This is a genomic window from Agrobacterium sp. H141 (genome assembly GCF_057158725.1).
In genome coordinates this window covers 3,919,539-3,975,769 of sequence record NZ_CM169893.1, presented here as the reverse complement: position 1 = coordinate 3,975,769, position 56,231 = coordinate 3,919,539, and the positions used below count along the sequence as shown (strand labels likewise).

The 56,231-nt window shown below is 56.8% G+C and carries 59 protein-coding genes (1 of these 59 only partly in view); 40 read left to right on the top strand and 19 right to left on the bottom strand.

Annotation, left to right across the window (positions count from 1 at the left end; genetic code table 11):
• Positions 1-148: 148 nt before the first annotated feature.
• The 3 genes from lptB to lptC are packed head-to-tail and all read right to left on the bottom strand — an operon-like array spanning position 149 to position 2,213.
• Positions 149-937: an LPS export ABC transporter ATP-binding protein gene (lptB, locus tag ACWPM9_RS18705; protein ID WP_484757683.1), complete on the bottom strand. Its 789-nt coding sequence runs from the start codon at positions 935-937 to the stop codon at positions 149-151.
• 38 nt (positions 938-975) lie between these two features.
• Positions 976-1,533 carry an LptA/OstA family protein gene (locus tag ACWPM9_RS18700; RefSeq protein WP_484756111.1) on the bottom strand — a complete coding sequence of 186 codons (558 nt, stop codon included), beginning with the start codon at positions 1,531-1,533 and terminating at the stop codon, positions 976-978.
• 14 nt (positions 1,534-1,547) lie between these two features.
• On the bottom strand, positions 1,548-2,213 hold the full coding sequence (lptC, locus tag ACWPM9_RS18695; RefSeq protein ID WP_484756110.1) for an LPS export ABC transporter periplasmic protein LptC: 666 nt from the start codon (positions 2,211-2,213) through the stop codon (positions 1,548-1,550).
• A gap of 333 nt (positions 2,214-2,546) precedes the next feature.
• On the opposite strand from lptC, the gene ACWPM9_RS18690 reads away from it, so the two are divergent.
• From ACWPM9_RS18690 to olsB, 6 genes are all read left to right on the top strand, one after another.
• On the top strand, positions 2,547-2,846 hold the full coding sequence (locus ACWPM9_RS18690) for an integration host factor subunit beta (RefSeq protein ID WP_484757682.1): 300 nt from the start codon (positions 2,547-2,549) through the stop codon (positions 2,844-2,846).
• A gap of 109 nt (positions 2,847-2,955) precedes the next feature.
• On the top strand, positions 2,956-3,300 hold the full coding sequence (locus ACWPM9_RS18685) for a DUF1049 domain-containing protein (protein WP_428186141.1): 345 nt from the start codon (positions 2,956-2,958) through the stop codon (positions 3,298-3,300).
• A gap of 110 nt (positions 3,301-3,410) precedes the next feature.
• Entirely contained in the window at positions 3,411-4,508 is a 1,098-nt protein-coding gene (locus ACWPM9_RS18680; protein WP_484756109.1) for an RsmD family RNA methyltransferase, read from the top strand.
• On the top strand, positions 4,505-5,365 hold the full coding sequence (locus ACWPM9_RS18675; RefSeq protein ID WP_484756108.1) for a TrmH family RNA methyltransferase: 861 nt from the start codon (positions 4,505-4,507) through the stop codon (positions 5,363-5,365). The genes ACWPM9_RS18680 and ACWPM9_RS18675 overlap by 4 nt, the downstream gene beginning before the upstream one ends.
• Positions 5,365-5,859 (top strand): signal peptidase II, encoded by a 495-nt coding sequence (lspA, locus tag ACWPM9_RS18670; protein WP_428186138.1) that lies wholly within the window; start codon positions 5,365-5,367, stop codon positions 5,857-5,859. The genes ACWPM9_RS18675 and lspA overlap by 1 nt, the downstream gene beginning before the upstream one ends.
• 125 nt (positions 5,860-5,984) lie before the next feature.
• Positions 5,985-6,851 carry a l-ornithine N(alpha)-acyltransferase gene (olsB, locus tag ACWPM9_RS18665; protein WP_484757681.1) on the top strand — a complete coding sequence of 289 codons (867 nt, stop codon included), beginning with the start codon at positions 5,985-5,987 and terminating at the stop codon, positions 6,849-6,851.
• Here olsB and ACWPM9_RS18660 read toward each other — a convergent pair whose 3' ends face one another.
• Complete coding sequence (locus ACWPM9_RS18660; protein WP_484756107.1) at positions 6,852-7,031, bottom strand: hypothetical protein; 180 nt, start codon at positions 7,029-7,031, stop codon at positions 6,852-6,854.
• A 97-nt stretch (positions 7,032-7,128) separates the two neighbouring features.
• On the opposite strand from ACWPM9_RS18660, the gene ACWPM9_RS18655 reads away from it, so the two are divergent.
• Complete coding sequence (locus tag ACWPM9_RS18655; protein ID WP_484756106.1) at positions 7,129-8,067, top strand: LysR substrate-binding domain-containing protein; 939 nt, start codon at positions 7,129-7,131, stop codon at positions 8,065-8,067.
• A gap of 21 nt (positions 8,068-8,088) precedes the next feature.
• Here the strand turns inward: ACWPM9_RS18655 and ACWPM9_RS18650 are convergent, their stop codons facing one another.
• Positions 8,089-10,374 carry an NADP-dependent malic enzyme gene (locus tag ACWPM9_RS18650; protein WP_484757680.1) on the bottom strand — a complete coding sequence of 762 codons (2,286 nt, stop codon included), beginning with the start codon at positions 10,372-10,374 and terminating at the stop codon, positions 8,089-8,091.
• A gap of 197 nt (positions 10,375-10,571) precedes the next feature.
• Here ACWPM9_RS18650 and mutS point away from each other — a divergent pair, with 197 nt between their 5' ends.
• The 3 genes from mutS to murJ all read left to right on the top strand — a co-directional run bounded on the left by mutS (position 10,572) and on the right by murJ (position 17,739).
• The gene (gene mutS, locus ACWPM9_RS18645; protein ID WP_484757679.1) at positions 10,572-13,223 is read left to right on the top strand and encodes a DNA mismatch repair protein MutS; all 2,652 of its coding nucleotides are present in this window, start codon (positions 10,572-10,574) and stop codon (positions 13,221-13,223) included.
• A 65-nt stretch (positions 13,224-13,288) separates the two neighbouring features.
• A complete protein-coding gene (locus ACWPM9_RS18640) occupies positions 13,289-16,147 on the top strand; it encodes a [protein-PII] uridylyltransferase (RefSeq protein WP_484756105.1) in 2,859 nt (952 codons plus the stop codon).
• On the top strand, positions 16,144-17,739 hold the full coding sequence (gene murJ, locus ACWPM9_RS18635; protein WP_484756104.1) for a murein biosynthesis integral membrane protein MurJ: 1,596 nt from the start codon (positions 16,144-16,146) through the stop codon (positions 17,737-17,739). The genes ACWPM9_RS18640 and murJ overlap by 4 nt, the downstream gene beginning before the upstream one ends.
• Here the strand turns inward: murJ and ACWPM9_RS18630 are convergent.
• Positions 17,736-18,149, bottom strand: coding sequence for a YcbK family protein (locus ACWPM9_RS18630; RefSeq protein ID WP_428186492.1), 414 nt, complete (start codon positions 18,147-18,149; stop codon positions 17,736-17,738). The genes murJ and ACWPM9_RS18630 overlap by 4 nt on opposite strands.
• A gap of 213 nt (positions 18,150-18,362) precedes the next feature.
• Between ACWPM9_RS18630 and ACWPM9_RS18625 the strand changes: the two genes are divergently transcribed.
• The 16 genes from ACWPM9_RS18625 to trmB all read left to right on the top strand — a co-directional run bounded on the left by ACWPM9_RS18625 (position 18,363) and on the right by trmB (position 32,366).
• A complete protein-coding gene (locus tag ACWPM9_RS18625) occupies positions 18,363-18,758 on the top strand; it encodes a VOC family protein (RefSeq protein WP_484756103.1) in 396 nt (131 codons plus the stop codon).
• Between the two features lie 81 nt (positions 18,759-18,839).
• Positions 18,840-19,907 carry a tryptophan--tRNA ligase gene (gene trpS / locus ACWPM9_RS18620; RefSeq protein ID WP_428186132.1) on the top strand — a complete coding sequence of 356 codons (1,068 nt, stop codon included), beginning with the start codon at positions 18,840-18,842 and terminating at the stop codon, positions 19,905-19,907.
• An 87-nt stretch (positions 19,908-19,994) separates the two neighbouring features.
• Complete coding sequence (locus tag ACWPM9_RS18615) at positions 19,995-20,486, top strand: universal stress protein (protein WP_428186131.1); 492 nt, start codon at positions 19,995-19,997, stop codon at positions 20,484-20,486.
• Between the two features lie 106 nt (positions 20,487-20,592).
• On the top strand, positions 20,593-21,162 hold the full coding sequence (locus ACWPM9_RS18610) for a NifU family protein (protein WP_484756102.1): 570 nt from the start codon (positions 20,593-20,595) through the stop codon (positions 21,160-21,162).
• Positions 21,163-21,175: 13 nt separating this feature from the next.
• Complete coding sequence (gene tsaB / locus ACWPM9_RS18605) at positions 21,176-21,832, top strand: tRNA (adenosine(37)-N6)-threonylcarbamoyltransferase complex dimerization subunit type 1 TsaB (protein WP_428186129.1); 657 nt, start codon at positions 21,176-21,178, stop codon at positions 21,830-21,832.
• Positions 21,833-21,839: 7 nt separating this feature from the next.
• Positions 21,840-22,337: a GNAT family N-acetyltransferase gene (locus ACWPM9_RS18600; protein WP_484756101.1), complete on the top strand. Its 498-nt coding sequence runs from the start codon at positions 21,840-21,842 to the stop codon at positions 22,335-22,337.
• A gap of 96 nt (positions 22,338-22,433) precedes the next feature.
• Positions 22,434-22,862 (top strand): Fur family transcriptional regulator, encoded by a 429-nt coding sequence (locus ACWPM9_RS18595; protein WP_428186127.1) that lies wholly within the window; start codon positions 22,434-22,436, stop codon positions 22,860-22,862.
• Positions 22,863-22,891: 29 nt separating this feature from the next.
• Positions 22,892-23,689 carry a lyso-ornithine lipid O-acyltransferase gene (gene olsA, locus ACWPM9_RS18590; protein ID WP_484757678.1) on the top strand — a complete coding sequence of 266 codons (798 nt, stop codon included), beginning with the start codon at positions 22,892-22,894 and terminating at the stop codon, positions 23,687-23,689.
• A gap of 57 nt (positions 23,690-23,746) precedes the next feature.
• Complete coding sequence (miaB, locus tag ACWPM9_RS18585; protein ID WP_484756100.1) at positions 23,747-25,150, top strand: tRNA (N6-isopentenyl adenosine(37)-C2)-methylthiotransferase MiaB; 1,404 nt, start codon at positions 23,747-23,749, stop codon at positions 25,148-25,150.
• A 39-nt stretch (positions 25,151-25,189) separates the two neighbouring features.
• Positions 25,190-26,245 (top strand): PhoH family protein, encoded by a 1,056-nt coding sequence (locus tag ACWPM9_RS18580; protein ID WP_428186124.1) that lies wholly within the window; start codon positions 25,190-25,192, stop codon positions 26,243-26,245.
• A gap of 15 nt (positions 26,246-26,260) precedes the next feature.
• Positions 26,261-26,767, top strand: a complete 507-nt coding sequence (ybeY, locus tag ACWPM9_RS18575) for an rRNA maturation RNase YbeY (RefSeq protein ID WP_428186123.1) — start codon at positions 26,261-26,263, stop codon at positions 26,765-26,767.
• A gap of 12 nt (positions 26,768-26,779) precedes the next feature.
• Positions 26,780-27,967 (top strand): transporter associated domain-containing protein, encoded by a 1,188-nt coding sequence (locus ACWPM9_RS18570; protein WP_484756099.1) that lies wholly within the window; start codon positions 26,780-26,782, stop codon positions 27,965-27,967.
• A gap of 118 nt (positions 27,968-28,085) precedes the next feature.
• Positions 28,086-29,681, top strand: a complete 1,596-nt coding sequence (lnt, locus tag ACWPM9_RS18565; RefSeq protein ID WP_484756098.1) for an apolipoprotein N-acyltransferase — start codon at positions 28,086-28,088, stop codon at positions 29,679-29,681.
• A 147-nt stretch (positions 29,682-29,828) separates the two neighbouring features.
• Positions 29,829-30,248, top strand: a complete 420-nt coding sequence (locus ACWPM9_RS18560) for a helix-turn-helix domain-containing protein (protein ID WP_428186120.1) — start codon at positions 29,829-29,831, stop codon at positions 30,246-30,248.
• Positions 30,249-30,414: 166 nt separating this feature from the next.
• Positions 30,415-31,653, top strand: a complete 1,239-nt coding sequence (metK, locus tag ACWPM9_RS18555) for a methionine adenosyltransferase (RefSeq protein WP_484756097.1) — start codon at positions 30,415-30,417, stop codon at positions 31,651-31,653.
• Positions 31,650-32,366: a tRNA (guanine(46)-N(7))-methyltransferase TrmB gene (gene trmB, locus ACWPM9_RS18550; protein ID WP_484756096.1), complete on the top strand. Its 717-nt coding sequence runs from the start codon at positions 31,650-31,652 to the stop codon at positions 32,364-32,366. The genes metK and trmB overlap by 4 nt, the downstream gene beginning before the upstream one ends.
• A 117-nt stretch (positions 32,367-32,483) precedes the next feature.
• On the opposite strand, the gene ACWPM9_RS18545 is transcribed toward trmB, so the two are convergent.
• On the bottom strand, positions 32,484-32,741 hold the full coding sequence (locus tag ACWPM9_RS18545; RefSeq protein ID WP_428186117.1) for a BQ00720 family protein: 258 nt from the start codon (positions 32,739-32,741) through the stop codon (positions 32,484-32,486).
• 48 nt (positions 32,742-32,789) lie between these two features.
• On the bottom strand, positions 32,790-33,218 hold the full coding sequence (locus tag ACWPM9_RS18540; protein ID WP_484756095.1) for an Hsp20 family protein: 429 nt from the start codon (positions 33,216-33,218) through the stop codon (positions 32,790-32,792).
• A 156-nt stretch (positions 33,219-33,374) separates the two neighbouring features.
• On the opposite strand from ACWPM9_RS18540, the gene ACWPM9_RS18535 reads away from it, so the two are divergent.
• The gene (locus ACWPM9_RS18535; protein WP_428186115.1) at positions 33,375-34,319 is read left to right on the top strand and encodes a nucleoside hydrolase; all 945 of its coding nucleotides are present in this window, start codon (positions 33,375-33,377) and stop codon (positions 34,317-34,319) included.
• 64 nt (positions 34,320-34,383) lie between these two features.
• Here the strand turns inward: ACWPM9_RS18535 and ACWPM9_RS18530 are convergent, their stop codons facing one another.
• A complete protein-coding gene (locus ACWPM9_RS18530; RefSeq protein ID WP_484756094.1) occupies positions 34,384-35,283 on the bottom strand; it encodes a ribokinase in 900 nt (299 codons plus the stop codon).
• 45 nt (positions 35,284-35,328) lie between these two features.
• On the bottom strand, positions 35,329-36,573 hold the full coding sequence (locus ACWPM9_RS18525) for a DNA recombination protein RmuC (RefSeq protein WP_484756093.1): 1,245 nt from the start codon (positions 36,571-36,573) through the stop codon (positions 35,329-35,331).
• 231 nt (positions 36,574-36,804) lie between these two features.
• Here ACWPM9_RS18525 and ACWPM9_RS18520 point away from each other — a divergent pair, with 231 nt between their 5' ends.
• From ACWPM9_RS18520 to arsC, 5 genes are all read left to right on the top strand, one after another.
• Positions 36,805-38,310 carry a methyl-accepting chemotaxis protein gene (locus ACWPM9_RS18520; protein ID WP_428186112.1) on the top strand — a complete coding sequence of 502 codons (1,506 nt, stop codon included), beginning with the start codon at positions 36,805-36,807 and terminating at the stop codon, positions 38,308-38,310.
• 85 nt (positions 38,311-38,395) lie between these two features.
• Complete coding sequence (gene def, locus ACWPM9_RS18515) at positions 38,396-38,911, top strand: peptide deformylase (RefSeq protein WP_428186111.1); 516 nt, start codon at positions 38,396-38,398, stop codon at positions 38,909-38,911.
• Positions 38,912-38,979: 68 nt separating this feature from the next.
• Positions 38,980-39,915, top strand: coding sequence for a methionyl-tRNA formyltransferase (gene fmt / locus ACWPM9_RS18510; RefSeq protein WP_484756092.1), 936 nt, complete (start codon positions 38,980-38,982; stop codon positions 39,913-39,915).
• Positions 39,915-40,670, top strand: a complete 756-nt coding sequence (gene truA, locus ACWPM9_RS18505) for a tRNA pseudouridine(38-40) synthase TruA (protein WP_484756091.1) — start codon at positions 39,915-39,917, stop codon at positions 40,668-40,670. The genes fmt and truA overlap by 1 nt, the downstream gene beginning before the upstream one ends.
• A gap of 92 nt (positions 40,671-40,762) precedes the next feature.
• A complete protein-coding gene (gene arsC, locus ACWPM9_RS18500) occupies positions 40,763-41,167 on the top strand; it encodes an arsenate reductase (glutaredoxin) (RefSeq protein ID WP_484756090.1) in 405 nt (134 codons plus the stop codon).
• Between the two features lie 2 nt (positions 41,168-41,169).
• Here the strand turns inward: arsC and ACWPM9_RS18495 are convergent, their stop codons facing one another.
• The 4 genes from ACWPM9_RS18495 to dapD all read right to left on the bottom strand — a co-directional run bounded on the left by ACWPM9_RS18495 (position 41,170) and on the right by dapD (position 44,282).
• Complete coding sequence (locus ACWPM9_RS18495) at positions 41,170-41,766, bottom strand: hypothetical protein (protein ID WP_484756089.1); 597 nt, start codon at positions 41,764-41,766, stop codon at positions 41,170-41,172.
• Complete coding sequence (gene dapE, locus ACWPM9_RS18490) at positions 41,753-42,946, bottom strand: succinyl-diaminopimelate desuccinylase (RefSeq protein WP_484756088.1); 1,194 nt, start codon at positions 42,944-42,946, stop codon at positions 41,753-41,755. Before dapE ends, ACWPM9_RS18495 begins: the two co-directional genes overlap by 14 nt.
• A gap of 94 nt (positions 42,947-43,040) precedes the next feature.
• Positions 43,041-43,424, bottom strand: coding sequence for a DUF805 domain-containing protein (locus ACWPM9_RS18485; protein WP_428186105.1), 384 nt, complete (start codon positions 43,422-43,424; stop codon positions 43,041-43,043).
• A 3-nt stretch (positions 43,425-43,427) separates the two neighbouring features.
• On the bottom strand, positions 43,428-44,282 hold the full coding sequence (gene dapD, locus ACWPM9_RS18480) for a 2,3,4,5-tetrahydropyridine-2,6-dicarboxylate N-succinyltransferase (protein WP_484756087.1): 855 nt from the start codon (positions 44,280-44,282) through the stop codon (positions 43,428-43,430).
• 195 nt (positions 44,283-44,477) lie between these two features.
• On the opposite strand from dapD, the gene ACWPM9_RS18475 reads away from it, so the two are divergent.
• Entirely contained in the window at positions 44,478-45,341 is an 864-nt protein-coding gene (locus tag ACWPM9_RS18475) for an LOG family protein (RefSeq protein WP_428186103.1), read from the top strand.
• Between the two features lie 61 nt (positions 45,342-45,402).
• Here ACWPM9_RS18475 and ACWPM9_RS18470 read toward each other — a convergent pair whose 3' ends face one another.
• Together ACWPM9_RS18470 and ACWPM9_RS18465 are read right to left on the bottom strand one after the other, a co-directional pair.
• Positions 45,403-46,137, bottom strand: coding sequence for an EF-hand domain-containing protein (locus ACWPM9_RS18470; RefSeq protein WP_484756086.1), 735 nt, complete (start codon positions 46,135-46,137; stop codon positions 45,403-45,405).
• Positions 46,138-46,244: 107 nt separating this feature from the next.
• On the bottom strand, positions 46,245-46,967 hold the full coding sequence (locus ACWPM9_RS18465; protein WP_484756085.1) for a pyrimidine 5'-nucleotidase: 723 nt from the start codon (positions 46,965-46,967) through the stop codon (positions 46,245-46,247).
• 9 nt (positions 46,968-46,976) lie between these two features.
• Between ACWPM9_RS18465 and ACWPM9_RS18460 the strand changes: the two genes are divergently transcribed.
• From ACWPM9_RS18460 to ACWPM9_RS18445, 4 genes are all read left to right on the top strand, one after another.
• Positions 46,977-47,210 (top strand): hypothetical protein, encoded by a 234-nt coding sequence (locus tag ACWPM9_RS18460; protein ID WP_484756084.1) that lies wholly within the window; start codon positions 46,977-46,979, stop codon positions 47,208-47,210.
• Between the two features lie 122 nt (positions 47,211-47,332).
• A complete protein-coding gene (locus ACWPM9_RS18455; protein WP_484756083.1) occupies positions 47,333-48,247 on the top strand; it encodes a DMT family transporter in 915 nt (304 codons plus the stop codon).
• A 79-nt stretch (positions 48,248-48,326) separates the two neighbouring features.
• Positions 48,327-48,845, top strand: coding sequence for a methylated-DNA--[protein]-cysteine S-methyltransferase (locus ACWPM9_RS18450; protein WP_484756082.1), 519 nt, complete (start codon positions 48,327-48,329; stop codon positions 48,843-48,845).
• 174 nt (positions 48,846-49,019) lie between these two features.
• Positions 49,020-50,507: an MFS transporter gene (locus ACWPM9_RS18445; RefSeq protein WP_484756081.1), complete on the top strand. Its 1,488-nt coding sequence runs from the start codon at positions 49,020-49,022 to the stop codon at positions 50,505-50,507.
• A 68-nt stretch (positions 50,508-50,575) separates the two neighbouring features.
• Here ACWPM9_RS18445 and argB read toward each other — a convergent pair whose 3' ends face one another.
• Positions 50,576-51,463 (bottom strand): acetylglutamate kinase, encoded by an 888-nt coding sequence (argB, locus tag ACWPM9_RS18440; protein WP_428186096.1) that lies wholly within the window; start codon positions 51,461-51,463, stop codon positions 50,576-50,578.
• Positions 51,464-51,641: 178 nt separating this feature from the next.
• On the opposite strand from argB, the gene ACWPM9_RS18435 reads away from it, so the two are divergent.
• The 3 genes from ACWPM9_RS18435 to ACWPM9_RS18425 all read left to right on the top strand — a co-directional run bounded on the left by ACWPM9_RS18435 (position 51,642) and on the right by ACWPM9_RS18425 (position 53,690).
• Complete coding sequence (locus ACWPM9_RS18435) at positions 51,642-52,181, top strand: sigma-70 family RNA polymerase sigma factor (RefSeq protein ID WP_484756080.1); 540 nt, start codon at positions 51,642-51,644, stop codon at positions 52,179-52,181.
• Entirely contained in the window at positions 52,178-52,900 is a 723-nt protein-coding gene (locus ACWPM9_RS18430; protein WP_484756079.1) for an anti-sigma factor, read from the top strand. Before ACWPM9_RS18435 ends, ACWPM9_RS18430 begins: the two co-directional genes overlap by 4 nt.
• Before the next feature lie 232 nt (positions 52,901-53,132).
• On the top strand, positions 53,133-53,690 hold the full coding sequence (locus ACWPM9_RS18425) for a fasciclin domain-containing protein (RefSeq protein ID WP_484756078.1): 558 nt from the start codon (positions 53,133-53,135) through the stop codon (positions 53,688-53,690).
• A gap of 48 nt (positions 53,691-53,738) precedes the next feature.
• On the opposite strand, the gene yihA is transcribed toward ACWPM9_RS18425, so the two are convergent.
• Together yihA and yidC are read right to left on the bottom strand one after the other, a co-directional pair.
• Complete coding sequence (gene yihA / locus ACWPM9_RS18420) at positions 53,739-54,398, bottom strand: ribosome biogenesis GTP-binding protein YihA/YsxC (RefSeq protein WP_428186092.1); 660 nt, start codon at positions 54,396-54,398, stop codon at positions 53,739-53,741.
• A gap of 139 nt (positions 54,399-54,537) precedes the next feature.
• Positions 54,538-56,231, bottom strand: the 3' portion of a protein-coding gene (gene yidC, locus ACWPM9_RS18415; protein ID WP_484756077.1) for a membrane protein insertase YidC. The gene runs 178 nt beyond the window's last position; 1,694 of the gene's 1,872 nt are visible here — the last part of the coding sequence; its start codon lies off the right edge, out of view; its stop codon occupies positions 54,538-54,540.

Sequence of the window (56,231 nt, the reverse complement as noted above, 5' to 3'; positions counted from 1 at the left end):
GACGCTATACTCCCCTGCAATCCCCTTTTTTGGCGTTTCCAGCACCTCCGCCGTGCCAGAAAAGTCCAACTGGCCCAAAAATTGCTTTTTTATGGGGTTTGGTCAAGCTTGCTTGTGGCGAAAGCGAGACTTTCTTGGGTCTCAGGCTTTACAGGCTGAACTTGTCGCCGAGGTAAAGTCTGCGCACATCCGCGTTATTGACAATGTCATCAGCGCGACCGTGAGTCAAAACTTCGCCAGCGTGGATAATATAGGCGCGATCAATAAGGCCCAGTGTTTCCCGCACGTTATGGTCGGTTATGAGGACGCCAATGCCGCGTGCGGTCAGGTGCCGCACCAGATTCTGAATGTCGGATACCGATATCGGATCGACACCTGCGAAGGGCTCGTCAAGCAACATGAATGTCGGATTGGTGGCCAACGCACGGGCAATTTCCAAGCGTCGTCTTTCGCCACCTGAAAGGGCAACTGCCGGAGATTTGCGCAATTTTTCGATGTGAAATTCATCAAGAAGCTCGTCGAGCTTGTTTTCACGGCTCGCCTTGTTCTTGTCGTGAACCTCCAGAACGGCGCGAATATTGTCCTCCACACTCAATCCGCGAAAAATAGAGGCTTCCTGTGGCAGATAACCGACACCCAGGCGCGCCCGCCGATACATCGGCATGGCCGTCACGTCATTGCCGTCGATAGCGATCATGCCTTCGTCAACCGGAACGAGACCGGTGATCATATAAAAACAGGTCGTCTTGCCAGCGCCATTGGGGCCGAGCAGGCCGACGGCCTCCCCGCGTCTCACGACGAGCGAGACCCCGTTGACCACGCGACGAGCGTTATAGCTCTTCGTCAGACCATGCGCGATCAGGGTGCCCTCATACCGCTCTTTGTCGAGTTTCGGCTGGGCAGGGTCTTGTCGCTTGGCGCGACCAGCGCCGAACAGTTTGGAGACTTTTGGGATTTTCACAGGCGATACCGGCTTTACTTCTTTTTTTGCTGGGATTTGGGATCCAGCTGGATCTGAACGCGGCCACCGCAGCTTTCCAGTTTAGCCTCACCATTGGTCATTTTAACAGTGAGCTTGCAGCCCACGAAGACGTTTTGACCTTCAGATAGAACAACGCGATCTCCCTGGAGCACGAAGACCTGGGACTCAAGATTGAAGTTTCCGGTCTCTGCCGTCGCCTGCTGTGCGCCGGACGATAGGAAGACCGTGTCGGACACATCGATCTTTTCAATATCGGCATTACCCGCGGTCACGGACGCGCCTTCACCCTTGTAATGAACGATCATTCGACCGGCGCGCAGCATAGTCGATCCCTGAACCACCTTCACATTGCCGGTGAAGATGGCTTGCTTGTCTTGCTCGCGAAACTGAAGTTCATCGCTCTCGATCTGGATTGGCTGGTCATTGGAAAGCTTCATGCCCTCCATGTTGGTCGTTTGTGCCATGACCGGCATTGTCATAGTGGACGCCGCCAGAGCCGCCGCGATCATAGCGCTGCTGAAACGAACAAATGCTTGGTGATGGAGGCTCATCTTTGACCTGGCTTTCAATTGCCCTGCTGGCGAATGGTTGACGGCTCTATGTTGACCTTCACATGGCCCGCGAAGGTAATGGTGCGCCCTTTATCGGTTATCTTTAGTGAGTCCGCAACAATGGAGGCCTCATTCGCCTTGATGGACACGGGGTCGCTGGTGTCCATATTGCCACCCGGAATATCAAGATGGGCCGATTGGAAGTCCGCTACCAACCCGTTGCTCAGTGTCAATGTGAACGGCTCTTCCATATCGAGACGATCCGCCGTCCTGTCGAATATGCCGCTTGTGGCCACTACCCGTGCTGTGACCTTGTCATTCACCGGTACAGCAGCAGCAATGTCCTCAAGGGTAATGATGTTTGGGTTCTTGATGTCCTGCAGGGCACGCTCTGCGCGCATGGAATAGCTGATGCCGTCCTTGTTGCGACCGGAAATAGCGGGTTTTTCCATGACGATCTTGCCGTTTTCGATCCGCGCGGAATCGATATTCAAATTCTCCGGCAAATAGGTGCGCACCACCGAGACGGCGATAAAGGCAAGGGAAATCAGGGTTGCGGCGATGGGAAGCAGGACTTTCAGCCGCCGGACGCGCACGGAATGGCGCAATGCGGACGCATAGGCGCTGCGCCCGACGGATCGGGCGGCAATTCCATCGTTGTCGGCAACCCTGTTTAGCATTCAATCGGGCCTGTATCTTAAGAACTGCAACATGCTGGGGCTCGTAAAAGGTCGCCGCGGCGCGCGGCAGGACGTTTCGCATGATTGCTATAGCTTGCCAATATGGAAATTGTGTTGATTTTTGCAAGAGTTGGCGCACTTCCAGGCCCGCTGCAGCGAGGATTTGCGCCAATTTCAGATAAAGTGATCACTGGCAGTAGCGCATCTGCTCCAAGGCGGGCTATGTAATGCTTGGAACAGAGGCGAAGCCTTTGGAATGGAAGTTGTTTCTTGACGGTGCTGATCGGGTTTGGCACCTTGTCTTCGTTTTTTAAAGTTGTTCAGGGGGCAACCGTGATCAAATCAGAACTGGTGCAGATCGTCGCCGCGCACAATCCGCACCTCTATCATCGCGATGTCGAAAACATCGTTAATGCGGTTCTTGACGAGATCACAGACGCTTTGGCAGCTGGCAACAGGGTCGAGTTGCGCGGCTTTGGGGCCTTTTCAGTGAAGAACCGACCTTCGCGATCCGGTCGGAACCCGCGCACGGGTGAATCCGTTTTTGTGGAAGAAAAATGGGTTCCCTTTTTCAAGACCGGCAAGGAATTGCGCGAACGCCTGAACCCAGGGATGAAGGACGAAGACGAATAGGGCCAACCCCTCAGGAGCAATTCCGTAGTTTCGGCTGCGGTTGTTCATCGTTTCGCCAAAGTTTGTCGATCATCCCATAAGGGTGTCTGGCTACCGCCGAGGAGATGGCATGATTAGAAAAATCGTAAATCTGGTGATTTTTGTGCCGCTCGGCATCGTGCTCATCGTGCTTTCAGTGGCCAATCGGCAGGAAGTCAGGCTCGCGCTTAATCCGTTCAGGCCCGAAGACAGCCTTTTGTCGCTCAGTGCGCCATTCTTCGTTTTCATTTTTCTGGCTCTCATATTCGGCATGGTCATCGGGTCTCTCGCCACGTGGTTTGCGCAAAGCAAATATCGCAAGCGCGCCCGCAACGAGAAGCTTGCGGCCGTGCGCTGGCGCTCCGAGGCAGACAAGCAGAAGAACCGTGCCGAAGAAATTGCAGGCCAAACTCTGCCGCAACTTGGCGCGAAATAGGCTCACGCTGTCGCTGAAGTCATGATTGCCAGCGGAAAGTGCCTTTTCGCGACGGCGGTGGAGTGCTAGTCCCTTCGCCGAGCGAAGATAGCGATAAGCGGATCAGGACATTGAAGAACAATAAAACGCGTCACGCGCCGAAATCGACGTCGCGTCCCGCGGCGCGCAAGGATCGTTCGGTTGAGCGCGGGGAGGGGCCTCCGAAGGCGTCGCATGCATCTGCGCCCCAAAAACAGCGCCCGGCCGAACCAACTGCACCGCAAGAGCAGCGCAAGCTGGAGATTCGCGCAGGCGAGCGACCTGCTGAGCGTGTTCCGCTGATTCTGGAATCCGTGGCCGCCGGCGACTTTCATCTGATTGACAGCGGTGATGGCCTGAAGCTCGAACAATACGGGCCATACCGGATTGTCCGTCCCGAGGCGCAGGCTCTTTGGCCAAGGGCGCTACCTGCCCATGTCTGGGACGCAGCCGATGCAATCTTTACCGGCGACACCGAAGAAGATGGCATGGGACGCTGGCGCTTCCCGCGCGAAGCCCTGGGCGAGACCTGGCCGCTGTCCCTTCTCGATATCGATTTTCTCGGGCGGTTTACCAGCTTTCGCCACGTCGGCGTATTTCCCGAACAGATTGCCCATTGGACGTGGCTCAAGCAGACGATCGAGGCACGCAAGCAGCCGACCAAGGTGCTGAACCTGTTCGGCTATACCGGCGTCGCCTCGCTTGTCGCAGCATCTGCTGGCGCAGAAGTGACCCACGTGGATGCCTCCAAGAAGGCAATCGGCTGGGCGCGCGAGAACCAGCAACTCAGCCGCCTCGACAAGGCACCGATTCGCTGGATTTGCGAAGATGCGATGAAGTTTATCCAGCGTGAGGAACGTCGCGGCAACCGCTACGATATCATCCTGACCGATCCGCCAAAGTTCGGGCGCGGTCCCAATGGCGAAGTCTGGCACCTGTTTGAGCATCTTCCCGCAATGCTGGATATATGTCGGGAAATTCTCTCTCCAAATGCAGCCGGTCTGGTCCTGACCGCCTATTCGATCCGCGCCAGCTTCTACTCGATCCATGAACTCATGCGCGAAACCATGCGCGGCAAGCGCGGCGCAGTGGAATCCGGTGAACTGGTCATCCGCGAAACCGGACTTGACGGCAAGACTCCGGGCAGGGTGCTGTCGACCTCCCTCTTCAGCCGATGGGTTCCCAAATGAATGACTTCAGAGAAAAAGGCGGGCCGCGCCGTGTAGGCCAGGTGAAGGAGATTACCAGCCTTGCCAATCCGGTCATCAAGGACATCAAACTACTGGCGCAGAAAAGACATCGCGATGAGAGCGGATCGTTTTTGGCCGAAGGATTGAAGCTGGTGATTGATGCGCTGGATCTGGGCTGGACGATCCGCACGCTGGTCTATTCCAAGGCCGGCAAAGGTAAGCCTCTGGTCGAGAAGACAGCGGCGCGGACGGTAGCAGCCGGCGGGCTCGTGCTTGAAGTGAGCGACAAGGTCATGTCTTCCATGACGCGTCGCGACAATCCGCAAATGGTCGCGGGTGTTTTTGAACAAAGGTGGTCGCCCCTCGGGACTGTTCGGCCACAAAAAACTGAGACTTGGGTCGCACTTGACCGCGTCCGTGATCCCGGCAACCTAGGCACCATTATTCGCACTGCGGATGCGTCAGGTGCCTCCGGCGTCATTCTCGTTGGTGAATGCACGGATCCATTTTCGATGGAGACGGTCCGCGCTACCATGGGATCGGTCTTTGCACTTCCTCTGGTGAGGACGTCCGCAGAGGATTTTCTTCGCTGGAAAAAAGGCTCGGGCGCAAAGATTGTTGCGACCCATTTGGCAGGTGCGGTGGACTATCGCACGATCGACTACCGCGAAAAGCCGGTCGTGCTTTTGATGGGCAACGAACAGTCAGGGCTTCCCGAAGAGCTGGCACGAGAAGCCGATGCGCTCGCGCGTATTCCCCAGGCGGGTCGTGCCGATTCCCTCAATCTGGCCGTTGCAACGGGTGTCATGCTGTTTGAAGCCAGACGTCATATCCTATCGCTGGACGGGAAGAGCTGATGGTGCGCCCTGCCATTTTTTCGCGCATAGGACCGGCGCTGATTTTTATTGCCTTCGCACTGGCTCTCGATCAGATCGCGAAATTGCTGGTGGAATGGTATCTGCCGATGCATGAGCTTGTCCCGGTCATGCCGATGCTGGGGCTGTACCGCACCCACAATCTGGGCGTGGCATTCTCGCTTCTGTCTGGCCTGGATGGCTGGCTGATTGTCGGCTTGCGGGTGGTAATCGTTATCTTTGTTATCTCGATGTGGCGCCGCTCGGGCCCGGAACACCACTTTGCTCATCTGGGCTTTGCTATGATCATTGCCGGCGCCCTTGGTAATATCATCGACCGTTTGGTCTATGGTCATGTCGTCGACTACATCCTTTTCTATACGCAAACATGGTCTTTCGCTGTCTTCAATCTGGCTGACAGCCTGATTACCGTTGGCGCAATTTTTGTGATCGCGGACGAGGTTTTGTTCAAGAAATCGAGTGGCGAAAAGACATAGTTTTAGTCCTCGATAACCGTCGGGGATCACAAGAGAGCGTGACGAAGTCTGTCACGATAGTGTCGCAGATCCATGGTTTATCCAACATGACTCATAGGTCGGGACGAATCGATATGACGCTTGAAATGCTGAACCGCCCTTCATCCGCAGCAGCCGATGACCGCTCGGCAGTTGCCATTCCCAGTCCAACCTCGGATGTGCTTGGACGTATTGGCAATCTCGAAACACGTCTGGCACGCACGGATCGCGAGATCGATGCCGCCCAAGCCGTTCGCTACCGCGTATTCATCGAGGAAATGAATGCCAAGGTCGCGCCCGAAGCCATGCGGCGCAAGCGCGATGTAGACGCTTGGGATGAGATCTGCGAGCATTTGCTGGTTCTGGACCGCTCGATTGACGGTGATCCGGAAGATCAGATTGTCGGCACCTATCGACTGCTGCGGCAGGATGTTGCCGAGCGCAATGGCGGTTTCTATTCCGCCTCCGAATTCGATATAGAACCTCTGCTGAGGCGCCACCCGGATCAGCGTTTCATGGAACTTGGGCGCTCCTGTGTGCTCCCCAATTACCGCACGAAGCGCACTGTCGAACTGCTATGGCAGGGCAATTGGGCTTATGCCTTGAAGCACGGCATAAGCGCTCTTTTTGGCTGCGCCTCATTTCATGGAACACAGCCCGAAGAGCATGCGCTGGCCCTGTCGTTCCTGCATCACAACCTGCGTGCGCGTGACGAGTGGGCAGTCGAGGCGCGGCCTGAATTGTTTCGCAACATGGATTTGATGCCGGTTGAGGCGATCAGCGCGCGCAAGGCAATGAGTGCCCTGCCTCCTCTGATCAAAGGCTATATGCGCCTCGGCGCAATGGTCAGCACTGGCGCTGTGGTCGATCACGCCTTCAATACAACGGACGTCATGATCATTTTGCCGATCACAAGCATCTCTGATCGCTACCTGAATTATTATGGCGCTGATGCGGGTCGTTTCGCGAGCTGATTAACCTCTATCGGTTTGCGTGCCGCCAAAACGGGGCATTGGAAGATCGCCAATTTCCCGTTCGCTCATGCGCGAAATTGCTGGATGGGCGAGAATGTCCCGCTCATGACGTTCTGGTTCGGTATCCTGATATCTGCATTGCAGGATGCCCTGTATGATATTGCAGAGAAACGTGAGCATTGTCGCCGGCCAATTACCTCATTTCGCCGTTTGATAATCCCTCTCACGCGGTAGAGATTCAATTGAGCTTTTCAGCATCCCGCTTTAGAAAAGCTATATGAAAAACCTCAATCTCGTTCATCTGAATGGCTTACGGGCGTTGGAAGCGGTGGGCCGTTTGGGTTCGCTGCAAGCAGCTGCCGATGAACTGGGCGTGACAATCGGCGCGATCAGCCAGCAGGTGATCAAATGTGAAAAGCAGCTCGGTCGCCAGATCTTCACTCGCGAGCCCAAGGGCATGGTCGTAAGCGCTGCCGGTCGGGAATTGTTATCGCAGCTAACGCCTGCTTTTGGGGCGCTGTCACAGGCCGTGGAAAGCGTGCGCAGCGATCGCGATGAAGTGCTTACAATCTCCGTGGCACCCGTATTTGCGGCGCGCTGGTTGGTCTTCCGTATCGGCGAATTTGCTGAAATCTATCCGAATATCCGTTTGCGCCTCGATGCGACCAGTAAGATTGTCGATCCGGCAGCCGGCGATGTCGATCTCTGCATCAGGGTCGGCAAGGGAGAGTGGCCGGGTGTGGATTCCTCGCTGCTGTTGGCTCAGGAGATCTTTCCCGTCTGTGCGCCGTCGATTGCAGCCGGACTTCGCAAGCCATCGGACCTTTTGACCCTTCCTGCGGTGATCGATGGCCAGTCCATGTTCAGTTGGGATGTCTGGCTGTCACGCGTGGGGCTTGGCGGTCGGAAGGTGCAGGCAGGCCACGTCTACAACGAAGCCTCGCTCTGCCTGGATGCGACCATTGCGGGACAAGGTGTCATGCTGGCATGGCAGACGCTGGCATCTCACGCGATCCAGACCGGACAACTCGTAGTCCCATTCGGCCCCTTTGTCGCCACCGGCAATGGCCACCATCTTGTCACGGCAAAGGGTGCCAAAAAGTCGCCAAAACTGGACGCCTTTCAAGCCTGGCTGCGCCATGCGCTCGACACAGATATGGCAGCGCTGCAAGCCTTCGTGCGAAAGCAAGGAATAGATCCCGGCGCGCAGCTTTGAGCTTCAGCGTAAATGTGTCGTTTAACTGCGCGCGTTATAGGCCGCAATCGTTGCCATGTTGACGATATCGGTATCCTTTGCACCGTATTGGGCGATCTGCACCGATTTCTCTAGTCCAACCAGGATCGGACCGATGACGGTCGAGCCACCGAGTTCCTGCAGCATCTTGGTTGAGATCGAGGCAGAATGGATGGCCGGCATGACCAGCACATTGGCCGTGCCCGACAGACGGCAGAATGGATATTGTTCCATCCGGTGCCCATTGAGCGCCACATCGGCCCCCATTTCGCCATCGTATTCGAAATCCACATTGCGACTGTCGAGGATCTTGACGGCTTCGCGCAGCCGTTCCGAACGCTCGCCAGTGGGGTGACCGAAGGTCGAATAGGCAAGCAGGGCAACGCGTGGTTCATACCCCATGCGGCGTGCCATGCCGGACGCCTCCTCGGCAATATCGGCAAGCTCCTCGGCTGTCGGCATGTCATGCACAGCGGTATCCGCCACCAGCACTGTCCGACCGCGCGTGAGCGCCAGCGAAACGCCGATCACACGGTGGCCAGGTAGCGGATCAATGCAGCGGCGAACGTCTTCCAGTGCGGTCGAATAATTACGCGTTGTACCGGTCACCATTGCATCGGCGTCGCCAAGAGCCACCATGCAGCTGGCAAAATGATTGCGGTCCGTATTGATCAGACGCTGGCAATCGCGGTGGAGGAAGCCTTTACGCTGAAGCCGGGAATATAGATATTCCGTATAGGCGTCGACCCGATTGGAAATGCGCGCATTGACCAGTTCGATGCCCGGCCGGTTGAGATCGATACCGGCGCGCTCTGCGGTCGCTTTGAGCGGCTCGTCGCGTCCAAGCAGGATGGCCGTTCCAAGCCCCTGCGAGGCAAAGGAAATCGCTGCCCGCATCACCTGCTCTTCTTCGCCCTCTGCGAAGACGACACGTTTCGGGTCCCGTTTCACATGCTCGTAAAGCTGTTGGGTGGTGGCAGCGATCGGGTCGCGACGGGCGGATAGCTCGCGGGCATAGGCATCGAGATCCTCGATTGCCTTGCCTGCCACACCGCTTTCCATCGCAGCCCTTGCAACGGCAACCGGTATCGCGGAAATGAGCCTCGGATCGAAGGGGACTGGAATGATATATTGCGGGCCGAAGCGCGGCCGGTTGCCCTGATAGGCAGCTGCCACATCGTCGGGCACGTCCTCACGGGCGAGATCGGCTAGCGCCTGGGCTGCGGCAATTTTCATGGCCTCATTGATTTCCGACGCGCGAACATCGAGCGCACCCCGAAAGATATAGGGAAAGCCCAGCACGTTGTTGACCTGGTTAGGATAGTCCGACCGCCCCGTCGCCATGATCGCGTCTTCGCGGATCTCGGCCACTTCTTCCGGCGTGATTTCCGGATCGGGGTTTGCCATGGCGAAAATGATCGGATTGGGCGCCATAGAGCGGATCATCTCGGCGGTATAGGCGCCTTTCTGTGAAAGCCCGAAGGCGACATCCGCATCCTTCATCGCTTCCATCAGCGTCCGGTCATCGGTCTTGCTCGCATGAGCCGACTTCCACTGGTTCATGCCGTCCTGGCGACCTTGATAGATCACGCCTTTGGTGTCGCAAAGTGTGATATTGGCCGGGGTAAAGCCCATGCTCTTGATCAGTTCGATACAGGCAATGGCAGCAGCGCCAGCGCCATTGCAGACAAGCTTTGTCGTCTTGAAGTCGCGTCCCGTCAGCGCCAGCGCATTGATAAGGCCTGCAGCGGCAATGATGGCTGTGCCATGCTGATCATCATGGAAAACAGGAATGTCCATGAGTTCGCGTAGCCGCTGCTCGATGATGAAGCAGTCAGGCGCCTTGATGTCTTCCAGATTGATGCCGCCGAAGGAGGGGCCGAGATAACGCACGGAATTGATGAACGCGTCGACATCTTGCGTGTCGACCTCAAGATCGATCGAATCGACATCGGCAAAGCGCTTGAACAACACCGATTTGCCTTCCATAACCGGCTTCGACGCAAGAGCTCCAAGATTGCCAAGGCCAAGGATCGCAGTTCCGTTGGAAATGACGGCAACCATATTGCCGCGCGTCGTGTAGTCGTAAGCGGTGCTGGGATCGGCAGCGATTGCCTTGACTGGCACGGCAACACCCGGGGAATAGGCCAGTGACAGATCTCGCTGCGTCGCCATGGGTTTGGTCGGCGTGATTTCCAGCTTTCCTGGACGCCCCTGAGAGTGAAAATCAAGCGCTTCCTGTTCGGTCACGGATGTGCGGGCCTTTTTGGCCTTGTCGGTTCCTGGCATGTTCCCTCGAAGCTTGTTGTGGGCAGCCCTCTTCGTGGCCATCCCTGCTGTTGTTTTTAATCGCGCAAGGCCGTTAGTGTGGCACGACTTTTTCTCAAAAGAAATCTGCAGCCGTGACTTTCAGCAATCCACTCGACACAGGTGTTTTAAACACAGCCGCGCTTGCCACAGAAGAGAGCCGTGCCTCGGCTACTCCGATGATGGAGCAATATATCGAGATCAAGGCCGCCAATCCGGATAGCATGCTGTTTTATCGCATGGGCGACTTCTACGAGCTGTTCTTTCAGGATGCGGTCGATGCTTCTCGTGCGCTCGGCATAACGCTCACCAAACGTGGGCAGCATATGGGGCAGGATATCCCAATGTGCGGCGTGCCGGTGCATGCGGCCGATGACTATCTGCAAAGGTTGATCTCTCTGGGTTTTCGCGTTGCTGTCTGCGAGCAGGTAGAAGATCCGGCAGAGGCCAAGAAACGGGGGTCCAAATCGGTCGTTCGTCGCGATGTCGTGCGTCTTGTAACGCCCGGTACGCTCACCGAAGAAAAGCTGCTATCACCTGGGCAATCCAATTATCTGATGGCCTTGGCGCGCATTCGAGGTGCAAGCGGATCGCAGATGGCGCTTGCCTGGATCGATATTTCCACGGGCGTGTTCCGTCTTGCTGAAACCGATGAGGAACGGCTGCTTGCCGACATTATGCGGATCGAGCCGAGCGAACTCATCTTGGCGGAAAGCCTGTTCCATGATCCGGACCTCAGGCCCGCCATGGATGTGCTGGGACGAGTAGCTGTTCCCCAGCCGGCGGTGTTGTTCGACAGCGCCAGTTCCGAAGGGCGTATAGCGCGCTATTTTGGCGTCGCGACACTGGAAGGCTTTGGTCAGTTTTCACGTGTTGAACTTGCGGCCGCGTCTGCTGCAATCGCCTATGTCGAGAAGACCCAGATTTCCGAACGTCCGCCACTCGGGCAGCCGGAGCGGCAAAGTTCATCGTCGACGATGTTTATCGACCCGGCAACCCGCGCCAATCTCGAACTCGTCAAAACGTTGTCAGGAGACCGTAACGGCTCGCTGTTGAAGGCCATAGACCGGACGGTGACCGGTGGCGGCGCTCGCCTGCTGGCCGAGCGCCTCATGTCGCCTCTGACGGACATTGAAGAGATTGCCGCAAGACAGGATTCGATTGCCTTCCTGTTGACAGAGCCATCGCTCGCCGACCGTCTGCGCGATCTTTTAAAACGCGTCCCGGATATGCCACGTGCGCTTTCGCGCCTGGCTCTGGATCGCGGTGGCCCGCGAGACCTCGGCGCGCTCCTCCAAGGGTTCATCACGGCGCGTGACGTTGCCACAATGCTGACAGAACATGCAGCCCTGCCGGCAGAACTGGCGGGCGCACTCGATGGACTGAAGGCAATGCCGATTGAGTTGGAACAGGCGCTTGCAGAAAAGCTTTCCGACGAATTGCCGCTGTTGAAGCGCGACGGGGGCTTCTTGCGCGAAGGAGCCAATGCTGAACTGGATGAGGTGCGCGCGCTCCGCGACCAGTCGCGCCGCGTGATTGCCGGTTTGCAACTGCAATATGCCGAGGAAACCGGCATCAAGTCGCTGAAGATCAAGCATAACAACATGCTGGGCTATTTCATCGAGGTGACCGCTGGCAATTCCGGTCCGCTCACGGAAGGCGATGCGAAAGCGCGCTTCATCCACCGCCAGACCATGGCCAACGCCATGCGTTTCACCACACCGGAACTCGCAGATCTCGAAACCCGTATCGCCAATGCAGCCGGGCAGGCCATTGCCATCGAACTCGCAGCCTTTGAAGACATGACGGCGAAGGTGGTTGCTGCTGCCGAAAGCATCAAGCGTGCCGCCCGCGCATTGGCTGCGGTCGATGTTGCCAGCAGCCTTGCAGCCTTGGCCGAAGAGCAGGGCTATTGCCGTCCTCTGGTCGATGACAGCCGTATGTTTGCGATCATCGGCGGGCGCCACCCGGTTGTCGAGCAGGCGCTGCGGCGGCAATCGGCTGGGCCTTTTATCGCCAACAATTGCGATTTGTCTCCGAATGACGGAGGCAGTCACGGCGCCATCTGGATGCTAACCGGTCCGAATATGGGCGGTAAGTCGACATTTCTCCGTCAGAATGCGCTGATAGCCATCATGGCGCAGATGGGGTCTTTCGTCCCGGCTGGATCGGCAACGATAGGCATTGTCGACCGTCTGTTTTCACGTGTTGGGGCATCGGATGATCTGGCACGCGGACGCTCGACGTTCATGGTCGAGATGGTTGAGACAGCCGCCATCTTGAACCAGGCCGGCGATCGGTCGCTGGTTATTCTCGATGAAATCGGGCGCGGTACGGCAACATTCGACGGCCTCTCCATTGCCTGGGCGGCGGTCGAACACCTGCACGAGATCAATCGCTGCCGCTCGCTTTTTGCCACGCATTTTCACGAGCTGACAGCCCTGTCGGAAAAGCTCGATCGCCTTTCGAATGTCACAATGCGGGTTAAGGAGTGGCAGGGCGATGTCGTCTTCCTGCATGAGGTAGGCCCGGGCGCCGCCGACCGGTCCTATGGCATTCAGGTCGCCCGGCTAGCCGGCCTACCGGCCTCTGTGGTCGGCCGTGCGCGTGATGTCTTGACCATGCTGGAAGATGCCGATCGCAAGAACCCGGCAAGCCAGTTGATTGACGATCTCCCGCTGTTCCAGGTGGCGGTGCGACGGGAAGAATCAAAATCTTCGGGCCCATCGAAAGTAGAGGAAGCTTTGAAGGCTCTGTCACTCGACGATATGACACCGCGCGAAGCGATGGACGCGCTTTATGACCTCAAGAAACAACTTGGCAAGCCTTGAGCAGTATTATGTCTTCTTCAGCAAAGCGGCTTAAGCCAATATCCAACGCCGAACCCGGCCGCGCAATGAAAGAAGGCACTAAGCCCAACATGGCCACGTTTGACCTCATGACTGCAGACATCCTCGACATCGAAGCCCTCCGGGCTGAATGCAACGCCATCGCCAAAAAGCATGCGGGCCAATTGCTGGACACACGTGCAGCTCTTCTGCCGGTACTCAAGCAAGCCAATAGCGATGGCCGTGAAGTTATCCGCAAGAAGCTCTTTGACGACGGAAGCGGAATTGGCTGCGCGTCGCGTATTTCCTGGCTGCAGGACCAGATCATCACCATCCTTTTCGATATTGCGGTCAACTATCTCTACAAGGGACAAGCCGACAAGATCACCGTCGTTGCCGTCGGCGGTTACGGTCGTGGTACACTGGCCCCGGGTTCGGACATTGATCTTCTGTTTCTGATGCCGGCCAAGGTCTCTGTTGGCATGCATAAGGCTGTGGAATTTCTTCTCTATCTGCTCTGGGATATAGGCTTCAAAGTGGGGCATGCCACCCGTACGCTTGATGAAAGCATCAAGCAGGCCAAAGCAGACATGACAATCCGCACGGCCGTTCTGGAAGCCCGCTTCATTTGCGGTCAACAGGCCCTGGTGGAGCAATTGGTCGAGCGCTTCGACAGTGAAGTGGCATCTGGCACGGCACCGGAATTCATCACTGCCAAGCTTAACGAACGCGATGACCGGCACCGAAAAGTCGGCAATACGCGCTATCTGGTCGAGCCCAATGTCAAGGAAGGCAAGGGTGGCCTGCGCGATCTGCAGACGCTGTTCTGGATTGCCAAATACAAATACAACGTCCGCGATACGGAAGAGTTGATCAAGCTCGGCGTCCTCTCCCGTTCCGAATGGCGACTGTTCCAGAAAGCCGACGATTTTCTCTGGGCCGTGCGCTGCCACATGCATTATCTGACGGGAAAGCCGGAAGAGCGGCTGTCCTTCGACATACAGCCGGAAATCGCACAGTCACTCGGCTATCACAGCAGGCAAGGCCTGTCCGAAGTCGAACGCTTCATGAAGCACTATTTCCTGGTCGCCAAGGACGTGGGCGATCTCACCCGCATCATATGTGCGGCCCTTGAGGAGTTGCAGGCCAAGGCAGCGCCGGGACTGACAGCTGTCATTGGCCGTTTTGCAAACCGCCCTCGAAAAATCCCGGGTACGCTGGAATTCATCGAGGACCGTGGTCGGATCGCGCTGGCAAGCCCGGATGTCTTCAAGCGAGACCCGATTTCCATCATGCGGCTGTTCCACGTCGCCGATCTGAATGGCCTTGAGTTCCACCCGGATGCCTTGAAGCGCGTCACGCGTTCTTTGTCCCTGATCGACAGCGCCTTTCGTGAGAACGAAGAGGCCAACCGCCTCTTCCTGTCGATCCTCACCTCAAGACGGGACCCGGCTCTGATGCTCACGCGCCTGAATGAGGCGGGCGTTCTCGGGCGGTTTATCCCTGAATTCGGCAAGATCGTCTCGATGATGCAGTTCAACATGTATCACCACTATACGGTGGACGAGCATCTGATCCGCACCGTGCGTGTCCTGTCCGAGATCGACCAAGGCAATGCGGAAGAAATCCACCCGCTGGCCGCCAAGCTGATGCCGGGTGTTGAAGAGCGCCAGGCACTTTTCGTCGCCGTTCTGTTGCATGATGTGGCCAAGGGACGCCCTGAGGATCATTCGACGGCGGGTGCAAAGGTTGCCCGAAAGCTCTGCCCCAGACTTGGCCTCAGTCCCAAGCAGACAGAACTTGTCGCCTGGCTGATCGAGCAACACTTGATCATGTCCATGGTGGCCCAGACGCGTGATCTCAACGACCGCAAGACAATCACCGATTTCGCCGAAAAGGTGCAGTCGCTGGACCGGCTCAAATTGCTGCTGATCCTGACTGTCTGCGACATCAGGGCCGTTGGCCCAGGTGTCTGGAACGGGTGGAAAGGCCAGTTGCTTCGCACGCTATATTACGAGACTGAAATCCTGATTTCGGGCGGATTTTCCGAAGTATCGCGCAAGCAGCGCGCCAAGCACGCTGCGGCCTCGCTGGAAGAGGCGCTTGGCGACTGGAATCCGAAAGACCGGGACACTTACTCCCAGCTTCACTACGAGCCTTATCTGCTGTCGGTTCCGCTCGAAGATCAGGTTCGTCATGCCGGCTTTATCCGCGACACCGACAGGGCAGGCCATGCTCTGGCGACCATGGTGCGCACCCATTCTTTCCATGCGATCACGGAAATTACTGTTCTGGCGCCGGACCATCCCCGTCTGCTGTCGATCATTGCGGGCGCATGCGCGGCAGCTGGCGCTAACATCGCCGACGCGCAGGTCTACACCACCTCCGATGGGCGGGCTTTGGATACGATCCTGATCAATCGCGAATTTACGATTGATGATGACGAGATGCGCCGCGCCGCGACGATTGGCAAGATGATTGAGGATGTGCTTGCCGGGCGCAAGCATCTGCCGGAAGTCATCGCCACGCGCAGCAAGGGCAAGAAACGCAACAAGGCTTTCACGGTTCAGCCCGATGTCATCATTTCAAACGTGCTGTCTAATCAGTTTACCGTTGTCGAAATCGAATGCCTGGACCGGATCGGCCTGCTGGCAGAGGTAACGGCTGTCATCGCCGATCTGTCGCTCGATATCCATTCGGCGCGCATCACGACCTTTGGCGAAAAGATCATCGACACCTTCTACGTCACAGATCTGATCGGCCAGAAGGTCACCAATGAAAATCGGCAGGCCAACATCATCGCCCGTCTGAAGCCCGCAATGGCCGATCAGTCGGACGAATTGCGTGACCGCATGCCATCGGGCATCATCGCCCCACCGTCACAACGCGGTGTTGTTGTCCGCAAGAAGGCCAAAGCAATTTCATGAGCCTAGTGAAAAAATTTGCGACGGTTGGCGGTGCAACGCTCGGCAGCCGTCTTTTTGGGTTTGTCCGCGAAACCCTGATGGCTGCGGCGATCGGCACCGGCCCTATGGCGGATGTTTTCTACGCAGCCTTCCGTTTTCCCAACCTCTTTCGTCGCCTCTTTGCCGAAGGCGCGTTCAACGCCGCCTTTGTGCCTCTGTTTTCCAAGGAGATAGAGACGCACGGTGTGGAGGGCGCCAAGCGCTTTTCCGAAGAAGTCTTCGGTGTCTTGTTCTCAGTTCTCTTGCTGCTCACTATCGCCATGGAACTCTCCATGCCGCTTCTGGTGCGGTGGATCATTGCGCCTGGATTTGCCGATGATGCGGAAAAGTTTTCCCTGACGGTTCGCATGGCAGCCGTCATGTTTCCCTATCTGATGTGCATGTCGCTGACGGCCATGATGAGCGGGATGTTGAATTCCCTGCATCGATTTTTCGCAGCCGCAATCGCCCCGGTCTTTCTCAATGTCGTGATGATTTCGGCGCTGCTCTACACTCTGCACAACGGCGCCGATCCCGAAACCACAGCATGGTATCTTTCCTGGTCTGTGCTGGTGGCCGGTATCCTCCAGCTCGCGGTTGTCTATGTCGGTGTGCGACGTGCAGGCATCAATTTTGCCGTCAAGCTTCCAAAGATCACGCCGAATGTAAAACGACTGCTCATCCTCGCTGTCCCCGCCGCCGTCACCGGCGGCATTACCCAGATCAACCAGATGATCGGACAGGCCATTGCCTCGGGCAAGGACGGGGCAATTGCAGCGCTTCAATATGCAGATCGTATCTATCAGCTGCCCTTGGGTGTGGTTGGCGTTGCTGTCGGCGTGGTGCTGTTGCCGGAACTGTCGCGCGCTTTGAAAGGCGGCGCCATGAAGGAAGCCGGCCATATTCAGAACCGATCGATAGAATTCGTACTCTTCCTAACCATGCCCGCTGCCGTTGGCATCTGGGTCCTGTCGGATGAGATTATCCGGGTCCTCTATGAACGCGGCGCCTTCAGTGCGGAAAACACCGCGGTGGTTGCCTCTATCCTTGCCATTTACGGCATAGGGCTTCCGGGGTTCGTTCTCATCAAGGCCCTGCAACCCGGCTTCTACGCGCGTGAAGATACCAAGACGCCGATGCGGTTCACGGCAATTTCCGTGATCGTCAATTCCGGCCTTGCGATTACGCTTTTCCCCTATCTCTACGAACGTGGCATCGCAACCGCCGAAGTCGCGGCAGGTTGGATCAACACCACACTCCTGTTTTCGACGCTGCTGTTGCGGGGCGACCTGAAATGGGAGTGGGGGCTTGTCAATCGCACAATTCGGCTGGCGCTTGCATCTGCCGCCATGGCGGGGATCCTGATTTATCTCTCTGGACGCTGGAGCGGTTGGCTGCAGCCGCAAACGCCGCTGCTGATCCAGGTTGCAACGCTCGCTGCCTTGGTCGCCATAGCGATGCTCGTCTATTTCGGACTGGCCTTCGCCATCGGCGGGGCAGACCTTGGCATGATCAGGCGCAATCTAAAGCGCAAGGCTGCAGCAAAGGACAGCGCAAAGCCCGACGCCGGTTAGCGACGGCAATGGGCCCAGCTGCGCTTGGGACCGATATCCACATGCACCATGCCATTGCAGTAGCGGCCGACACCGCCGATGCCGGGGGCACTGCGGGCAGCTGCCAGGATCTTCTTTTCAGAAACGCCCGGAATGCGGAAATCGGCAGCATGGCAATGATGGTGCTGCGACTTTCCGGAATGCGGTCGGTGGCCGGAGGTAATCACCAGCTTGTGACCTGTCGATTTCGAGATATGCACAAGGATACGCTGCAATTTGGCAGGAAAACAGCTTACCCGAACAGCAGGTCGTTGAACGACATAGGCGGCAGAATAACTATGCTTGATAGTCGACTTCTTGGTCTTGTCGGCGGCAGTAGCTTGGCTCACCACGGCGAGCGTCATCAAGCAGGTGAGCGCAACGCGAAACATCATGCGGACTCCTAGGAGGAAAAAGCTATCATCACGACAGCATCATTTGCTTGGGAGGAGTATTTCCTTCCAGAAAGTGGCTCAAAAAAGGAGAGAAATGCTCATTTCCGAGATTTGAGGCGCCCTTTTGGTTAATCCGGGTTAACTTTGTCAAGGCCGAAAGGCTAGTTTCGTTAATCTTTTGTTAACTTTGTTCGATTTTGGGACGAATTTATGGTGAAGCAGGCACTTTTTCTGGTGACGATAGTCATCGATGACTACGACAGGGCGAAGGCTTTCTATTGTGATATTCTGGGGTTTGATTGCCTGGAAGACAGCGTTCAGCCGGACGGCAAGCGATGGCTCATGGTCCAGCCGCAAGGCGGTGCAGGTGCGGGCCTGTTGTTGGCAAAAGCAGCGAGTGCTTCACAGTTGAAAGCAATTGGTGCGCAGACGGGCGGTCGCGTCGGGTTCTTCCTGCAGACAGATGATTTTGCCCGCGACCATCAGCGCATGCGGGAGCGCGGTGTCGTTTTCCTGGAGGAGCCGCGTCACGAGGTCTATGGATCGGTCGCTGTCTTCGAGGATATCCATGGCAATCGGTGGGATCTCATCCAGCGGACCTCTTGATTGTGTAATTGTCGGGGTGCATAAGCCCCGGCGAGCAACAAACACGAGATCAGGCCTTCCAACCGCCTGAAGAGGACGACTATGAGCGAATTCAAGCCGCTGGTTTTCTCCGGCGTTCAACCAACCGGCAACCTTCATCTCGGCAACTACCTGGGGGCGATCAAGAAGTTTGTCGCCCTGCAGGAAGACAATGATTGCATTTATTGCGTCGTTGACCTGCATGCTCTGACAGCTCAACTTGTGCACCAGGACATGCCGACGCAGATACGCTCGATTACCGCAGCCTTCCTGGCCGCAGGCATCGACCCGAAAAAGCATATCGTCTTCAACCAGTCAGCCGTCCCGCAGCACGCCGAACTCGCCTGGATTTTCAATTGCGTCGCTCGCATCGGCTGGATGGAGCGCATGACGCAGTTCAAGGACAAGTCTGGCAGCAAGAATGCCGAGCAGGTGTCACTTGGGCTGCTGGCCTATCCAAGCTTGATGGCGGCAGACATTCTTGTCTACCGCGCAACACAGGTTCCTGTCGGCGACGATCAGAAGCAGCATTTGGAGCTGACGCGCGACATAGCTCAGAAATTCAACATCGATTTCGGTGACCACATCCGCAAGAATGGACTTGGCGTCGACATCAAGGTCGGCAACGAGCCGGTTCATGCCTATTTCCCGATGGTCGAACCGCTGATCGATGGGCCTGCACCACGCATCATGTCGTTGCGCGACGGCACCAAGAAAATGTCCAAGTCAGATCCATCGGATCTGTCGCGCATCAATCTCATGGATGATGCTGATGCTATTTCGAAAAAAATCAGGAAGGCCAAGACCGATCCTGATGCTTTGCCAAGCGAAGTGGAAGGGCTGAAGGGTAGGCCTGAAGCGGATAATCTCGTCGGCATCTTCGCGGCTCTGGCGGACAAGACCAAGGCACAGGTTCTGCAGGAGTTCGGCGGGCAGCAGTTCTCGACCTTCAAGCCGGCGCTTGTCGAACTGGCGGTTTCGAACCTTGCTCCGGTCAATGGTGAGATGCGTCGTCTGATGGACGATCCGGGTTACATCGACGATGTTCTTCGCGATGGCGGCGGCCGGGCAAGGGCACGCGCTGAAAAGACCATGAAGGAAGTCCGCGACATCATCGGCTTCGTGCAATAAGATAAACGCGTGTGCGCCCAACGGCATTCCGGAGCGCGGGCGCCAAGGGAGATGCACAAATGATTGATCCGGCGACGGGGTTGGCGAATGGTTTCTAAACGCCTGTCACGACTTGACGGCCATAGGCGCAAGTTCATGGCGGTGATCGACAGTACACCTGAATGCTATCAGGCAGTGCATTATGCCGGTCGCCGCGCAAAGAATTCGAATGGTGGGCTGATCCTGCTCTACATCATTCCCGAGGGCGATTTCCAACAGTGGCTCGGCGTGGAAGAAATCATGCGCGCTGAAGCCATGGAAGAGGCCGAAGCCGCGATGGCGAAGGCTGCGCAGAACGTGCGCGAAACCATCGGTATCGAGCCTGAGGTGGTGATTTGCGAGGGCAGTTCGGCGCAGCAGATCAACAACCTGATCGAGGAAGATCGCGATATCGCCATTCTCGTTCTGGCCGCTTCCTCGACGAAGGAAGGCCCTGGTCCTCTGGTCTCCATGATCGCCGGGCGCGGTGCGGCATTCCCGATTCCAGTCACGGTTATTCCGGATACCCTGACTAGCGAGGAAATCGACGCCCTTTGCTGAGTTGTTTTGCGCCTGACAAATGACACGCCTGGTCTTGAAGCGGGCGGTGAAAGAGCATAAGTTTAAAACTATTCTAAAAATCAGGCGAGAGCGCCAGGAGACCACCATGTTCATTCAGACCGAAGCGACGCCCAATCCGGCGACTTTGAAGTTTTTGCCGGGCAAGGTTGTCATGGAAAACGGCACAGCGGATTTCCGTGACGCCGCCTCCGCCTCCGCCTCCGCTTCACCGCTGGCGACCGGATTGTTCTCCATTCCCGGTGTGACCGGTGTGTTTTTTGGCTATGATTTTATCACCGTCACCAAGGACTCTGCCGAATGGCAGCACCTGAAGCCGGCAATTCTGGGCACCATCATGGAGCACTTCATGAGCGGTGCTTCGGTCATGGGTGCGGCATCTGCTGCTGGCGAAGACGATCCGGACGGTGAATTCTACGACGCCGGTGATGAAACCATTGTGCGCACGATCAAGGAACTTCTGGAGACACGTGTTCGTCCAGCAGTGGCCCAGGACGGTGGCGACATCACCTTCCGCGGCTTCCGCGAAGGCAAGGTATATCTGAATATGAAGGGCGCTTGCGCCGGTTGCCCGTCTTCCACGGCAACCCTCAAGCATGGTGTTCAGAACCTTCTGCGCCACTTCGTGCCGGAGGTTCAGGAAGTCGAGGCCGTTTGATGCCGGCACTGGCATGATCGTTCTGGCAATTGATACGGCAGGCGCAGACTGCGCCGCCGCTGTTTACGACACCTCCAGAAATGAACTTCTGTCAGACGTCACGGAGATGATTGGCCGTGGCCATGCTGAAAAGCTGATGGGCATTATCGATCAGGCTCTGGATGCTGCCAAGATCAAGATGGATGCGATCGAGCGGATCGCGGTCACGGTCGGTCCCGGGTCCTTCACCGGCATCCGTGTGGGCGTCGCTGCGGCCCGTGGCCTGGCGCTCGCTTTGGGCGTGCCGGCCGTCGGCATAACGACGCTTGAAGTACTGGCTGCCCAAGCAATTGAGGCTGGAAACCACGACGCTAACGTTCTCGCTGCCATGGACGCAAAGCGTGGTGAGATCTACCGGCAGACATTTTCGCAAGCCGGTGAAGCGCTTGATGAACCCTCAGCGATGTTGCTCGAAGAGGCTCAGAATCTCGCTACAGACCCTCGATTGCTGATTGTCGGCTCGGGGCGCAAGCTGATTTTGGGCGAAGATGGCGCGAGCGAACCAGATCGTTTTCCAATTGGCATTGTGGCTCGCCTTGCAGCCAAAGAGGTTTCAGGCAAGCCTCGGCCCTTATATCTTCGTGGTCCCGATGCGAAGCCACAGATGGGATTCGCCGTAGCCAGAATGTGATGCCGCAATGCGTGATACTCTCTTTGCCCGAAAACCGGAATTCGAAGTCGTTCCGATGGAGGCAGGAGATTGCACCGAGGTATCCCAAGTGCATGGTCAGCGCTTCGCCAGAGGTTGGAATGACGGTGAATTTCACAGCCTGCTGACACAATCCAGCGCTTACGGCTTTGTGGCGCGCCAGACAAATGCCAGATTGTTCAAGCCACCGCTCGCAGGTTTCGTGCTGGCGCGCGAGGCCGCCGGCGAGGCGGAAATCCTGACCATTGCCGTCAATGAGAGATTTGCCCGTGCCGGATTGGGGTGGCGCCTGATGCAGGCCGCAATGCGCGAGGCCTATTCGCGGGGCGGCACCACCATTTTCCTGGAAGTCGATGATGGTAATATGGCAGCCATCGGCCTCTACCGCAAAATGGGATTTGAAACGGCCGGCGCCCGCCCGTCTTACTACACCGGGCCGGACGGGAAAAAATCCTCGGCGCTTGTCATGAAGTATGATCTTGGGTAACTGCCTTACCTGATATTCGCCGAGCCTTTATCCCAAAGCGGAAAACTGCTTGAATGCGATCCCCTCCAAGCAGAAGTGGGCGATGCCGGGTTTGCCATGAATGAGATGAACAAAACGCTGGAAGAAATCTGCGCTGAGCGCGGCATGCGCATGACGGAGCAGCGGCGGGTCATTGCGCGCATTCTCGAAGAATCGGATGATCATCCAGACGTTGAGGAATTGTATCGCCGCTCGGTCAAAGTCGACGCCAAGATTTCGATCTCGACCGTCTACCGAACGGTCAAGTTGTTTGAGGATACCGGCATCATCGAGCGTCACGATTTCCGTGATGGTCGTTCGCGTTACGAAACAGTGCCGGAAGAACACCATGATCATCTCATCGATCTCAAGACCGGCGTGGTAATCGAGTTCCATTCGCCCGAGATCGAAGCCCTTCAGGAACGTATCGCCCGGGAATACGGCTTCAAGCTCGTTGACCATCGCCTCGAACTTTATGGCGTGCCCCTGAAGAAGGATGACGTCTAGCACATGTCGGTTGGTGCGAAGTGACACGGATTTTGTTGCGGTTGAAGCTCGCCATTGTGCTCGCTGCTGTAGCCCTCCTTGCCTTGCTACTCGCGCCCTTCCAATTGCTGGGGCTTGCATTCGACTGGAAGATCCGGCGCTGGTTGCCACGATACTGGCACAAGGCGGCCTGCTGGTTGCTTGGCATTCATATCCATTCACATGGTGCGTTGACGGCCAGGCGACCACTGATGATCGCCGCAAATCACGCATCCTGGACCGACATTTTGGTTCTCGGCGCCTTGGCGGATGTGGCCTTCATCGCCAAGACAGAGGTCAAGGACTGGCCATTCTTCGGTCTGCTGGCAAAGCTTCAGAAAAGCGTGTTCATCGTCCGGGAGGAAAAACGCCGTGCTGCAGATCAGGCCAGCGAGATTGGCCGGCGCATGGCAGATGGCGAGATCGTCGTGTTGTTTCCGGAAGGGACCACATCCGATGGCAACCGGCTGTTGGAAGTGAAGTCCTCCTTGTTCGGAGCTGCTGCAGCAGCCCTCCCGGGGGCGCCCGACGGCGTGGTGTATGTTCAGCCGGTGGCGATTGCCTATACACGGGTTCGCGGTCTGCCGATGGGGCATTATTGGCGTCCGATCGCAGCTTGGCCCGGCGATGTGGAGCTCCTGCCTCATCTTTCGGGCATTGTGGAAGCCGGCGCAATCGATGTTGATGTCTCCTTTGGAGAACCGATTGCATTTCGCGAAGGCGACCGGCGCAAGCACCTCAGTATGGCCGTAGAAAAGAGCATTCGTCGCATGCTGCTTGGCCATTTGCGCGGGCGCAATGTCGTTTGACCAATAAATCCGCGCTTTCCTGTTTTCTCTGGCGCTAAAAACCACTAAATAGCGGCCATGACACAGGACATTTTGATCGAACCCGTTTCCGATACCGTCGCAAACACCTCGCCTGCCGCCAAGAAGGTCTTCATCAAGACCTATGGTTGCCAGATGAATGTTTACGATTCGGGCCGCATGAGCGATGCGCTTGGCCAGGAAGGCTATACGCAGACCGACAATGTCGAGGATGCGGATCTTGTTCTCTTGAATACCTGTCACATCCGCGAGAAGGCTGCCGAAAAGGTCTATTCGGCGCTGGGCCGTCTGCGGGAGATGAAGAAAGAACGCCAGGCACAGGGGCGGGAATTCACAATCGGGGTCGCTGGATGTGTCGCTCAGGCCGAAGGCGAGGAGATCACCCGTCGCGAGCCGGCCGTCGACGTGGTCGTCGGTCCGCAGACCTATCACCGTCTCCCCCAGGCGTTGAAGCGCGTTCGTAATGGCGAGCGGGTCGTCGATACGGACTATGCCGTCGAAGACAAGTTCGAACACTTGCCGCAGGCGCCGAAACCCAAGCTGGTTATACGTCAGGTGACCGCCTTTCTAACGGTTCAGGAGGGATGCGACAAATTCTGCACCTTCTGTGTGGTCCCCTATACGCGCGGTTCGGAAGTCTCTCGCCCGGTCGAGCAGATCGTGGCAGAGGCCGAAAACCTCGTTTCCAATGGTGTTCGGGAACTGACGCTGCTCGGGCAGAACGTCAATGCCTGGCGCGCAAAGGGGCCAGGCGGTAAAACATGGGGGCTGGGCGAACTTCTCTATCGTCTGGCGGAAATCCCCGGTCTTGCTCGCCTTCGTTATACGACCAGCCATCCCCGCGATATGGACGACAGGTTGATCGAAGCCCATCGTGACCTGCGGATGTTGATGCCCTATCTCCATCTGCCAGTGCAGTCGGGGTCGGATCGCATCCTCAAGGCCATGAACCGTCGTCACAAGGCGAGCGAATATGTGGCTTTGATCGAGCGTATTCGCGAGATGCGTCCCGATATCGCTTTGTCTGGTGACTTTATCGTCGGCTTCCCCGGCGAAACCGATGCGGATTTTGAAGCGACCATGGAACTGGTGCGTACCATCGGTTATGCTCAGGCGTATTCGTTCAAATACTCCACCCGGCCCGGAACGCCGGGCGCAGATCTGCCTGACCATGTGGCAGAAGAGGTCAAGACCGAACGGCTTGCGCGTCTGCAGGAATTGCTGCTGCAACAGCAGAAGCAGTTTGCGGAAGCCTGTGTCGGCAAGGAGATCGATTTGCTGCTGGAGAAGCCCGGGCGCAATGCCGGACAGCTCATTGGCCGCTCACCTTGGCTTCAATCAGTGAATGTTGATGCAAAAACATCGCAAATCGGTGACATTATCAGGGTACGAATCACATCAACCGGCTCAAACAGCTTGTTTGCCGAGATGGCAGAGAGCTAAGGTGGGGCCAGACTTGAACCCAACAGGAGCCTGACCCGCTTGAACGCACAAGAATTGGTTTCTTCCACTGCGCGCAATCCTAAAACAGCTGCGTCCGACGCCAATCACTTTATACTAACGTTCGAGAATAATCGGTTTGCCAGCGAGCTATTCGGGCAATTCGATCAGAACCTGAAATTGCTGGAAGAGCGCCTGCATGTCGATGCGCGAGCGCGGGGAAACTCGGTTTCCATCTCCGGCGATTTGGTGGCCACCAATCAGGCAAGGCGAGCGCTGGATTTTCTCTACGCAAGGCTGCAAAGCGGCAGCTCCGTTGAAACTTCAGATGTTGAAGGTGCCATCCGCATGGCCGTCGCGGCTGACGATCAGTTGAGCCTTCCCACGATGGAGCGCAAGGCCAAGCTTTCGATGGCTCAGATTTCAACACGCAAGAAGACGATCGCTGCCCGCACACCGACGCAGGATTCCTACATGCGCGCGCTTGAGCGAGCTGAGCTGGTCTTTGGTGTTGGCCCTGCCGGTACGGGCAAGACCTACCTGGCTGTGGCTCATGCCTGCCAACTTCTGGAGCGCGGTCTGATCGACCGGATCATCCTGTCGCGACCGGCAGTGGAAGCTGGCGAGCGGCTCGGCTTCCTTCCCGGCGACATGAAGGAAAAGGTCGACCCTTATCTACGTCCGCTTTACGACGCCCTCTATGACATGATGCCCGGCGACAAGGTCGAGCGTGCCATGACAGCCGGTGTGATCGAAATTGCCCCACTTGCCTTCATGCGTGGACGTACGCTGGCCAATGCGGTGGTCATCCTTGACGAGGCGCAGAACACTACATCCATGCAGATGAAGATGTTTCTGACGCGGCTTGGAGAAAACGGGCGCATGATCGTCACTGGCGATCCAAGTCAGGTGGATCTGCCGCGGGGTGTGAAGTCTGGCCTCGTGGAAGCGCTGCAGATCCTGAAAGAAGTCGAAGGCGTGTCGGTGATCCGCTTTAAGGATGTCGATGTCGTACGCCACCCGCTGGTGGGGCGTATCGTACGCGCCTACGATGCCCAATATGCGGTTCCGGATGAAAGTGAGCAGACCGGCCGGTAGTCGGTCGCACCTGGTATGCAAGATCTGGACCTGCAACTTTCCGTGGAAACGGATAATTGGCCTTCGGAAGAAGAGTTGAGTGTATTGAGTGCCCGCGTTCTGGGGGCGGCAAGCCATTATCTCGTCGAAAAAGAAGGCCAGCCTTTCCCCGATATCGAGCCGGAACTGTCGCTCGTCTTTACCGATGACGCGTCAATCCGGGAGATCAACGCGGAGTGGCGCGGACAGGACAAGCCGACCAATGTCCTGTCCTTTCCAGCGTTCCCCCTCAAACCGGGCGGGAAGCCTGGGCCAATGTTGGGTGATATAGTGCTTGCCAGGGAAACACTTGAGCGTGAGGCTCTGGAGCTTGGCAAGAGCGTCGAAGAGCATCTGACGCATCTTTTGGTACACGGATTTCTTCACCTTTTCGGCTATGATCATATGAATGTGAGAGAAGCTGAAATAATGGAGGGCCTTGAGACTCGCATTTTGGCTTCACTTGGCCTATCTGATCCCTATGCGGGCCAGGACCCGGTTTGACAGCTTGGAATTATGAACGACTATTCGACTAGAGCGGCCGCGCAGGCCAACGAACAGCAAGAGGGTTCCTCTTCAGAAGAGGGACCGAGTCCTGTAAGGCCCGAAACTGCGGGCCGGGCACACAACTCCCTTTGGGCACGCATGGCGCGACGGCTAAGGCCATACCAGGGCGCGAACCTCCGCGAAAACCTGACGGACGCCTTGCGAGTCGACGGCGACCACAACCAGTCCTTTTCGCCCGAAGAACGGGCAATGCTCCACAACATCCTTCGCTTTCGCGAAGTGCGTGTCGAAGATGTCATGGTGCCGCGCGCGGATATTGAAGCAGTGGACCAGAATATCACCATCGGCGAGTTGATGAAGATATTCGAGGAGTCTGGACGCTCGCGCATGCCGGTTTTCTGCGACATGCTCGACGACCCACGCGGCATGGTCCACATCCGCGATCTGCTTTCCTATGTGACCAAGCAAGCGCGCAACAAGCGCCGCAATGGCAAGGCTGCTGCCCAGCCACCTGCAGAAAAGGTGGAAAAGACGGTTCGCTCGGCCAAGACGAGCTTTGATCTCGGCCGTGTCGATCTGGACAAGACCGTTGCCGAAGCAGGCATTGTTCGCTCCATCCTCTTCGTTCCCCCGTCAATGCATGCATCGGATCTGTTGAAGCGTATGCAGGCCGCGCGAACGCAAATGGCCTTGGTGATCGATGAATATGGCGGCACCGATGGCCTCGTCTCCCACGAAGATATTGTTGAAATGGTCGTCGGAGACATCGATGACGAGCACGACGATGACGAAGTCATGTTCACCCGCGTTGCAGAAGATGTCGTGGTGGCCGATGCACGTGCGGAACTTGAAGATATTGCCAAGGCGATAGGGTCTGATTTCGATATCCGCGAGCAAGTTGAGGACGTCGATACACTCGGCGGTTTGATCTTCTCCGCACTGGGGCGAATTCCTGTGCGCGGCGAAGTGGTGCAGGCTCTGCCAGGGTTCGAATTCCATATTCTCGATGCCGATCCGCGACGGATCAAGCGCATTCGCATTATCCGCAAGCGCCCGTCGCTGGCGCGTCGTCGGGTGGCCAAGGACGAGCCGGAAACGAAAGTTGCTGCAAAGCAAGTGACCGGGAAGACTGAACTTGTGCCTGTCATGGTTGAGTCTCCGCCTGGTGCCACCAAAGCGCCGGCATCAGGCGGCTAATCACCTCAGGCTTATTTTGCCAAGCGTACCCAATTGGCTCTGCCTCGCGGGACAAGGTGGTCTTTTTTTGAAAGACTGCGGCTGAATTGATTCGCACCTTGACGTGAAGGGAGAGGGCATGGTTCGGCTGGCGGGCAGCGTCATGCTACTATGGGGCTGGAAGCGCGCTGTCTTGGCTATTGTGGCAGGCGCGGTAGCGGCGCTTGCGCTTCCCCCTGTCGGCTTTGTCGCGGCTCTTTTCGTATCCTTCACGCTTCTGATCTGGCTTCTGGATGGCGCAACCGGAGGTCCGGATGGTGGCAGCTTCAGTGGTTTCGGCACCTCTTTCTTTATCGGCTGGTGCTTCGGGTTTGGTTATTTCGTTGCCGGTCTCTGGTGGCTTGGTGGCGCATTGCTGGTCGAGGCTGACGAATTCGCCTGGGCTTTGCCCCTGGCCGTGCTGGGGCTTCCGGCGGTTCTTGCGCTCTTTTACGGGCTGGCTGCATTTTTGGCGAAGATACTGTGGTCAGATGGGTGGGGTCGTCTTGCAGCCCTTGCTGCTGGATTTGGTGTTGTCGAATGGCTGCGCGGTTTCGTCGCAACCGGCTTTCCATGGAATGCGATCGGTTATGGGGCGATGCCCGTTCCCCTGATGATGCAATCGGCCCATCTCGTCGGCATCTATGGCGTTTCGGCAATCGCAGTGTTTGTCTTCTCGGCGCCGGCCCTTATAGCAACGCGCCGCGGCATGCGCACAGGTTTGACGTTGGCTGCGCTGCTGGCCTGTGCGCATCTGGGCTATGGCGCCTATCGCCTCTATGGCCCTCAGCCGTCGCAGGAGGGTGTGCAGAAGGTAACAATGCGCCTCGTTCAGCCGAATCTCGATCAATCAGAAAAGATGGACAACGCCGCGCGCGATGCGATTTTTGAAGACCTTCTTCGCTTGACCGCATTGCCACCCGAAGAGGGCATGCCCACACCCGACATTGTCGTCTGGCCTGAGACTTCCATTCCCTTTATCTTGACAGAAAACCCGGACGCTTTCGGTCGCATAGCTGGCGTTTTGCAAAAGGGACAAATCCTCATCGCTGGTGCTGTAAGGTCGGAGGACGCAGCCGCCGGACAAGCACCGCGTTACTACAACTCGGTCTATGTCATCGACGATGGCGGCCAGATTCTGGGGGCCTCCGACAAGGTGCACCTCACACCTTTCGGTGAATATGTTCCATTCGAAAGTATGCTCAGGCGCATTGGTATCGAGAGCCTCATCAGCCTGCCGGGCGGGTTCTCCGCTGCTGCAAACCGCACGATGCTGGAACTGCCCAGTGGCTTAAAGTTCTATCCGTTGATCTGCTACGAAGTGATCTTCCCGCAGGAGATGAAGGCGGGTTGGCAGCATGCAAATGCCGTCCTCAACATCACCAATGATGCCTGGTTTGGCATAACGCCCGGTCCTTACCAGCACCTTCAACAAGCGCGCCTAAGGGCAGTCGAAAACGGGATCCCTGTCATAAGGGATGCCAATAGCGGAATTTCTGCCTTCATTGACGCGTATGGACGCATCAAAGTTGGTGCGCCAATATCAAAAAAAGTAATTGTAGATGCAACGATGAGTTTGCTAAATGTATACGAGTTAAGCAATTTTGGGAGAAAAAGAAACTTCTGGTTGATCGTCTTGTCATTTATATTGCTGGCAGCAATTTCGCGTAAAAGTTTTATAAAACGGATCAATTGACCAAAAACCCCTAAAATTGCATAGTGGCGGCGCCAAATACTGTAAGTATGCTTTCGGTCCTTCGTAGGCGTTTCAACGCCTCGCAATTGGCTCTTGAGCGAACCCGGTTGAAGGCGCAAATCTTCAATTACCTGTCAGGGTCTAATCATGATCGAAAATAAGAAGAAACCGAACCCGATTGATATTCATGTCGGAAGTCGGATTCGCCTACGTCGTACAATGCTCGGTATGAGTCAGGAAAAGCTGGGTGAAAGCCTCGGAATTACTTTCCAGCAAATCCAGAAATATGAAAAGGGGACTAACCGGGTCGGCGCAAGCCGTCTGCAGAATATTTCCAATATTCTCAACGTCCCAGTGTCATTCTTCTTTGAAGATGCTCCTGGCGATCATACGTCCGGCGCAGCCGGAATGGCTGAAGCGTCAAGCTCCAACTATGTCGTAGACTTTCTGTCCTCCTCGGAAGGTCTTCAATTGAACCGTGCATTTGTAAAAATCGCGGATCCCAAGGTTCGACGTCGTCTTGTCGATCTTGTCAAAGCACTTGCCGCTGAAGCGGATAGCGAGTGATCTTTTGAGATCATCTAAAAAAGAAGCGGCGTCACAGCCGCTTTTTTTATGCCGCATTGCAAGATGGAATTTGTAGACATAAAGATATATTTATGTCGTTGTGCGCTTGTTTTTCAGTGACGAACTGACTAACAAAGGCCAGATCACGTCTATGAGGGAATCCCGCATGCGCGCCAATTATCTCTTCACAAGCGAGTCCGTATCCGAAGGACACCCGGATAAGGTCTGTGACCGTATATCAGACGAGATCGTCGATCTGGTCTACCGCGAAGCAGCGAAAACGGGCATCGACCCCTGGAAGGTGCGTATTGCCTGCGAAACGCTTGCAACCACCAATCGTGTTGTGATCGCCGGTGAAGTGCGACTTCCTCCAAGTCTGATGAAGACCGACAAAAATGGCAAAGAGGTAATTAATCCTTCGCGCTTCAAGTCGGTAGCGCGCAGAGCAATTCGCGATATTGGCTATGAGCAGGACGGCTTCCATTGGAAGTCTGCAAAGATCGATGTTCTCCTGCATTCGCAGTCTGCAGATATTGCGCAGGGCGTGGACAACGCCAGCGATCAGCAGGGCGAAGAGGGCGCAGGCGACCAGGGCATCATGTTCGGTTACGCCTGCAACGAAACGCCGGACCTCATGCCGGCACCGATCTATTACGCACACAAGATACTCCAGCTCTTGTCCGACGCCCGCCGTAAGGGTGAGGGCGATGTCGGTCGTCTGGGGCCAGATGCCAAGAGCCAGGTGACGGTTCGCTACGTTGATGGAAAGCCCGCAGCGGTCACCTCTATCGTTCTGTCGACCCAGCATTTCGACGAGACCTGGGATTCGAGGAAAGTCCGCGCGGTTGTCGAACCCTATATCCGCGAAGCGATCGGCGAGTTGCCGATCGACGCGGAATGCAACTGGTACATTAATCCGACTGGCAAATTTGTCATAGGCGGACCTGACGGCGATGCTGGTTTGACCGGCCGCAAGATTATCGTCGACACATATGGGGGCGCGGCACCGCACGGCGGCGGTGCATTCTCAGGCAAGGACACCACCAAGGTCGACCGTTCTGCGGCCTATGCAGCACGATATCTTGCCAAAAATGTTGTGGCAGCAGGACTTGCAGAGCGTTGCACCATCCAGCTTTCCTACGCCATTGGCGTAGCACAGCCGCTGTCGGTCTATGTTGACCTGCATGGCACAGGTAAGGTGACGGAAGAACAGGTCGAAGCCGCTGTTCGTGACACCATGGACCTGTCGCCGACCGGTATCCGCCGGCACCTCAATCTCAACAAGCCTATTTATGCCAAGACTGCTGCTTACGGGCACTTTGGGCGCAAGGCTGGCCGCGACGGTTCGTTCTCCTGGGAACGTCTCGATCTTGTCAAGCCGCTGAAAGAAGCGATCAAGGCGTGAGCGAGACGGGCGACCAGTCGGGACGCCGCTCGCGGGCCACCGAGGCATTCTACGGTCGGCGCAAGGGCAAGCCCCTGCGGGATCTCCAGGTTGATCGCATGGAGCATGTCCTCCCTGCGCTCAAGATTGATCTCGGCACGGCTGCACCGGAAGAGCTTCGGGAACTTTTCCCCATCCCGGTCAAAAATACTCGCCTGGAAATCGGTTTTGGCGGCGGTGAGCATCTCGTTCATCGCGCCTCAGAGCTTACGTCTACGGGATTCGTCGGCGTTGAGCCCTTCGTCAATTCGATGGCCAAGCTGCTTGCGAGTGTCGAGGAAAAAGGTCTGCGCAATATCCGCGTCTATGACGACGATGCGACCCAGCTTCTCGATTGGCTACCGGCGAATTCCATCGATCATATAGACCTGCTCTATCCGGATCCCTGGCCTAAGCGCAAACACTGGAAACGCAGGTTCGTGAGCCAGGTCAATCTCACGCGGTTCCACCGTGTTCTGAAGCGTGACGGTTTGTTCTGCTTCGCGTCCGACATCGATACATACGTCAACTGGACGCTGCTGATGTGCCGCGATCACGGTGGGTTCGAATGGCTGGCGGACACGTCTGCAGATTGGTTGACGCCCTATGAGGGCTGGCCGAGCACACGTTACGAAGCCAAGGCTAAGCGCGAAGGTCGTAGCTCCGCCTATCTGACATTCAAGAAACTGGTATAAGTTGGGCACAACGAGTGCCAGCCGAGGCCGCTTTTGCGTGCATCGACTCGTGCGCTCAAGCGCAGACTTACATACGCCGGAAATTCTACCGGCGCATGGTCTGTGTCCGCTAATTGGCTAGTGCAGGCTAACCGTACGAAGCTCGTCTTCGGCAGCCTTGTAGAAAGTGCTGGATCGGTTGTCCGTCAGCAGGATCGGCGTACCATCGGCGCCGAAGAGGGCCCATAGATCAAGGCTTGGATCAATGTCCGGCGCTTCGGGGAAGCAGCGCGAAACTTCTTCAGATCGCATTTTGCGGATATAGCCGATTTCACCTGAGCCTAGATGCGCCAGTTCGGATTGCGTCAGCCCAGTGGTAGTTTCTCTCAGTAACATTCCGATCCTCCACGGTTTCGGGAGCAACGGCGCACATGGCCGTTCACCCTATTGTGGGATCGAAATGTTAATTTTTCTCACCTCTTGCTGCGGGTTCGGGCGGATCAGATCAATTTTCAGCAAGCCATTGTGAAGACTGGCTTTGAGTACATCCATGCCATCGGCTAGCATAAAACTTCGCTGGAACTGGCGGGCGGCTATTCCGCGGAAAAGATAATCTGCGTCCGGGCGCTCGGATTGACGACCCCGAACGAGCAATGTGCTGGCCTCCAGCATGACTTCGAGTTCACTTTCCTCGAATCCCGCAACGGCCAGGGTGATTCTCAGTCTCTCCTGCCCGTCAGCGCCAGTTCTGCGAACGCGCTCGATGTTATAGGGCGGATAGCCGTCATTGTGCCGGGCAATCTTGGCCAGAACCGTTTCGCTCACTTCGAAACCCAGAAGCAGAGAGCTGGTTAGCGGTTTTATGCGGCTCATTGACTCTCCCTTTGGCCCGGGTTCCTCTACCGGCAGCTTTCGCTTATTCCGCAATGCATATGGTACCTGCCTGCTTTCCATGCAAGTCGGTGCGGCTTGACTTTCGCCAGGCGCAATGATCATCAGTCACAGCTTTTTTTGTTTGCAGATAGTTGGATGATGATGCCCAGGAAAATCATAATCGACACCGACCCAGGTCAGGATGATGCAGCAGCACTGATGCTGGCCTTCGCTAGTCCGCAGGAGTTGGAGGTCCTGGGCGTATGCACCGTTGCCGGCAATGTGCCGCTTGCGCAGACAAGCCGCAATGCGCGGGTCGTGTGTGAGCTCTTCGGTCGTTCCGACATTCCAGTTTACGAAGGCGCAAGTCAGCCGATGCAGCGCAAGCTGGTGACAGCGGAGCATGTCCACGGCAAGACCGGACTGGATGGCGCCGATCTGCCTGAGCCGACGATGCCAGTCCAGTCCCAGCATGCTGTCGACTTCATCATAGAGACCATCCGTCGGGAAGCTGATGGCGAGGTCACGGTCTGCACTTTGGGCGCCCTGACAAATATCGCGACGGCGCTTGTAAAAGCGCCCGACATCGCGCCGAAAATTCGCGAACTGGTCATGATGGGGGGTGGCTTTTTCGAGGGCGGCAATATCACCCCGGCCGCAGAATTTAATATCTATGTCGACCCGCATGCGGCAGAGATTGTATTCCGCTCCGGCGTTCCGATTGTTATGATGCCGCTCGACGTTACGCATCAGCTATTGACCACCAAGGCGCGTGTCGCCCGCATCGCAGAGCTAGGAACCCGTCAGTCCGATGTGATGGTGGGATGGCTTCAGTTCTTCGAACGCTTCGACGAGGAAAAATATGGTTCCGACGGTGGCCCGCTGCATGATCCGTCCGTTATCGCCTATCTTCTGAAGCCGGAGCTCTTCCAGGGGCGAGAGTGCAATGTCGAAATCGAAACGCAGTCAGAGCTGACGGTCGGCATGACGGTGGTCGACTGGTGGCGCGTATCGGGGCGCAAGCCCAACGCCACAGTCATGCGCCATGTGGACGCCGATGGCTTCTTTGACCTTTTGATCGAACGCGTCGCACGGTTCTAAGGCACCCATGGATTGACGGAGAAGTTGGAGAAGGCCGCAGGCGATCCGCCGCGGTCTTCAAACGTCAAAGATTCCGGTTAACCTCCGCGGCCAATGGAATTGATGGCTGGGCGCCTTGGCTGAGGCAGGCGAGGGAACCTGCCACGGCTGCGCGACGCAGAGCTGTGCCGAAGTCGAGACCCTGATCGAGACCAGCGGCAAAGTACCCGCAGAAGGTGTCTCCAGCGCCAACTGTATCGATGGGATTGATCTTCAGCCCTTTGGTCTCGTGCAAGGATCCATCCCGTGCGGCGATCACGCCCTCTGCACCCAGGGTCACAATCACCGTTTGCCCGGTCTCGCTATGAATCCGCATCAGTGCCTGTTTGCGTTCGTCCGCATTCATGCCTTCCTGACCGGCCAGTCTTTCGAACTCTGTTTCGTTGGCAATCACGATATCGGCCATACGACCGAGCTCAGCGGCTTCGCCGATCAAGGGCGCAATATTGATCACCGTCGTCACACCCCGTCCTCGTGCCAACGACAAGGCTTTTTTGACGGCTGGTACAGGGATTTCCAGTTGCAGCATCAGCGTGTCACTTGGGGCCATGGATGAGACCAGCTTTACGGCATCGTCTTCTGTCAATGTGCCATTTGCTCCGGCAACGACGGCAATCATGTTCTCGCCATCGCCGCCAACAAGGATCAATGCGGTTCCGGTGGCCGTGTCGGCTCGTGCAATACTGGTAAGATCGGTTCCAGCATCCAGCAGTTCTGCCAGAGCCGGCTCTGCGAATTCATCCTTGCCGACGGCGCCAACCATCTTAACCGTAGCGCCCGCACGCGTCGCCGCCAGTGCCTGATTTGCACCTTTGCCCCCGGCTGCCGTGGCAAAACTGTTGCCGGCCACGGTCTCACCAGGTTTCGGCAGACGTTCAGTCGTGGCGACAAGGTCCATATTGATGGAGCCAAAAACGGTGATCATGTTGATTGGTCCTCGTGACGATAAGCGGGCTTTGTGCCGCTCAGACTAATCTTCGTCAACCACCCTGAGCTTCAGCAACCCAGTTCTGCTTTCAACGGCTGCGGACGAAGGGCTGTGCGGCTGGGCTGTGGCAGTGCCACCCGTATGTTCGAATTCCAGCGCCTCGATCTTCGCTCCGCGTTTTGCAATTTTGTCCGACGATGTCAGGATCATCTCCACATCTTTCTGTGCCGAGAGAAAATGGCTTTGCAGCTTTCGTGTTCTGTCATCCAGCCGCGACAGATCGTCCATCAGGCTGACGACTTCGCCTTGGATGACATGTGCCTGTTCGCGCATGCGCTGGTCTTTGAGGACAGCCTGGATAACCTGGATCGACAACATCAGAAGCGATGGGGATACGATCACGACGCGTGAACGATGCGCCTTCTGCACCACGCTTTCAAAATTCTCGTGGATCTCGGCGAAAATCGACTCCGATGGCACGAACATGAAGGCCATTTCCTGGGTCTCGCCTGCAATCAGGTATTTTTCGGAAATATCTTTGATGTGCACCTCAAGGTCGCGCTTGAACTGCTGGCTGGCTGTCTTCTTGCCCTCCGGCGATTCCGTATCGCGAATGGCATTCCAGGCCTCCAGCGGAAATTTGGCATCGACAACCAAGGGCGGGGCATCGTTCGGCATCCGGATCGTACAGTCGGGCCGCGAGCTGTTGGATAGCGTTGTCTGGAATTCATAAGCGCCTATGGGCAAGCCATCGGCAACAATCGTCTCCATGCGCGATTGGCCAAAAGCGCCGCGGGTTTGTTTGTTGGACAGGATCGCCTGAAGGCTGACAACGTCCTTTGCCAGTGCCTGGATATTGTTCTGCGCAGCATCGATGGAGGTCAGCCGTTCTTGCAGGCTTCTCAGGTTTTCATGGGTAGATTTCGTCTGTTCGGCAATCGACGATCCCAGTCGATGGGACATTCCATCAAGACGTTCGTTCATGGATTGGTTGAATTCGGCCTGACGATTGCTGAAAACATCGGTCATCGCTGCAATTCGGCCCTGCATTTCCGACTGCAGCCTGAACAGTTCGGCCATACGTTTCTCAGCAATGAAATCCCGGGTGGCCGCAGCCTCTTCCACCGCCCGCGCCCGTGATGCGGTGCTCCGGCGGCCGATCAGCACTGCAATGACGGTCACTGCGATCAGCAGGCAGATTGCAACTAACGCAAAAGCCCCGGCTGAAAGAGATAAATCTCCGATGAGGAGTACCGGTTGTTCAGAATGGAAGGATATCTGGTTCATGTCGCAAAGCCTATCAGATTTTGACAAAGAGAATAGATCAAAACAAGAACAAAAATTGGCTTAATGCTTCTAAGTCAGCAACGAATTGACGACCGGCCCGCCGGCCCGCCTGCAGTCCAGCCGGAATTTTGACGCCGTTTACGCATCGTTCAGGCTTTTGAGGGATTTACTGAATTCTGCCGTGGCAATTAACCGTGCCGCATTCTCCCATTGCCTCAGAGAAGTTTCTTCATGTCTAAAGATATCGATAGCGCCCTCGCGGAACGTCTCGCATTTATGAATTTGGATCGGGAGAGCTCGAAGCGCCTAGCTGAACTTCGCCCAACGCTGGACGAGGTCATGGGACCGGCCTTGGACGAATTCTACGCCAAGATTGCAGTCCACCCCAAACTTGCTCATTTCTTCCGTGACAAGAGCCACATGGCCGGCGCCAAAAAGGCCCAGGTCGGTCATTGGAGCAAACTTGCGCGCGGGACATTCGACAAGGAATTTGTTGATGGTGTGACGGCAATTGGCCGCACACATGCCCGCATCGGCCTCGAGCCAAAGTGGTATATCGGCGGTTATTCTCTGTTGATGAGCAGGCTGATCGAAGGTGTTTTAAAGAAACACTGGCCTTTCCCCTTCGGCAAGCAATATGCCGCATCGCTCAGCGACAAACTCAGCGTCGTGGTCAAGGCCGCCATGCTCGACATGGATTATGCAATCTCGGTCTATATCGATGCGCTCGATGAGCAGCGTCTGAAACTCGAGGAAGAGCGTGCTCGCGTGGAGGAAGACCAGAAGGTCGCTATGGAACACCTGCGCCGGGGACTGGAGGCGCTGGCCCGCGGTGATTTTGAAGCCAAGATGCCGGCCAACATGCCCGGGAATTTCCAGCAAATGGGCGATGATTACAATCGCACGGTTGAAGGCCTGAACAAATTCTTTGCCGCCATTCGGAACTCGTCGGAAGAAATCCTCGACGGTACCGAGGCGATTTCGGGTGCTGCCGATGAACTGGCGCAGCGAACATCGGCACAGGCCTCCGGCTTGCAAGAGAGTTCAACTGCTCTTCAGCAGCTTGCGGTCAGCGTCAGCCAGACGGCGTCCAATGCGGAGCGGGCTTCAACCACAGTGAGCGATACTCAAAACCGTGCGCGCTCATCCGGGGAGGTTGTCACCAAGGCTGTGTCTGCAATGGCGGAGATTGAAAAGTCTTCGAGCGAGATCTCCAAGATCATCGGCGTGATCGATGAAATCGCCTTCCAAACCAATCTTCTGGCCCTGAATGCAGGGGTGGAAGCGGCGCGTGCCGGCGATGCCGGCAAGGGCTTCGCGGTTGTGGCGCAGGAAGTCCGCCATCTTGCGCAACGAAGCGCCGACGCGGCCAAGGAAATCAAGGGCCTCATCACCCAGAGTTCGAACCAGGTGAATGAAGGCGTCGGCCTTGTCAGTGAAACGGGTGCCGCCCTTTCGGATATCATCGAGCGAATCAATTCGGTCAATACGATTGTCTCCGAGATAGCGACTGCCGCCAAGGATCAGTCGACGGCGCTAAGTGATGTCAACGAGGCAACGCGCACCATCGATACGCTCACGCACAAGAATTCGGCGATGGTCGAGCAGACCTCGGAGGAAACCCGCCGCCTGCGCAATGAGGTGGCTGGTCTGGTCGCACTTCTCGGCAATCTGCGTACTGGCTCTGAGAAAAGTTCAAACGCGTCCGCGTCGACAGTGCAGCGCCACGCTGCCTGATTGGGGTTATTCAGCACCGGAGTGGTTTGTGCCGCTTCGGTGTTTTCTCTTTCCTTCCCCCGGAAAGATGCGTTATGGGAAAACTATGACGATCAAGCCTCTTATCATCCTGCCCGATCCCATTCTCCGCCAGAGCTCTCAGCCGGTGGAGAGGTTCGATTCCGACCTTCATAAACTGGCCGACGACATGCTCGACACCATGTACGAGGCGCCAGGTATAGGCCTTGCGGCGATCCAGATCGGTGTAGCTCGCCGTCTTCTGGTCATCGATATCAGCAAGGAAGATGAAGACCGCCAGCCGCTGGTCTTCATCAATCCCGAGATTATCACGTCCTCGGATGAGCGCTCGACCTATGAAGAGGGTTGCCTCTCCATTCCGGATTATTATGCGGAAGTGGAGCGTCCGGCTGCCGTGACGGTCAAGTCGCTCGACAGGGATGGGCGCGAACAGATGACCGAGGCCGACGGATTGCTCGCGACCTGCCTGCAGCACGAAATCGATCACCTGAATGGTGTTCTTTTCATTGATCACATTTCGCGGTTGAAGCGGGAAATGGTGATCAAGAGGTTCACGAAATCCGCCAAGACACGGGCGATCTGAACCGATCGTCAGACTGTAAGGGGCAGGATTTCCCCTCTCGATCCGATTGTAGAAGCGACGGAACGCACATGGCTTTGCGCATCATCTTCATGGGAACCCCTGATTTTTCGGTTCCGACACTGAGAGCGCTGGCAGATGCCGGCCATGAGGTTGTCGCTGTCTATTCGCAGCCACCGCGCCCGGGCGGACGCCGTGGCCTCGACCTCAAGAAATCTCCAGTCCATCAGGCAGCTGAAGAGCTTGGTATCGAGGTATTCACGCCGCTTAATTTCAAGAGTGATGAAGACCGCCAGATTTTCAGCAGCCATAACGCAGATGTTGCCGTCGTCGTTGCCTACGGACTGCTATTGCCAGAGGAGGTGCTCAACGCGCCACGTCTCGGTTGCTACAACGGTCACGCTTCACTTCTGCCGCGTTGGCGCGGAGCGGCCCCCATTCAGCGCGCCATTATGGCGGGTGATCCGCAGACCGGCATGAATATCATGCAGATGGAGAAGGGCCTCGACACCGGCCCCGTAGCGCTCGTCCGTAAAGTGACGATCGGCGCGGATATGACCGCAGGCGAATTGCACGATGAATTGAGTGACATTGGTGCCAAGGCCATGGTGGATGCCATGGCATTGCTGGAGACCGGCGATCTAGAGCTGACGGCTCAGCCGGAAGATGGTGTCGTCTATGCCTCAAAGATCGACAAGGCGGAAACCCGTATCGATTTTGACCGTCCGTCAACCGACGTACACAATCACATTCGCGGCCTAGCGCCGTTTCCAGGTGCCTGGTTCGAGTTGCAGATCAACGGCAAGCCCGAGCGCGTGAAGGTTCTGGGTACGTCTCTTGCCCAAGGGGAGGGAAGGCCAGGTGACGTGCTGGACGATGCCCTGACCGTTGCTTGCGCGCGCGGCGCTGTCCGGTTGACGCGCCTGCAAAAGGCTGGCGGCAAGGCGCTGATCGCTGAGGATTTCCTGCGCGGGACAGCCATTCCGGCTGGCACGAGGCTCTCCTGATGCCACGCTTCCGTATGACGGTCGAATATGACGGTACGCCCTATGTCGGTTGGCAACGGCAAGACAATGGTCGTTCCGCGCAAGGCGCTCTGGAAACGGCCGTTCTTTCCCTGACGGGAGAAACCGTCTCTGTGAGGGGGGCAGGTCGTACCGATTCCGGCGTCCACGCGGTTGGACAGGTTGCCCATGTGGATTTGACCCGAGACTGGCAGCCGCACAAATTGCGCAATGCCTTGAACGCTCATCTGGCAACAGCTGGCGATTCTGTGTCCGTTCTGGATGTGATGGCCGTCGAAGATGGTTTCGATGCCCGATTTTCAGCGCTCAAACGGCACTATCTCTACCGCATAGTCAACCGCCCGTCGCGCCTGGCTCTCGAGGCAACGCGGGCCTGGTGGGTGAAGAAGGATCTCGATCACGACGCGATGCATAAAGCGGCACAGCAACTCGTCGGGCATCACGATTTTACCACCTTCCGCTCTGTGCACTGCCAGGCCCACAGCCCCGTTCGCACGCTGGATCGGCTTGATGTTGCTCGCAATGGCGAACTGATCGAGATCCGTGCATCGGCTCAGAGCTTTCTGCACAATCAGATCCGCTCCTTCGCCGGCACATTGAAACTCGCGGGCGAGGGAAAAATGTCCGTGGACGATGTCCGGGCTGCCCTCGAGGCACGCGATCGAAAGGCCTGCGGTCCGGTTGCGCCACCCACAGGCCTGTACTTCATGAAGGTCGACTATCCAGGCGATCCATGACCGTCGGAAGGGCAGGGCTCTGCCTTGCCAAATGCGTTGTGAGTTAATATCAATAGTTCTGGAATTGAAGAAGTGTTGGCAAGGAGCGCGCCGTGACGATCACCATCTATCACAACCCTGATTGTGGCACCTCGCGAAACACTTTGGCGATGATCCGGCAAGCTGGCGAAGAGCCAGTCATTATCGAGTATCTGAAGACACCTCCAAACCGCGAAAAGCTGATCTCGCTGATGGCAGCGATGGGCGCGACGCCGCGTGACCTCTTGCGACAGAAGGGAACGCCCTATGATGAGCTTGGCCTCGTTGACAAATCACTGTCGGATGAGAGCCTGATCGACGCGATGATGGCGCATCCAATCCTGATCAACAGGCCGATTGTTGAAACGCAAAAGGGAACGCGCCTTTGCCGCCCGTCCGAACTGGTTCTGGAAATACTGCCGAACGCAGATATTGGTGCATTCACGAAGGAAGACGGCGAAGTCGTCAAGGCGTCCTGAATTCAGCCCGGTGAGACGCTCAAAAAACGTTCCAGCATGTCTGAAAAGAGAATGGTCGGCACCAGTAGCAGCATGGTGAAGGCAGCGGCTGTCAGCGTATGGCCGTCGCAGATCATTCTCAGCACCCGGAAATAGGTGGTGATCACGAGCAGCAGAAGCATGAACCAGAGCAACGCCACGAGGCCCGACAAACCGGGCATAAGCATTGTCAGCAAGATCAGTGCGCCATAGCCGTATGATAGCGGCACTGCCAGCCAGTTGATGGCGACGACCACGCTCGAAAATTTCGAGCCCATTCCAAGCAACCAGGCCAGAATCCCGACCAGAACAAGAGGCACGACCCAGTTAATCGCCTCGATCAGAGCCAGACGGAAGAAGAAGAGGCCACCAGCCTTGGCTTCGGCTGGCATGGCGGCGAGATAGGCACTTCGCCACCACATCCAGGACAAAAAGATCGCAGGCGCGGCATAGCCCATCGCCCAAAAGGAGCGAAGACTGCCACGCTCACTCAGGTCGAGATGGCGAAAGCCAGCTGGATTTTGGCGCACCAGCAGCCATAGTCCCTGGATATAGCTCTTGAACTCTTCAAGTCCTGGCATGCTCGAACCATTGCTCGATAAAGGTTTTGTAGATGCGCGTCAGCGTTTCCAGATCCGCGACCGCCACTCTCTCATCGACCATATGCATGGTTTGGCCGACAAGGCCGAACTCAACCACCGGGCAATAATCCTTGATGAAGCGGGCATCAGATGTGCCTCCGGTCGTCGAAAGCTGAGGCCGCTTCTGCGTCACCGTCTCGATCGCATCCGATATGGACGCCACCAGTGTGTCGTCTTTTGTCAGGAAGACATGGCTCGGTCGTTCCGCCCATATAATTTCATAGCGTGCCGGATCTCGCCCGGGTCGCAAGGTTGGATCCTTCGATGCTTCGTCCAGCCGGCGTTCGATCTCGGCCTTCAGGCCGTCTGCAGTCCAGGTGTCATTGAAGCGAATGTTGAAGCGTCCCGTCGCTTTGGCCGGAATGACATTGGTGGCGCTGTTGTCGACATCGATCGACGTGACTTCAAGATTGGATGGCTGAAAGTTGTCGGTACCATGATCAAAGACAGGGTGCATCAAAGCATCCGCCATTCGAACAATGGACCGTACCGGATTGTCGGCGAGGTGCGGATAGGCCGCATGTCCTTGCGTGCCAAAAACTGTAACTTCCGCCGATAGCGAGCCGCGCCGGCCGATCTTGACCATATCGCCCAGCTTGTCCGGATTGGTCGGCTCGCCAACCAGGCAGGCATCCCAGCGCTCGCCTTTCGCGGCGGCCCATTCCAGCAGCTTTATTGTACCGTTGACGGCAGGACCTTCTTCATCGCCCGTAATCAGAAGCGAGATAGAGCCCTTGGGCGGGCCATTTTCCTCAATGCTTCGCGCGATCGCAGCCACGAAGCAGGCAATTCCGCCCTTCATGTCCACGGCTCCGCGACCATAAAGCATGCCGTCGACGATCTCGGCCGAGAACGGGGGATGGTTCCAGTCGCTTTCGGTTCCCACCGGCACGACATCGGTATGTCCCGCAAACATCAGATGCGGACCTTCCGTGCCAATCCGCGCATAAAGGTTCTCGATATCCGGGGTGCCAGGCGAACTCGCCGTCATGCGCGAGACAGTAAAGCCAAGTGGCTCCAGCATGGCTTGAAGCGCATCCAGTGCCCCACCTTCGGCAGGTGTTACGGATGGGCAGCGGATCAGCGTCTGTAGGTTTTCGGTCGGGTTTTCGACAGTCATGGCAATCGCGAATTTGCAAAGAAGGAGGGAAGTCTAGGGGCGGGCTAAGGTCTAGCCGATCCAATGTCGTCTGTCACCATCGACCCTTGTACGATCAGGTCGCCGGCCAATCCGTCGCAGAACCGAAGCCGTTGGCTTGTGGCGTTGACGGCCACAGGCACAGAGCTATCAGCATGACGAATGAAATGACCGGAACGAAGATAAGGCAGGCAAATATGCCGGACAGCCCGATGTCATGGAGCCGCTTGATCGTCAGCATCACTGTCGAAAACACGGAGAGGCAGAGTGTGGCGAAGACGACAAGCGCCAAAAGCGGCAGCATCTCGTCGTCTTCGTGGTCAAGGGCAAGCTTGCTGAAAGCGAAGGAATTCACGGCCATCCAGAACAGCACACCAAGAGTGAATGCTTGGCGACCGGCGCGGCCCGACCGGCTGAAGAACAGCCATTTCGTCGTGGCCCGTCGCGCCGGCGCCTGCACGGATCAGTCTCGCAGCAATTCGTTGATACCCGTCTTGGAGCGGGTCTTCTCGTCAACCGTTTTGACGATGACCGCACAGTAAAGGCCCGGGCCCGGCTCGCCATTGGGGAAGGGCTTGCCCGGCATCGTTCCCGCGACAACGACGGAGTATGGTGGCACTTCGCCATAGCTCACTTCGCCCGTGGCGCGGTTCACGATCTTGGTCGACTGGCCGATGTAAACACCCATGCCGAGCACAGAGCCTTCACGCACGATGCAGCCTTCAACCACTTCCGAACGCGCGCCGATGAAGCAATTGTCCTCGATGATCGTCGGGCCGGCCTGCAAGGGCTCGAGTACGCCGCCGATGCCGACGCCACCTGACAGGTGGACGTTCTTGCCGATCTGGGCACAGGATCCAACCGTGGCCCAACCGTCGACCATGGAGCCTTCGCCGACATAGGCGCCGAGATTGACGAAGGACGGCATCAGGACGACGTTCTTGCCGATAAACGAACCTTTGCGCACGATCGAGCCTGGAACCGCCCGGAAGCCTGCATCGCGAAAACGGTTCTCGCCCCAGCCGGCAAATTTCGATGGCACCTTGTCCCACCATGTCGCGCCGCCGGCACCGCCTTCGATGACTTCCATGTCATTGAGCCGGAAGGATAGCAGTACCGCCTTTTTCAGCCACTGATGAACTGTCCACGCACCGTCTGGTCCGCGAGAGGCAACGCGCGCCTGGCCGCTGTCGAGCAGGTTCAGCGACGTATCCACTGCGTCGCGAATTTCACCCTTGGTCGCAGTCGTCACCGTATCGCGATTGTCGAAGGCGGCTTCGATGACCTTTTCAAGTGCGTTCAGATCCGTGGCGTTCATGAGAGTTCCTTAAACTTCGTTGTCTATCGTTGCAGCCCTGTTCGCGGTGGGGCTGTCGGAAACTGGCGATTTGCTCTACCCCATTCCCCAAGGGATGAAAACACACCCCGCATGTTTCAAGGTCGTTTAGATCTTTGCGGGCGTCACAAAAAACTCAAGGCGGAGCCCTTTGCTCCGCGGGAAGGCATGACTGGAATGGCAGATAAAAAAAACAGGCAGCACAGAAAAGATGGTGCCTGGGATCCCCTGAAGCGCAGTTCGACCGATCGACGCGAGGCAGAAGGCGTTCCGCAGACACCGCAATCGGCCTCTCCCACCTATCGTCTTGCTTATGCGGATAACGATTTTCTCTGCCGCGAGGAATTACGTCCCATCCGCTTGCAGTTGGAACTCCTGAAGCCGGAAATGATTTTGTCTGAAAGCGGCATCAAGTCGACTGTCGTGATGTTTGGCGGTGCTCGTATTCCAGCCCCGGGGCAGGACGCCTGGGCAGCACGCAATGAGGTGCAGAAGGCAAACCTTGAGGCAGCGTCTGTCTACTATGAGGAGGCGCGGAAATTCGCACGGATCTGTGCCACCCACGCAGCGAGATATGATCATCAGGAATATGTTGTCGTCACCGGTGGCGGTCCAGGCGTGATGGAGGCCGGCAATCGCGGAGCAGCGGAAATCGGTGCGCCCACCATTGGTCTCAATATCGTCCTGCCGCACGAACAGGCGCCCAACATATATGTGACTCCGGAGCTCAGCTTCAATTTTCACTATTTTGCCATCCGCAAGATGCATTTTCTCATGCGGGCAAAAGCAATCACCATCTTCCCCGGTGGATTTGGAACGCTGGACGAGTTCTTTGAATCGGCGACGCTCATCCAGACCAAGCGCATGGCGCCCATCCCGCTAATCCTGTTCGGCGAAGCCTTCTGGCGCAAGATCGTCAATTTTGAGGCTTTGGCGGATTTCGGCACCATCGCACCGGAGGATCTCGACCTCTTGCATTTTGTCGAGACCGCGGAAGATGCCTGGAAGATTATTGCCGATTACTATCAGATCGACGAATAAAAAGCCGCCTGCGTTAGCGCAGGCGGCTTGTCACTATCAATTTAGACCGGGTTCAGGTTATTCAGAATGGATGCTTGGGCATATCGTCGGCGGAGATCACGCCGTCCTTGTTACGGTCCATTCGGGTGAACATCTTGTCGGTCATAGCGAGGAACTCGTCCTTGCTGATCTGGCCACTCTCATCGGTATCGGCAATCCGGAGCATCATACCCGCCCCATGATGCTTGCGACCCATGTGGTCGCCGCGATCATTGGCGTTCCAGCGGTGCGGGCGCCAACCGTCGGGGCCATCTCCCTCTGCCATGCGGTATCCTTCTTTGCCACCATGGTCGTCACGACGCCATTTGCCTTTACCGTCGCGCGGACCATCGGCACGCATGTCCTCGGGGGGGCCGCCCTGTGGGCCATTGCCCATCATGTCGCCGCCTTCGGCAAGTTCCTCGCCGGGAGGTCCGCCGTCGGGGCCAGGCTTGTCCTTGGACGCTTCTTCGCGCATGTCCTTGCGAGCGTCGTGCCATTCTTTCATCTTGGCTTCGCGATGTTTGCGCAATTCGCCGGGTGTCAGAACGCCGTCATTGTCGACGTCGATTTCAGTAAATCGCTTTTCCGCACCGGCTGTCGCTTCGTCCTTGGAAATCTGGCCGTTCGTATCTGTATCGAACTGTTGAAGCATGCGGACAAACATGCGTTCAGGTCCGCCATGTGGCCCGTGCGGCTGCTGAGCCATGCTGGCAACTGCCGAGGCTCCGAGCATCAGCGACGCAATCGAGGTGATGATCATGGCTTTGCGGGTCATGTTGTTTCCTTCCACTTGTGTGTATGGAAGAAACTTACGACGCCGTCTGTCCAGCCCCTACTTAAACATCGGTAAGGCAGATGAAACTTTCGTAAGCTTTGCCGGGATCAGCCAATCTCGTGCAGAACGTTGTGCAGAAATGCGGTCAGATCGTCGGTCATATAATCCGCATGTCCGGCGTCTGCTGCCTCGTCGGCGCGCTCCCAGGTTTCCAGCACGGCCTCGCCCAGATTGCGTGGCACCAGCAGCACGGTCTTCATGCCCAGAGACTTCGGCACTTCCAGATTACGTGGCAGATCCTCGAACATGGCAGCATTCGCCGTGTCGACCCGATTGAGACTGAGAAACTTGTCATAGGTCTCGCCTGCGGGCTTGGGTACATAGTCGGCGGCGACAATGTCGAAGATGTCATCGAAGTGATCGAGAATGCCCAGGGCCCGGGCGGCTGCCTCTGCATGCTTGACCGTGCCGTTGGTGAAGATGAATTTGCGACCGGGGAGAGATCTGATTGCCGATCCCAGATGTTCGTCAGGCAAAAGCGCTGAATAGTCGATGGCGTGGGCCCGCTCCAGAAAATCGTTCGGGTTAATGCCGTGATGGAGCATCAAGCCGGCAAGTGTTGTCCCGTGATCTCGGTAATATTGCTTCTGAATCGTGCGTGCGGCGTCCGGCTCGAGCTGCAAAAGCTCCACAACAAAAGCCGTCATGTTGCGATCGATCTGCGCGAACAGGTTGATGTGATGGGGGTAAAGCGTGTTGTCGAGGTCAAAGACCCAGTCACGGATATGGGAGAAATCTGATTTTACGGGAAGGCTTGCTGGTTTTTTCATGCAGCCCTTATGGCAGAACTGTTGCCGGAAGAAAATCACCCGCAGACAGAAGCACTCGGCGAAAAGCTGCTTGGTGGAATAGCATTTGGCTGGCGTAATAATGGTGCTATATCGCGAGTCATGGTTCCCTCAGACGACGCATGTCCGGCCCATCTCCACGCGGTCATCCTTCAGGATCGAAAGCGCCTGCCGGCTCGGTTCTTTGCGCGCGTCTGCAATCAGACGGCAAGCCAGGCAGTCTAGCGTCAGACAAGGGTTCATATGCGCAGCCCTGCGCGTTCATCTCATCGCAACTGATATTGTCTACGTGAACGGCTTCCGGTCACTAACCTGTCCATATCGCAATGCCCTCGAAGGGAACTCCCATGGAACTATGGGCAATCATCACTTTTTTCAGCGCCTTTCTCCAGAACATGCGCTCTGCATTGCAAAAGCATCTGAAGGGCCGCATGGGCTCGACCGGCGCCACCTTCGTCCGCTTCGGCTATGGTCTCCCTTTCGCTTTTTTCTATCTGGCCCTGCTGCATATCGGTCTGGGTCGACCTCTGCCGGTCGCCAACGGCATGTTTGCCGTATGGGCAGTCATCGGCGGGTTTGCCCAGATTGCCGCCACTTTCCTGCTTGTCTACCTTTTCTCGTTCCGCAACTTCGCCGTCGGGACGGCCTATTCCAGAACGGAGCCCGCTCAGGCGGCTATACTGGCGCTCATCCTCTTCGGCGAGGGCATTTCATGGTCGGTCATTCTGGCGATTGCCATCTCTGTGGTCGGCGTCATGCTGATTTCTGTCGCCCGTACCCAAATCACGCCTCGGTCCCTCATCACATCCGTCACCAGCCGCACCGCGCAGATTGGCCTGATGTCGGGGCTGCTGTTCGGCATTTCGGGTATATCCTATCGCCAGGCATCTCTTGCTCTGGCACCCAGCCTGCCGACACCTGATGCAGTTATGCAGGCAAGCTTCACGCTCGCAGTCGTTATCGTTATTCAAACGGTTGTGATGTTGGCGTGGATGGTCTGGCGCGACCGGGACGAGTTGAAGCGTGTGCGCCAGGCCTGGAAAATTGCAACCCTTGTCGGCTTCGTCGGCGCCACCGCCTCCTTCGGCTGGTTCACTGCGATGACCCTTCAGCAGGTTGCTGTGGTCAAGGCCCTGGCTCAGGTGGAAATGCTCTTCACCTTTGCCTCATCAGTCTTCGTATTCAAGGAGAAGATCACGCCGTTGGAACTGGCGGGCTGCCTCTTGATCGTGGCGGGTATTCTGGCGCTTCTGCTGCTTTGACCTTGCGAGTCTGATTGCGATGCCATCGATATCTGCCTATCGTTGAGGTCCACTCCATACTCAGATTTCGGGCTCGCACGTGTTTTATTCGCAGTGGTTTCCTTCGCCAGTCGGCGATCTTGTGGCCGTCGCAGATGACACCCATCTGCGGGTGCTCGGTTTCGGCGATCACAAGTCTGCCAAGCCGGCGGCCCTCATTCAAAGCCTGGGTGCGCCTGTATCTCCTGATGGCAACGCGCTGACCGAACAGATTGGACGCGAACTGGACGACTATTTCCACGGCAAGTCAGCGGTATTTGCGACGCCGCTCAAGCCACAGGGAAGCCAGTTCGAGCTTGCCGTCTGGAACGAATTGTTGAAAGTGCCGCTCGCCGAAACCTGTTCCTATGGCGATATCGCGCGCAATGTCGGTGGTCTGGAAGCGGTTCGCGCTGTGGGCAAGGCCAATGGGGCAAATCCCATCGCAATCGTGATCCCTTGCCATCGCTGTATCGGGGCCGATGGTTCACTCACCGGGTATGGAGGCGGCCTCTGGCGCAAGAAATGGTTACTCCGCCATGAGGGAGAGATGAAGCCGGTGGGTCTGTTCGCGCTTTGATCGTGGCGGCGGCTTGAACGGTTTGGGTCACTGCACCCAAAATTGTCTCTTGCAAATCGTTCGGATATCAAGCGTCTAAACCTGAAGGGCGACCTTGAAAGAGCACTCTACTGCGCCATCTCGCAGTCTGATTGTCGCGGTTGACCGCACAAGAGCACACTTGCCGAGGAAAACATGAACTCAGAGACGAAGACAGGTCCGGCAGGTGAGCAGCCTGAAGCCTATCCAACACGTTGGTTGGCGCTCGTCGTGATGATGGCGGCCAACTTCATGAATTTGCTGGACGTTACCATCGTCAACGTTGCGTTACCCAGCCTGCAGGGTGACCTGGAGGCCGATTCAAGCCAGATCGAGTGGGTGGTCGCCGGTTACGTCCTCGTGTTTGCGCTCGGGCTTTTGCCTTTTGGCCGATGGGGCGATGTCAAAGGCAAGAAGCGCGCTCTTTTGCTGGGCATATCCTTCTTCACCCTGGCCTCGGCACTGTGCGGCATAGCTGCGAACATCGAAATCCTTGTCCTTTCGCGCTTCATCCAGGGTGCTGCGGCGGCTCTGATGACACCGCAGGTGCTGGCAATCGCGCAAGTCATGTTCCCTCCGAAGGAAAGAGCGGCAGCTTTTTCGCTGTTTGGATTGAGTGCGGGCCTCGCCTCTGTGTCGGGGCCAATCATCGGCGGATGGCTGATCGGCATGAATTTCTTTGATCTTGGCTGGCGGCCAATTTTCCTTATCAACATTCCCATCGGCATTATGGCGGTAATACTCGGGGCGCGCCTGATCCCCGCCATTCCTGCAAAGCCGGGACAAAGAAACGACTTTGTCGGCATTGCCATCGCCGCTTCGGGTATTTTCTGCATTATCTTCCCTCTGGTCGAGGGACGGGGTTTCGGCTGGCCCGCATGGAGCTTCGTCATGGTCGCTGCGGCACTTCCGTTGTTCTTCGCGTTCTACCAATGGGAATGCCGTCAAAATGCACGGGGAGGGCCAGAGCTCCTGCCTGTCAGCCTGATGCGCAATTCGACCTATGTCGTCGGTGCGCTGATGACGGCGATCTTCTTTTCCTCCCTGCCGGGCTTTTTCCTCATCTTCGCAATGTTCTTGCAGTCTGGTTTCGGCTTGACGCCTTTGCAGTCGGGCCTGACGACAATGCCTTTTTCGGTTGGCGTCTTTTTCGCCTCGATCATTTCCGGCCGCATCGGCAATATTGCGCCGCGCACGAGAATAGCCATTGGCGTGGTCATGGTATTTGTCGGCATGTTGGCGCTACGCTTTGTGGTTCAGGACTTCTCCGACAGCATTGAACGCACCCACATGCTGCCATTCCTGCTGCTCGCAGGTCTGGGATTGGGGATTGCGATTGCGCCCATGTTCCAACTCGTTCTGGCGGGCGTTCCGCCTCATGATGCGGGATCAGGATCCGGAGCTCTTCAGGCAATCCAGCAAATGGGCTCGGTATTCGGCATTGCCATTGTCAGCCAGATCTTCTTTTCGCATCTGGAAGGTGCGTTGGGCAGCGGAATAGCCCAGCACGCGGCTTACATCGACAGCTTTTCCCTCGGACTGATCTATAATTTTGCCGCCTATACGCTCGTTCTGATCGCGGTTCTTCTGCTGAAACAGAAACATCCAGTTGATGCCGTAGCGGTACCCGTGGTTCACGACTAGCACCAAAGAAAATGGCCCGCCGGTTTCCGGCAGGGCCATTTTGCTAATATGGGGGATGTGGTTCGACCTTAAGGAACGATCAGCGTACCGGCGCCACCTTCGGTAAAGATCTCCAGCAACACGGCATGGGAAACCTTGCCGTTAAGGATGACCACGCCCTGGACGCCGGACTGGATCGCGTCGATGCAGGTTTCGACCTTGGGGATCATGCCCCCGGAAATCGTGCCGTCCTTGATCAGCGCACGGGCTTGCGTCACCGAGAGTTCCTTGATCAGCTCACCGTTCTTGTCGAGAACGCCGGGAACGTCGGTGAGAAACAGCAGGCGCGTTGCGCGCAGGGAACCTGCAATCGCACCGGCAAACGTATCCGCATTGATATTGTAGGTATGACCGTCGCGACCAGGTGCGACCGGTGCGATGACCGGGATCATTTCCGACTTGGCCAACAGGTCCAGAAGCGTGCGGTCCACTTCGACCACCTCGCCGACAAATCCCAGGTCCAGCACACGCTCGATATTGGAATCGGGATCGACCACGGTCTTCTTGGCCTTCTCGGCAAAGACCATATTGCCGTCCTTGCCGCACAGACCGATGGCCCATTCACCGGTCTGGTTGATCAGCGCCACGATTTCCTTGTTGATCGAACCCGCCAGAACCATTTCGACGATCTCGACGGTCTTCTGATCTGTCACGCGCAGACCGCCCTCGAATTTCGATTCGATACCCATCTTGCTCAGCATGGCACCGATTTGCGGTCCGCCGCCATGTACCACGATGGGGTTCACGCCGGACTGCTTCAACAGCGCCACATCTTCGGCAAAGGCCTTGCCAAGTTCGGGGTTTCCCATGGCGTGCCCGCCATATTTCACAACGATGGTCTTGTTTTCGTAGCGCTGCATAAACGGTAGCGCCTGAGCAAGCAGTCTTGCCTGCGTTTCGCTTTCGGAAGCGGTCATGAATTACCCCTTGTATTGGCTCGCGGCGTTTTAGCGCAACTCGGCCCGCGAGGGAATAAACTTGATTAAATACAGATTGTGCTAATGATCTGTCCGAGGTTCTTGAGCGTAGTGAACTTTGGGAACGCAATCGGATCTGTCATCAGGAATGCCGGTTGGAGGAAGGGATCTGAAGCTCATGCCTGGCGAAAGCATCGACAATCTGCTCGGACGAACGGCGCTGAGGGACAGAAACGCGTTCGAAACGCTTTATCACGAGACCAGCCCGAAACTTTTCGGCATCTGTATTCGTATATTGAAGAACAGGCACGAAGCGGAAGATGCGCTTCAGGAAGTTTTTGTAAAGATCTGGCGGCGAGCGGAAAGCTTCGCCGCTTCCGGAACCAGCCCCATGGCCTGGCTTGCCGCAATCGCGCGCTATCACTGCATAGACCGTTTGCGTGTTCGACAGCCGGAGGGAGCGACCATTGATGAAGCCGAGGAACTGCCGACATTGGACCGGGATCCAGAGCAGAATGCGGTGTTGAGAAGTGAAGGCGTGCGCATTGACAGCTGTCTTCAAGAGTTGGAGTCTGACAGGGCTCAGGCGGTCCACCGCGCCTATGTCGAAGGCGCAAGTTATCAGGAGCTTGCAGAAGGCTTCGGTGTGCCGTTGAATACGATGCGAACCTGGCTTCGCCGCAGCCTTTTGAAGTTGAGAGAGTGCATGGAGAGATGACCACTCCGGATCAAAGCAAGGGAGAACGCTCCCGCGACGAAGTTCTAGCCGGCGAATATGTGCTTGGCGTGCTTGCGACGACGCAGCGCCGCGAAGTCGAAGAGCGCATGCGCAACGATCGCCGCTTTGCCGATATCGTCTTCCGTTGGGAAGAAAACCTCTCTCGCTTCAATGACGACTATGAAGAGCATGCAGCACCCGAGTTCGTATTTGAGCGGATTGAGGAACGGCTTTTCGGTAAGGGCGACGAAAACCGCGCCATGTCGAGCGGGGTCTTCTCCATCTGGCAGTCACTCGTCTTCTGGCGCGGAGTATCGTTCACCGCGCTCTTCATGCTGGCCGGACTTGCCGGATTCGAAATTGCAGATCGCCTGCGACCCGGCGCGACACCGCTGATTGCCGAGATGAGCGGTGAAGACAACGCCATCAGCCTGGTTGCGCGCTATGACGATTTGACCGGAACCCTGAAGGTGACGCCAGTGGCCGCCGGGCCTGCGGAACCGAAATCGCTTGAGCTCTGGTTGATAGAAGGCAATGACGCACCGCGTTCCCTAGGCGTTCTGCCGCAGTCCGGTGAAGGCGAGATCATCGTCCCGCCAAGTCTCAAGAAGCAGCTCAAGGCCGGCGTGACTCTTGCTGTCAGTGTGGAGCCCCTGGGCGGATCTCCAACCGGACAGGCAACCGGGCCTGTCATCGCCGTGGGCGCAGCCCATCTATGATGCAGCCGACTATCTGCCCGGCTCAGGTGCACGATGATAGGTCTGCCTTCAGATAAAGCCTAATGATATTAAAGGTTTAAGTTTAGAAGAGAAATTTTCTGCTTGTCGCTGAAACTTGTTTCTCTTTCGTCTCGTCACTGCTCATGATCCCGCAAAGGAGATCGAGAGGTTACGGGGCAGCCCGGCAAAAATGCCAAGGCGCGGCCCCGGACATAACGTGAGGAGAACTATTATGATCAAGTCCACACTCCGTCTGCTTGCCCTTGCCACCGTCCTCGGCGTCGGCTCCGTTGCCGCCCATGCTGAAAACCCGATGGTTGGCGGTGCAGCGATGTATGATAATAAGAACATCGTCGAGAACGCAGTCAATTCCAAGGACCACACAACACTGGTCGCTGCAGTCAAGGCCGCCGGTCTTGTTGAAACACTGCAGGGTCCTGGCCCATTCACAGTATTCGCCCCGACCAATGAAGCATTTGATGCCCTGCCAGCCGGGACGGTCGAGACCCTGTTGAAGCCAGAAAACAAGGATCAGCTCACAAAGATCCTGACCTGCCATGTCGTTGCAGCTGACGCCATGTCGCCTGCGATCGGCAAGATGATCGCCGATGACGGCGGTACCCATGCCGTCAAGACTGTGGGTGGTTGCGTGCTTCAGGCCAAGATGGACGGCGACAAGCTGACTCTGACAGATGAAACCGGCGGCGTTGCCACCGTGACCATCGCTGACGTCAAGCAGTCGAACGGCGTCATCCACGTCATCGACAAGGTGCTGCTGCCAAAGATGTAAGATAGTTTACGGCCGGTTCAATTGCCCGGCCGCTAACTTGGCGCCATCTCAGGCGCCGGGATCGATGGCCTTGAGGATCGCTTCGCGCAGCTCCTCGAGGCCATTTCCTTTTTCGGATGAGGTGTGGAGCACTCCGGGGAAGGCCGCAGGCCGCTTGCGGATTTTCTCTGCCGTCTCGCTCAGCAGGCGGCCGATACCGGCCTCCTTGATCTTGTCGGTCTTGGTCAGCACGATCTGGTAAGATACCGCGGCCTTGTCGAGCAGATCGAGTACCTCGTCATCATTCGGCTTGATGCCATGGCGCGAGTCGATCAGCACATAGACGCGCTTCAGCGTTGAACGCCCCCTCAAATAATCGAATACCAGCTTGGTCCAGGCATCCACATTCTCCTTGGGTGCCTTTGCGTAGCCATAGCCGGGCATATCCACCAAGGCCATCGGGGGCAGGTCGCCGCCTTCACCCGTATAGCCGTCCGGAACGAAGTAATTCAGTTCCTGGGTTCGTCCGGGCGTATTGGATGTACGAGCAAGGCCCTTGTGCCCGACCAGCGCATTGATCAGCGACGACTTGCCTACATTGGAGCGTCCTGCGAATGCCACCTCTGCTGGTCCTTCCGGCGGCAGGAATTTCATCGCCGGCACGCCGCGTATGAAGATCCACGGAAGTCCGAAAATTTGCGGTTCACCGGCTGGCTTGGTTGGCGTCATCTTGGTGTCTCTTTGCTGTCTTGCGCCGGACTTCCGGGTTTTTGCCGTCCGTGTCAAGGCCATGGGGTCATCCAGGCCTGACAACAGTGGAATCTAACCGTAACGAAAAAGCCCCGGAACAAGGTCCGGGGCTGGTTCGCTATTTGGTTTCTGCGGGCTTCTTTCGTCGGAACAGCCCCTTGAGATTGTCGAACAGTTCAACCTTGACGCCATGGCGCTTCATGATGATCGACTGCTGCGTAATCGACAGAGTATTGTTCCAGGCCCAGTAAATCACCAGACCAGCCGGGAAGCTTGCCAGCATGAAGGTGAACAGAACCGGCATCCAGGTAAACAACATGGCCTGTGTTGGATCGGGCGGCGTCGGGTTCATGCGCATCTGCAGGAACATTGTAACGCCCATGATGATCGGCCAGATGCCGAGGTGCAGGAAGGCCGGGCCGTCGAAAGGTAGCAGGCCGAACAGGTTGACGATTGTCGTCGGATCCGGCGCAGAAAGGTCCCTGATCCAGCCGAAGAAAGGCGCGTGTCGCATTTCAATGGTGATGTAGATGACCTTGTAGAGGGAGAAGAACACCGGGATTTGCAGAACGACCGGCCAGCAACCCGCAACCGGATTGATCTTCTCGGTCTTGTACAGCTCCATCATGGCCTTTTGCAGGGCCATCTTGTCATCGCCGAACTTTTCTTTCAGTTCCGCCATTTTCGGCTGAACGCGCTTCATGTTCGCCATCGAAGCATATTGCTTGCTGGCAAGCGGGAAGAACAGGCCCTTCACGACAATGGTGGTCAGCAGGATCGCAACACCGAAGTTGCCGATATGACGGAAGAAGAAATCCATCAGCATGAACATCGGCTTGGTGAAGAAGTAGAACCAGCCCCAGTCGATCAGCAGGTCGAAGCGCGGAACGGAGTAGTTGGTGATCGTCTCGGACTTGCCACCAAGCACGCTGGCGAAGAGCTTGCCGAACCACGAGTCGTCACGTGCATAGCCGTCAACGACCGGGACTTCCTTGGCACCGGCAAAGACCAGTGTCTTCAGCGTCGTCGATTGCCCCGGAGCAATCGCGACCGCGTCATTCTTGTAGTCGGCCTGGAAGCGCGGCTTTCCGTCGGTGAAATGCGAGAAGCGCGAATCATAGGCAACGCCCTGTGGCGGCACCAGAGCAGATGCCCAGTACTTGTCTGTAATGCCGAGCCAGCCGCCGGTCGCCTTGGCATTGGTCATCGATTCTTTTTCGATGGCGCTGTATTTTTCTTCCGTCAGACCATTATTGCTGCCCAGAACGCCCAGGAAGCCTTCGTGGATGACGTATACCGATGGGGTAAGCGGCTTGTTGTATCGCGTGATGCGGCCGTAAGGCGCAACATTGGCAGCGGCGGTCCCGCTATTGGAAATCGTATCCTCGACCGTGAACATGTAATGATCGTCGATCGAGATCTTGCGGCTGAATGTCAGACCCGCATCATTCGTGTAGGTCAGCGTGACCGGCGTTTCCTGGGTGAGCTTTGCTCCCTCAGGTGCGGCCCAGACCGTAGCCGGCCCCGGAGCGCTTCCGGCGCCTTCACCAGCAATATAGCCGAGTTCAGCAAAATAGCCGTCGGCAGTATCCGAAGGATTGAACAGCGTGATCAGCGGGCTGCTTTTGTCGACTGTCTCGTGATATTCTTTCAGCTTAAGGTCGTCGAGGCGTGCGCCGGTCAGATTAATCGAACCGATGACGGCGGGTGTTTCGATCTCAACGCGGGCTGACTTCGCGATCGCGTCGTCACGGCTCATTTCCTGGCTGCCCTGCGCGCCGGCCGGCAATGCGCCCTGGACGCTGCCAGCAG

Coding starts and splice junctions, on each gene's coding strand:
- ACWPM9_RS18700 (WP_484756111.1), bottom strand. CDS start 1,533: ATGAGCCTCCATCACCAAGCATTTGTTCGTTTCAGCAGCGCTATGATC.
- lptC (WP_484756110.1), bottom strand. CDS start 2,213: ATGCTAAACAGGGTTGCCGACAACGATGGAATTGCCGCCCGATCCGTC.
- ACWPM9_RS18685 (WP_428186141.1), top strand. CDS start 2,956: ATGATTAGAAAAATCGTAAATCTGGTGATTTTTGTGCCGCTCGGCATC.
- ACWPM9_RS18675 (WP_484756108.1), top strand. CDS start 4,505: ATGAATGACTTCAGAGAAAAAGGCGGGCCGCGCCGTGTAGGCCAGGTG.
- lspA (WP_428186138.1), top strand. CDS start 5,365: ATGGTGCGCCCTGCCATTTTTTCGCGCATAGGACCGGCGCTGATTTTT.
- olsB (WP_484757681.1), top strand. CDS start 5,985: ATGCTGAACCGCCCTTCATCCGCAGCAGCCGATGACCGCTCGGCAGTT.
- ACWPM9_RS18660 (WP_484756107.1), bottom strand. CDS start 7,031: ATGCTCACGTTTCTCTGCAATATCATACAGGGCATCCTGCAATGCAGA.
- ACWPM9_RS18655 (WP_484756106.1), top strand. CDS start 7,129: ATGAAAAACCTCAATCTCGTTCATCTGAATGGCTTACGGGCGTTGGAA.
- ACWPM9_RS18650 (WP_484757680.1), bottom strand. CDS start 10,374: ATGCCAGGAACCGACAAGGCCAAAAAGGCCCGCACATCCGTGACCGAA.
- mutS (WP_484757679.1), top strand. CDS start 10,572: ATGATGGAGCAATATATCGAGATCAAGGCCGCCAATCCGGATAGCATG.
- ACWPM9_RS18640 (WP_484756105.1), top strand. CDS start 13,289: ATGAAAGAAGGCACTAAGCCCAACATGGCCACGTTTGACCTCATGACT.
- murJ (WP_484756104.1), top strand. CDS start 16,144: ATGAGCCTAGTGAAAAAATTTGCGACGGTTGGCGGTGCAACGCTCGGC.
- ACWPM9_RS18630 (WP_428186492.1), bottom strand. CDS start 18,149: ATGTTTCGCGTTGCGCTCACCTGCTTGATGACGCTCGCCGTGGTGAGC.
- ACWPM9_RS18625 (WP_484756103.1), top strand. CDS start 18,363: ATGGTGAAGCAGGCACTTTTTCTGGTGACGATAGTCATCGATGACTAC.
- trpS (WP_428186132.1), top strand. CDS start 18,840: ATGAGCGAATTCAAGCCGCTGGTTTTCTCCGGCGTTCAACCAACCGGC.
- ACWPM9_RS18615 (WP_428186131.1), top strand. CDS start 19,995: ATGGTTTCTAAACGCCTGTCACGACTTGACGGCCATAGGCGCAAGTTC.
- ACWPM9_RS18610 (WP_484756102.1), top strand. CDS start 20,593: ATGTTCATTCAGACCGAAGCGACGCCCAATCCGGCGACTTTGAAGTTT.
- tsaB (WP_428186129.1), top strand. CDS start 21,176: ATGATCGTTCTGGCAATTGATACGGCAGGCGCAGACTGCGCCGCCGCT.
- ACWPM9_RS18600 (WP_484756101.1), top strand. CDS start 21,840: ATGCGTGATACTCTCTTTGCCCGAAAACCGGAATTCGAAGTCGTTCCG.
- ACWPM9_RS18595 (WP_428186127.1), top strand. CDS start 22,434: ATGAATGAGATGAACAAAACGCTGGAAGAAATCTGCGCTGAGCGCGGC.
- miaB (WP_484756100.1), top strand. CDS start 23,747: ATGACACAGGACATTTTGATCGAACCCGTTTCCGATACCGTCGCAAAC.
- ybeY (WP_428186123.1), top strand. CDS start 26,261: ATGCAAGATCTGGACCTGCAACTTTCCGTGGAAACGGATAATTGGCCT.
- ACWPM9_RS18570 (WP_484756099.1), top strand. CDS start 26,780: ATGAACGACTATTCGACTAGAGCGGCCGCGCAGGCCAACGAACAGCAA.
- lnt (WP_484756098.1), top strand. CDS start 28,086: ATGGTTCGGCTGGCGGGCAGCGTCATGCTACTATGGGGCTGGAAGCGC.
- ACWPM9_RS18560 (WP_428186120.1), top strand. CDS start 29,829: ATGATCGAAAATAAGAAGAAACCGAACCCGATTGATATTCATGTCGGA.
- metK (WP_484756097.1), top strand. CDS start 30,415: ATGCGCGCCAATTATCTCTTCACAAGCGAGTCCGTATCCGAAGGACAC.
- ACWPM9_RS18545 (WP_428186117.1), bottom strand. CDS start 32,741: ATGTTACTGAGAGAAACTACCACTGGGCTGACGCAATCCGAACTGGCG.
- ACWPM9_RS18540 (WP_484756095.1), bottom strand. CDS start 33,218: ATGAGCCGCATAAAACCGCTAACCAGCTCTCTGCTTCTGGGTTTCGAA.
- ACWPM9_RS18535 (WP_428186115.1), top strand. CDS start 33,375: ATGATGATGCCCAGGAAAATCATAATCGACACCGACCCAGGTCAGGAT.
- ACWPM9_RS18530 (WP_484756094.1), bottom strand. CDS start 35,283: ATGATCACCGTTTTTGGCTCCATCAATATGGACCTTGTCGCCACGACT.
- ACWPM9_RS18525 (WP_484756093.1), bottom strand. CDS start 36,573: ATGAACCAGATATCCTTCCATTCTGAACAACCGGTACTCCTCATCGGA.
- ACWPM9_RS18520 (WP_428186112.1), top strand. CDS start 36,805: ATGTCTAAAGATATCGATAGCGCCCTCGCGGAACGTCTCGCATTTATG.
- def (WP_428186111.1), top strand. CDS start 38,396: ATGACGATCAAGCCTCTTATCATCCTGCCCGATCCCATTCTCCGCCAG.
- fmt (WP_484756092.1), top strand. CDS start 38,980: ATGGCTTTGCGCATCATCTTCATGGGAACCCCTGATTTTTCGGTTCCG.
- truA (WP_484756091.1), top strand. CDS start 39,915: ATGCCACGCTTCCGTATGACGGTCGAATATGACGGTACGCCCTATGTC.
- ACWPM9_RS18495 (WP_484756089.1), bottom strand. CDS start 41,766: ATGCCAGGACTTGAAGAGTTCAAGAGCTATATCCAGGGACTATGGCTG.
- dapE (WP_484756088.1), bottom strand. CDS start 42,946: ATGACTGTCGAAAACCCGACCGAAAACCTACAGACGCTGATCCGCTGC.
- dapD (WP_484756087.1), bottom strand. CDS start 44,282: ATGAACGCCACGGATCTGAACGCACTTGAAAAGGTCATCGAAGCCGCC.
- ACWPM9_RS18475 (WP_428186103.1), top strand. CDS start 44,478: ATGGCAGATAAAAAAAACAGGCAGCACAGAAAAGATGGTGCCTGGGAT.
- ACWPM9_RS18470 (WP_484756086.1), bottom strand. CDS start 46,137: ATGACCCGCAAAGCCATGATCATCACCTCGATTGCGTCGCTGATGCTC.
- ACWPM9_RS18465 (WP_484756085.1), bottom strand. CDS start 46,967: ATGAAAAAACCAGCAAGCCTTCCCGTAAAATCAGATTTCTCCCATATC.
- ACWPM9_RS18460 (WP_484756084.1), top strand. CDS start 46,977: ATGGCAGAACTGTTGCCGGAAGAAAATCACCCGCAGACAGAAGCACTC.
- ACWPM9_RS18455 (WP_484756083.1), top strand. CDS start 47,333: ATGGAACTATGGGCAATCATCACTTTTTTCAGCGCCTTTCTCCAGAAC.
- ACWPM9_RS18445 (WP_484756081.1), top strand. CDS start 49,020: ATGAACTCAGAGACGAAGACAGGTCCGGCAGGTGAGCAGCCTGAAGCC.
- argB (WP_428186096.1), bottom strand. CDS start 51,463: ATGACCGCTTCCGAAAGCGAAACGCAGGCAAGACTGCTTGCTCAGGCG.
- ACWPM9_RS18435 (WP_484756080.1), top strand. CDS start 51,642: ATGCCTGGCGAAAGCATCGACAATCTGCTCGGACGAACGGCGCTGAGG.
- ACWPM9_RS18430 (WP_484756079.1), top strand. CDS start 52,178: ATGACCACTCCGGATCAAAGCAAGGGAGAACGCTCCCGCGACGAAGTT.
- ACWPM9_RS18425 (WP_484756078.1), top strand. CDS start 53,133: ATGATCAAGTCCACACTCCGTCTGCTTGCCCTTGCCACCGTCCTCGGC.
- yihA (WP_428186092.1), bottom strand. CDS start 54,398: ATGACGCCAACCAAGCCAGCCGGTGAACCGCAAATTTTCGGACTTCCG.